We start from the raw sequence: 57,671 nt of genomic DNA, 5'->3' as shown, positions 1-57,671 counted from the left end.
TCTGCTAACCACCATTATCGGCTGTAATAAAATAGTCGATTTGAATATTATTCCTTTCGATGGAAATGAAGAGGAAGGTCCTTTACTGAGTGATGATTGTAAAATCAAAACACTTGACAGTTCAGACGGTTTAACTTTTGCGATAGAGTATGACGAAGATCGTGCTCTTACTATCAAAGGAAACTTACCGAGTTTTGACAAATTCTTATATAACGGAAACCTTCTCACAGGTGCCGAATTGTCTGTTGACCCGAGCTCAGAAATCATATTTACTTTTGATGGAAAAGGTAACCTTGCTAGAATAAACTTTAAAGGGCAAGATGCAAGAGGACCATTTGACTACCCTACCACCATGACCTATGATGCAAAGAATAGATTAACTGCACTATCACTTAGCTTACCTATTTTCAATCAGCCAGCTGATGTAGTCTTAGAATACAATGAAAATGACAATGTTACTAGGGTACTCAGAAAGACTGATTTTACAAACGAGGTATTGCTAGTCAATCATACTTTTGACGATAAGAAAAGTCCATTTTTAGACCAACAATTAGGACAAATATTATCTTACTTTATGGTGTATACCTTAATTCAGGGTGATAATAACTACACTAACTTCGTTAATAAGAATAATGTTACTTCTTCTACCATTACAAATGATAATGGCAAAACGGAGTTGTCTACAGAATACACCTACAACCAAAACAACTACCCAACAAAGGCCGACATTGTAAAGGTTTTTCAAGGTAGAATCAGACAGGCATCTGCAAATTATACTTATCGTTGCGATTAAAACAGGAAAGTATTATTCCATTCCTGTTTGAATAGCAAGATTACAAACATATCTATTGCTATCGGTTTACACGCTTAGGCTCCATTAGGGAAGCAGTTAAAACGTGCATTGTTAAATTATCTTTTCGTTTCAACCTCGTTTACTACTCGCTTTATTCCTAATTTAACCTAATGGTTATTTTTCAGGTCTTCCTACTGTATCTTTTTACATTTTGACAGAAAGCTACTTAGCTTTCTACATCATTTTACATTTAAATCCTAGACCAAAAACATGAGATTATACATCCGTTATATGGTCAGTTTGCGTTGCAAAATGATGGTAAAAGAAGAACTCAAAAAGCTAGGTTTAAATGCCGTAATAGTGGAGCTCGGTACTATTGAAATTCTAGAAAACATCAGTGCCACACAACGAAAGCAACTAAAAGAAAGCTTATCAAAATCAGGATTAGAATTGCTAGATGACAAAAAGAGTATTTTGATAGAAAAAATAAAAAATGTAATCACTGAAATAATTCATTACTCCGATGAGCTTCCAAAAGTAAATTACTCTGACTATATCGGCGAAAAACTAGACCACGATTACACCTATTTGGCGAATACTTTCTCGGAGGTTAAAGGAATTACCATTCAACAATTTATAATTCTACATAAAATAGAGCGTGTCAAAGAATTACTTATTTATGACGAGCTAAGTCTCACTGAAATTTCCTTTAAAATGCATTATAGCAGTGTGGCTCATTTATCAAATCAGTTTAAAAAAATAACTGGGCTCACTCCCACATTTTATAAGCAACTTAAAAATAAACGAAAAGCCAATTTGGAAGATTTATAAACTCTAACTCTTCTTTCCCATACAATATTAAACATGGGATATATGTAACAATACCATTTCTCCGTGTAACATATGTAGAGGTAATTGTAGTAAGCTTTGTGTATCTAAAAACCATCTAAATAGATAGTTTTAAATTATCAAAACTCACAAATCATGTCTAAAGAAAAAGAAGGAAAAGATAAATCAGGAAAGAAAGCACCCGCTAAAAACCTTAAAGAAAAACGAGCTGCGAAAGCCGAAAAGCGTAAAGAGAAAAACTCCAAACACGAAGCTTAACATAGCTATTTTCATCAAAAACACTACCCCTAAACTGGCTCGATAGCCTAAAAAAACAAAACTACCTCCCAGAAAATACAATGAGGTAAGAAGTTTTCAAACATAAATTATGGAAGAAAGAGAAAACAAATACGAAGCAGGTGATACTATATACACCAAAGTACATCCAGATATTAAAATGCTTGTAAGGCGATACGTTAGTAGAATTTACTACTGCAAATTTGCTGATGATTTAGAGAGAAAAGAGTTGGCCCTTTTTGAAAGAGAAATTGTAGGTAGCTAAAATCAATGCCTTAAGAAGTTGTTAAGAAATAAGGGGAAAGCTTCATAGATCAAAACAAAGAACCTTAGTTGTTATTTCAAACTTCTTATACCTAAAACATATTTTCGTGTCAAACTTAGTGAGTTCATATTACTGTTAAGTCATCTCAAGAAACAGTTTAATTTCAAGCATAACTCTTATTTTAGTGCTTTAAAGTGTTTCTTGATTTTTCTTTATCCTATAGAATGACGCCAGCCCATTTCTTAAATAATATTTTTAAAGGTTCTGACCTAAGTTCAGAAGAGCTTGAATCCATAATTCCTAAGTTCAAAAAAGTCACTTTCATTAAAAACGATTTTCTACTACGCGATGGTCAAACTGCTAATTACTACTGGTTTGTGGAGAGTGGTTTTACTCGCTCTTATGTCATTGATACTGAAGGCAATGACATCACCACCAATTTCTTTTCAGTGGGCGATATTGTTATAGATTGGCCCTCTTTTTTCTTCGAACACCAACTCGTGAGCATATACAGGCTCTTTCAGATTGCGTTTGTTGGCAGTTAGATTTTGACACATTTCAGCAACTATTTCATAGCATTAAAAGTTTCAGAGAACAAGGAAGAACCACACTAGTGGGCAGTTACTTTGCTCTAAAAAGACATAGTATTTCTATGATTGCCGACCAGGCGAAAGACCGATATATAAGACTACTAGAAGAAAAACCGCACATTATTCAAAATGTATCTTTGAAACAAATAGCCACCTACCTAGGCATTACAGATACTTCTTTAAGTCGCATCAGAAAAGAAATAGCTGGCAAATAGGTTTTCTTGCCATATGACAAGATTTATGATTTGTTGAAACATGACCTTTGATTCATCATTAATTAATAAATTTTCTTATGGAACAGTTAAAAGAATTCATGTTGCTTTTTCGCTCCGAGCCTAGCCACGAAGTACCTACACAGGAGCAATTAATCCAAATGCAAAAACAATGGGGTGATTTCATTGGCAGTATTGCTATGCAAGGCAAGCTTGTCAGTACACATCAATTAGGTTTTGACGGTAAACTAATTACTCCCGACCAATCTATCAAAGATGAAATTCACATCTGCAAGAGTCAAACTATGAGTGGAAATATGATTTTAAAAGCCACCACCATAGAGAATGCTCTTCAATTGGCAAAGAAATGCCCCATTCTCCTGACAGGTGGTACGGTAGAAGTTAGAAATATTATTCCTATGAACATTTAACGCAAGGCTAAAATGAAAACAATTTTTGATACAAATACACGTGAGGAACTGATTCTTAGAATCAATAATTTATCAGAAGAAAGCCCAAACCTTTGGGGAAAAATGAATGCCTATCAAATGCTAAAACATGGCACAGTAGGTGAAGAAATGTTTCATGGAAAGAAGACTTACAAAAGGCTCTTCATAGGCCGACTATTTGGGCCTATGGCCCTAAAAGGCATTTTAAAAGACGATAGTCCTGTTAAGAAAAACCAACCCACTCATCCTGCTATGGTCATAAAAGATTCGGGCGATTTTAAAACCGAACAAGCCAAATGGATTGACTTATTGGAAAACTACAGTTCCTTCACTACCGATATTTTTGTGCACCCTTTCTTCGGTAAAATGAATAAGGACCAAATTGGTGTTTTTGTTTATAAACACACCGACCACCATTTAAGACAATTTGGTGTTTAGCATAAATTGCGAGACGGCATAGCTTCATTTTCAGATAGTAAAACCGTCTCTCTCTTTTTTAGGTAACAAGCTAAATTCCCACATAGGCTTTTGTTCTAATTTCCATGAGCTTAACAGTACCCATCACTTTATTCAGTTATTATATAAAATTTAACATTTTAGAAATATTTTAATAATAGAGAATTAATTTTCATTGGAATACTTAGTTAAATTGACATAGTAAATTTGTCACAATAAACTATAACGAAACAATGGTTAAGCTTCCCCCTTTTATTAAACCATTTAGTACGCTCTTATGTATTCTACTAGTGTTAAGTCAAATATCCACCTCTGCTCAGCAATTAGTAGGATGGGATTTTAATACTACCAGCGACTATGGCTCATCACCACAAGCTGCCAGTTCTATAAACGCTAACCTCACCAGTTCTGGCTTAGTTCGTGGCAGTGGCGTAACCACCAGTGGTTCGCCAGCTAGTAGAGCATGGGGTGGAAAAGGCTGGTCAGCTACGGAGGCTGATGCTATCACAAATAATGATTTTATAACTTTTACATTGAGCCCAGCTTCAGGCTATGCAGCTTCCTTATCTGCTATAAATCCAATTACCTATAGACGTTCTGGTACCGGGCCAGATAGTTGCAAACTACAATATAAGGTAGATGCCAGTGCTTTTATTGATATTTCAATACTTGACCTTACATCCTATTCTAGCAGCGGTTCCACCATTCCCTCTATTGATTTAAGCAGCATTCCTTCTCTTCAAGATATCCCTTCTGCCAGCACCATAACTTTCAGATTGATTCCTTATGGAGGAACATCATCCAGTGGAAGTTTCTATTTATTTGATAAAAGTAATAATACAGATACCGACTTTGGTATTGAAGGACTAATGAGTAATGAAGGTGGCATACCAAGTATTAGTGTAGGCGATGTGAGCATGGCTGAGGGTAACGCTGGTACTCAAACCTATCAATTTATAGTTTCTCTGACTGGCCCCGCTCCCGCAGGAGGTGTTACTTTTGATATTAAAACTACCGACAATACCGCAACTGCCCCATCTGACTACACAGCTGTAAATCTAACAGGTCAAAACATCCCAGAAGGGAGTCAAACGTATACTTTTGATGTATTGGTAAACGGAGACACAGACTTAGAGTCAACGGAAAGTTTCTTTGTAGATATTTCTAATTTCACAAATGCTAACCCTATTGATAATCAAGGACTAGGAACTATCATTGATGAAGACACCCCCATTATTTTTACGAAAATTCACGACATTCAAGGTACTGGAAATACGACAGCATTGACTTTAGACAGCACACTATCTGTAGAAGCAATAGTCACTCGAAACTTTAGCGGCTATAGTGGTTTAAGCGGATTTTATTTACAGGAAGAAGAAAGTGATTATGATGCCGACCCAAATACTTCTGAAGGGCTCTTTGTATATGACCCTTCGGGCCTTTTTACAGGAAACCAGGGAGATAAAGTAAGAGTAAAAGGGAATGTAGCGGAATATAGCAGTGGAGCCTCTTCTAGTCTAACCCAGTTAAATAATCTTACAGAGGTTATTATTGTTTCGTCTGACCATCCTATGCCTGCCGTGAGTGATGTGAGTTTTCCTATCAATAGTTTAGACGACCTTGAGAAATTTGAAGGAATGCTGGTAAAAGTTACTGCGGCTTCAGGTAGCCTTACTGTGACAGATACGTATAATTTAAAGCGATATGGGCAGGTTCTTTTAAGTACAACGGCAGCTACAAATCAGCCCGGTTCAGATGGGAGAATAGACCAATTTACGCAGTTTAATGCTCCTGATGTAACGGCTCATGCGGCATATCTTGCCGAATTACCAAAAAGACAATTTTACATTGATGACGCTAGTGGCTCTCAAAATCCAGAAAATATCATCTTTGCCAGAGGTGGTAATCCACTTTCTGCCACAAATACTTTAAGAGGCGGCGATACGGTAGACGAAATTATAGCGGTTTTAGACCACCGTTTTGAAGGTTATAGACTTCAAACAGCAGACCCTATTAATTTCCAAGCAACTAACCCAAGATTAAACTCACCTAGCGATGTAGGCACATTAGCTACACTAAAAGTGGCCAGTTTTAATGTGTTAAATTATTTTAATGGCGATGGATTAGGTGGTGGTTTCCCTACTTCTAGAGGTGCAGATAACCTGACAGAATTTAACAGACAGAGAGCTAAAATAGTAAAAGCCATCTCTGAATTAGATGCCGATGTAGTAGGTTTGATGGAGATAGAAAATGATGGTTTCGGCAGTAATAGTGCTATTCAAGACCTTGTAGACGGGATTAATGATATGGTGGGGGCTGGTACTTATCACTTTATTGACCCTGCTGTGGTTACCGCCGAAGATGTCATCACGGTTGCCATCATTTATAAGCCAGCTAAAGTTAGCCCTCAAGGTGCTTCGGCTGTTATTCCTGATGCTTATGGTCATGCATCTTTTGACGTTACGGGTAGAAAACCTTTGGTGCAAACCTTCATGGAAATTGCCAATTCAAAGACATTTACTATCAGCGTTAATCATTTCAAGTCTAAGGGGTCTGTTTCGCCAGGTGCTCAAAATGCCGACCAAGGTGATGGCCAAGGAAACAATAACTACCTTAGAACACATCAATCTGAAGATTTACTAAACTGGCTAGCCACTAACCCTACATCAGCAGCAAATACCGACATATTACTTTTGGGTGACTTTAATGCCTATGCATTAGAAGACCCACTTACTCATTTAGAAACCAATGGTTACGTAAATCTATCTCCACATGAAGAGCATTCCTATACATTTTCAAGCATGTGGGGCTCATTAGATCATGCTTTTGCCAGCAGCTCTTTAAATACCAAAGTAACGGGAAGTACTATATGGAACATTAACGGTGCCGAGCCCACTTCATTAGATTACAATATGGAGAATAAGTCTGTTACTCAAATAGCTAATTACTATAACGCCGACCAGTTTAGAGCCTCCGACCATGACCCAGTTCTGATAGGCTTAGACCTTTCTGGTACACCTTGTGTTGCAAATATTGTTTTAGAAAGTACCTTAACTACAGCTCAAGTAGCAGGAGAGACTATTACAGGAAAAACAAGTAATATTATAAGCAATGGCCAATCCATAGTGTATGATGCTGGAAATTATATTCTTTTGGAGCCCGGCTTTTCTACAGAGTCAGGAGCCATTTTTGAAACAAAACTTATAGGGTGCAAATAAGGAGAATAGGCTGTTACTTAAAACAGCTACTTAGCCCAAGTAAGACTTAGACAAATCGTTCGAAAAGTAGCTTTCATATACGGAAAAGCTTAAACCAGTAATGTAGGCTTCATTTTTGTAAATTAAAACTACTATCTTAAATGGAAAACCTGTCTGCACCACTAATGAAAAAGCTACTTCTCTTGATATCCTTATTCCTTTTTTCAATAATTGGAAATGCTCAAATTTCCTTTGAAAAAGGCTACTACATCACTAATGAAAATCAAAAAGTAACTGGATTGATAAAAAACCTAGATTGGAAAAATAATCCATTAGAATTTGAATTTAAACTTTCAGAAAATGCCGCTAGTGAAATAGTAAAAATTGAGAATGCTTCTGAGTTTAGTGTTGAAGGTATATCCAAATATGTAAGAAAGAATGTAAACATTGAGCAATCTAGCGATGACATAAACCACCTCTCAAGTAAAAAAGAACCCATCTTTAAAAATGAGAAACAATTTTTAAAAGTTTTAGTAGAAGGAAAGACTTCCTTATTTTTTTATGAGAATGGAAACCAAAGACGATACTTTTTCGACCCTAATGAAGGACAAATAGAGCCGCTCATTTACAAACGATATAGAAATCACCAAGAAAATGCCAAACACATTTTAATTAACAATAAGTACAGACAACAGCTATATGTACATCTTAGATGTTCTAGTATTGAGCAAAGGCAACTGGAAAACCTTAAATACTCCAAAGACGATTTGGTAAACCTTTTTATAAAGTATAACAAATGCCAAAATACTGATATCACAAATTACAAATCTAAAGAAGTGAGAAAGGTTTTTAATCTTAATATCAGACCAGGACTTAATAGCTCTTCTTATATACTCAGAAACACTTTCTTAACAAATAATAACATTGATTATGGCACAAAAATAAACTTTAGAATAGGAGCTGAAGCTGAATTCATTCTACCATTTAATAAAGACAAATGGGCCATTTTAGTGGAACCCACTTTTCAATCTTTTAGTGCTACAGAAGAATCAGAGACTATGTCATACTCTTCCGAGGTGAATTATAAATCAATAGAATTACCTGCAGGTATTAGACACTATTTTTTCCTTAACAAAAAGAACCAAGTATACACTAATATTCTATTCGTTTATGACTTTCCTTTAAAGTCAGATATCACCTTTTCTCCTGGCCCCATTTTAAACATAAACTCAAAAGAGAACTTTGCCTTTTGCTTGGGTTTCAAACACAGTAATAAACTAAGTGTAGAACTCCAGTATCGTACTAAAAGAAGCATTACTAAACTACATCCCCAATGGCCATCAGAATATAAAACACTATCTATGGTTTTAGGTTATAATATTTTACCATAATACTAATATTTCAAATGGTCTAGAACTTCTTTTTATGAAGAACAGAATTATAGGCTAATAATGATTTACTAAACGCCATATTTATATATATGAATCCTAAACCCACAGAAACAATCCCCATTCATTAAAATAAAAGTGTTTTAATCAACCCGCTTCTTTCCTTAAAACCTCAAGCGGTGGACTGTTTAAAACACTTCGGCTGTTACTTAATCCTATTAAAAGAACAATGCCTGTAATTCCAGGAAGTAGCACTAAAAACGGCACTAATGATGGCACAAAGGCAGCTTTAAAAACAAAGATTGCTAATAATTGACTAGCCACTAGCGATAATAAAATCCCGATTCCTGTACCTAAAATACCCAAATAGAAATATTCTAAGGCCGTTATTTTTAGAATTTGATTGCTCTTGGCTCCTAATGTTCTGAGTAAAACACTCTCTTTTATACGTTGGTATTTACTGGTTCTTACAGAACCTATTAAAACAATAATCCCAGTAAGAATACTGAAAAATGCCATAAAATTAATCACCCACGATATTTTGTCAAGAATCTCCTGCACGGTGGTTAAAACTTGCCTTAAATCTAAAATGGTCACATTAGGGAAGTTACTCACCAAATCTTGTTGAAGATTAGCCGAAACTTGTTCGTCTGGAGCATTGGTAGTCATAACGGTAAATTGTGGAGCTTGCTCCAAAATACCTGATGGGAAAACCACCGAAAAGTTTAATTGCATTCTTTGCCAATCTACCGTTCTTACGCCGCCCACATAGGTTTTCATCAAAACCCCTTGCACATTAAAAACCAAGGTGTCCCCTACTTTTAAATGAGCATCTTTGGCTAGATTGTCCGACACTGATATTGGAATTAAACCTCCTTGCTCCCCTTTTACAGGCCATTCGCCAGACTCTAAAGCCTCCGAAGCTATCAGCGAATCTCTGTACGTGGTTCTGAACTCATGGTTGACTATCCATTTTCCTCTTTTAGAAACGGTATCTTCTCTAATAACATCTGCCGATACGCCATTTATGCTTTGCACACGCATGGTCACTATCGGAATATTGTTTATCACCTTTAAATCCTTGCTTTTGATGGCGGCAGCCACCGCATCCTTCTGATTTGTTTGAATATCTAAAAGAATGACATTTGGGCTGTCAGCACTATTTTCTAAACTCGTTTTTGACAATAATATGTCTTTGGTAAAGTATAGGGTACTTATCAAAAAACTCCCGACACCAATCGCCAGAATCAAAACCATGGTTTGGTTATTTGGCCTAAATAAATTCAGCAAACTCTGGCGTGCCGAAAAACCCCAAGAATGCGGAAAGTATTTTTTAATCAATCGCATGAAGAGGTATGAAACTCCTGCCAAAATAGAGAAAGTCACCAAAATACCGAACACAAAACCTAAGGCATATTTCCAGCTCTGTAAAAACCAAAGAGAAAATAGAAAAATGAACAACATGATGCTTGAAATCACCCATGCTGTTGCTTTTTTGCTGGCTCCACTTTCTTCGTCCTGAATACGTAAAGCCTGTAATGGCGACACAAACCAAGTGCTTAAAAGTGGTAAAAGAGCAAAAAGAACCGACATGAAAACACCCAAAAGGAGTCCCATGACTATAGGCTTATAACTAATGCTAATTTCAACATCAAAAGGCAATAGGTCCTGAATAAATATTGGGAAAAGGCTTTGTAAAGCTAAACCAACCAAAGTGCCAAGAATACCTCCTAAAAGCCCCAAACCCGCTATTTGAATAAGATAAATAAGGAAAGACTGCTTTCTGGTGGCTCCTATACATTTCAGGACGGCCACTGCTCTTAGTTTTTCTTTAATATAAATATGTACCGAACTTGCTATACCCACACAGCCTAGCAATAAGGCAATAAAAGCCACGAGGTTTAAGAACTTAACAAAGTTCTCATAGTTTTTACCCAAGCGTTCGCTAACCGAAGTATGCGAATCAAAATCTGCATTTTCGGCATCCAGACGAGGGTCTACCGCATCATCTAAAGCGTCGATATCTAAATCTGGGCTTGCTTTGAAATAATAATTATACTCCACGCGGCTACCCAATTGTAGCAAACCTGTTCCCTCCATGAGGTCAAAAGGTAAAATAACGGGAGGAGCCATGGTGGTAGAAAAAGCATTACTACCCGGTGCTCCTTTTAACGAACCAAGAATAGGGAAAGTGGTATTACCAATTTTAACGCTATCGCCCGTTTTTAAATCAAACTGCAGCATCACCGTGGCATCTACCAATGCTCCTTGCCCTTTTTGATAGGCAGTAGCGGCTGATTCAGGAACTGTTTCTAGCTCGCCATAAATAGGAAAAACTCCGCCAATACCACGAACCTGAACCAGTTTATTGCCATTTTTGCTAGGAAAAGCTGCCATAGAAACAAAACGCACCTCTTGCCCAGCAGGGCCTAAAGAGTCAATAATAAACTGAACACCTTCTGTAGGAATTTGTTTACTGTCAATCAGATAATCGGCTCCCATGAGGGCCTTAGATTGCAAGCCAATATTGTCTTTCAGGTTTTTACTAAAAGACTGAATGGAAACCACCGCCGCAATACCCAGAATAATGGACGCCATAAAAAGCAGCAGCCTTTTACCACTAGCTTTTCCATCTCGCCAAGCCATCTGAAGCAGCCATCTAAAATTTGCTTTTGAATGCTGCATTAGGCAATTATGTTGGTTTCGTTTGATAAAATTTTACCGCCTTTAAGTCGTAGCACTTGTTGGGTTCTTTTGGCTAATTCTAAATCGTGCGTTACTATAACCAAAGTGGTACCTGCCTCTTTATTTAGTTCAAAGAGCAATTTAACCACCTTCTCCCCTGTTTCTTCGTCAAGATTCCCCGTAGGTTCATCGGCAAATAAAATAGAAGGTTTGGTAGAAAAAGCCCTTGCCAAAGCCACTCGCTGTTGCTCACCACCAGAAAGCTGTGAAGGATAATGATGCACACGGTCTGCCAAGCCAACTTTACTTAGCAATTCCAATGCTCTGTCTTTTGCCGCTTTAGAACCTTGCAACTCTAAAGGCACCGATACATTTTCAAGAGCCGTTAAAGTGGGTAGCAACTGGAAATCTTGGAAAATAAAACCCACCTCCTTATTTCTCAATAAAGCTCGTTGGTCTTCATCTAGGTTTTCTAAAGCCTCGCCACAAAGTTCCACAGAACCTGAATTGGCTTTATCTAAACCGGCACATAGTCCTAAAAGTGTAGTTTTCCCACTTCCAGAAGGTCCTACAATAGAAAATGTAGCTCCTGCACTTACATCGAATGAAATATCGTTTAAAACTGTTAGCTGTTTGGAGCCGCTGTTATACCACTTCCCCAGCTGGCTAACCTTTAATATCTTTGTCATAATTATTTTTTAAAATAAAACTCAAACGGCCTTTTGATTTGGCCAATTTTAAATTCTATGAATAAGCTACTTCCTCTTTTCTTTGTTTTGCTCATGGCTGCCTGTACTTCTGAATCTAAAACGGAAACAGAAGAAACTGAAAGTCAGTCAGAGAACATCTCAAAACCTGAGAATAATTCCAAAACCATCCTGTTTTTTGGGAATAGTCTAACGGCAGGCTATGGTGTGGGTGTAGAAGAGGCTTTTCCTGCTAAAATACAGAGTACCTTAGACTCCTTAGCATTAGCCTATACGGTAGTAAATGCAGGTTTAAGTGGCGAAACTACCTCGGGGGGCTTGAATAGATTAGACTGGGTACTTAATCAGAATGTTGACATTTTTGTACTAGAACTTGGAGCCAATGACGGCCTAAGAGGTATTCCTTTGAAAGAGACTAAAGCAAACTTACAAGCCATTATTGACCTAGTTTGGAAGAAAAACCCAGATACCAAAATCATATTGGCAGGCATGCAAATACCACCAAACATGGGGCAAGACTACACCACAGAGTTTAAAAACATCTGGACAGATTTGGCTAAAACTAACGATGTTAAACTAATTCCGTTTCTGTTAGACGGTGTAGGCGGAGTACCTAGCCTAAACCAAGCAGATGGCATTCACCCAACCATAGAAGGACATAAAATCTTAGCTAAAAATGTTTGGGAGGTTTTGGAGGAGGTGATTTAAGAGCCTTATCTCGCTTTTTGAATTATCAGAGTTCTTGTAAGACTATTCTCGGCTGTCGCTCCCTGTCTGCCGTGACAGGCAGGGAGTTGACATAAATTAGATTTCTCTCAATACACTTGTTAACGCAAGCGATACCTTATAACTATTTAGCCTTCACTTTTTTCAAAGCCGCTATCACTTCTAGTGCAGACATTCTTTCTGTATAGTTTGCCTCGACATGGGCAGCTACTATCTTTTGATTTGAATCTATAATAAATGTGGCTGGAACAGGAAGTGTTTTAGAGCCATCACCGTTTTCCTGTGTCAGGTCACGACGTTGATGATAATCTTCTCCTGGGTCAAACTGTAGATTATAAGCTTTTATTACTTCTTGATGAGCATCACTGAGTACTTCGTAGCCTAATTCATTCTTTTGTGCAGCGGTAAGTGCACCATCTGGACTTTGTGGACTAATGGCGAAAACTGTAGCTCCCAATGCCTGAATCTCTGGCAAATGCTTCTGTATTTCTCTCAGGTCAAGATTACAAATAGGACACCATTCGCCACGATAAAACTTAATAATGACAAAGCCCTCTTTTAAGGCATCCGACAGGGAAATATTATTACCAAAAGCGTTTGGCAAGGTAAAATCTGGAGCGGTATCACCAATTGACAAACCTTTTACCTCTGATGCATTGGCTATTACTAATTTTTGAAATTCTTGAAGGGCACTCATTGCTAATATTTTTCTAATTTGATTTCTGTAAAAAGATTACTGACCTATAAACGCGATATAGAGCTTCAAGGTTTTAGTTTCTACCATAAAACGCTTATCTGGGCAAACTTAAACTACACACTCGCCTCATATGCCTCCCTAATCCAAGAAACCAACTCTTCATCTACTTCTGGGACGTCTGTTAGTTTCAGACGGTGCGTGCACATGGTACCAAAAGGGCCAGAGTTTCCTAGTCTTTCTGTTTCTGGCTTTCCTTTTAACTTAAGGCCTAAATCTATTCGGGTTTTGGTGGCTGGTTTTATGAGTGCAAACTGCCTTTTTCTTATCAAACTAACTGAGTCCTTTTTGGGCGTTTTTGTTATATCATCACCAAAAGCTAAAATCACTTCTAGCAGTTTATCATAAATAGGCTTTAAGGCTTCTTTTCCTGTGTATTGTTTAGCTACTAAATCTTCTGGCGTTTCTTGATTGTCTTTTGACAATTGAATAATAGTATTCGCAAAACCATGTGTAACGCCATGCTCTTTCTTTAAAAAAATCATGGCTTCACCGTGCTTCGCAAAGTTTTTAGCCGCCAATATGGTTTTCCATTCCGCTAATGACTTACCCGTTTTCTCAGGCATATTGTCAATCATAGTTTGTAGTGCTTTCTCCATGGTATTTGAATATTACTATCTAAATATATCCATAAAATGCTTGCCTTTCTTTGACTGACTCTAATACCGCATGTACTGTTAAAACTATCTCTGGCGGGATTTTTAAGTCTAAATTCTCTTCTACCGTTTTGGTCAGTAATTGAGCAACATAATATACTACCAAATATTTATCTTTCAACAGCTCTCCAAATTCTTGGCTACTAAAAAACTTAAGAACCAGGTTCTTTTGTTGGTGGTTTAATAATTCTAGTAGAAAAACCTGCATATCCCTCCCCTTTGCAGCGACTAAAAGCCGATTAGCTCTTTCTTCCAAATCATCAAATACACCATTCCATATTTCAATTAAGATTTGCAAGCTCTTTCTAATATCATCCGACACTCTTACATTACTTTCCCTAACTAATTCTAAAGATTTTGCTTTCGAAATATTATTAAGGTAATACATCAAAGCAAGGTTATAGTATGCATTATTATCTTTCTTCTCAATCGCCTTTAAATAGTATTTTTCAGCTAATTCTATTCCCCCATTCTCCTCGTACATCTTTGCTAGATTAAACAAGGCCACAGAGCATTCACCTTTAATCGCTTTTAAATAGAACTTTTCTGCTAGCTCGAACTTCCCTTGCCTACTATATAAATTTGCTAAATTATTTTGAGATTCGAAACGTTGATTCCCCCTAGTCATCAGGTAATACCTCTCTGCTAGTTCATGTTTACCTTTTCTATCATAAAGCAGTGCCAAATTGTAGATGGCATCCTTGTCCTTGTTTTCTATCGCCTTTAGATAGTATTTCTCGGCCAAGTAAAATTCATCTTTATTATCGTAAAGTATTGCTAGATTATTAAGAGAATCTAAATCCTTATTTTCTATTGCGATCAAATGATATTTCTCAGCCAATTCTACATCTCCAAGATCTTGATAAATTAAAGCGAAACGAGAAAAAGGTACTTCCGAACCATTTTCAATGGCTAGAATATAATATTTTTCAGCTTTTCTGAATTCTTTTAAGCCATGATAAGCCAAGCCTAAACCTAAAAACTTAACTCCTCCAGCTTCATTTTCTACTTCTTCTAATAGTTTAACTACACGTTGGTAATTTTCAGCTGCAAATGCTTTTGAAACTTCCGTACCTATTTCTCCAAACTTTCTAGGTAATTCGAGGAAACTTGACTGTAAGGTCGGTTCCTTTAAATCTTCCGTTAGCATAATAATTGAATCTCTATCCACTACAGAGATATACTTACTTTGACTTAGTGCCTTGGAATGAATGAGTGCCTTGTTCCAGTTTATATTCTTGGATTTCAAATTTTTTATATGCTCCTCTGTCAATTTCTTAAAGTCAGCTGCATCGTACCAATTCTCTAAAAATATACTTAACCATTTAGCCTTCCTTTTTTGCTCAGGGTTTCCTTGGGTTATTATCAACCACATGTTAAAAAAACGCTCAGAAAGCCTGTAGAGGTTTTGTTTCTTAGCTGTGGGTACTACATCAACTATCCCTTTATCTGCCAATGTCTTTAAATTGGCTGATATTAGTTTGCTCTGCATTTTGGTTTTAGACACCAGTTGCTTCGTACTACAAGCCTCCCAAATAAATGCCATTTCCAATACCGTTTTTCTTAATTGAGGCGTCAAATAATTTAACCTTTCTTGGTACACTGGGCTAACATTATCCATGACCTTTTTAAGGTATTGATAAGAAGTATTTTCAGTCTTTTGTAATACTATCTGTATAAAAAACTGAAGCGTACGTGGAAGACCGTCCGTCAATATTCTTATATTTTCTAGTTTTCCAGGACTTCCTAAAACAAACTTTCTTAGCTCACTTATTCCTAAAGAATCACTCCAATGGAGTAAAAGTAGCTGCATCTCATCTCGACTCAAAGCCTCTAATCGGTGTCTGCGAAAAAACTCATAAAACGGTTTATCGTATTGCCAAAAATGCTCATCCATTCGTGTGCTTCCAGCTATTATTTGTACATCAGAATAATTTATTAAGGTCTCCCTCAACAAATTACCATCATCAGTAAAATTCTCTACAATCCTGTCAAAGTTATCTAAAAGCAGTATGATCTTCTTTTTATGCTTTTTACAAATTGCATGTATCAATGCATATAGACTGTGTGTATATTCTTGGTCATCATCAAAAGTCGAATAATCGGGTAGCGTAATTTGCTCAGTTAACTTAAGCCTTAGTTCGTCCAATACATATTCCCACAAATCGAACAAACGGTAGACGCCAGCCTGCTCTTCAGCTAGGTTAATAGAGATAAAACGCTTGCTCAACTTTTCATTCTCACAGATTTCAATTTCTATTCGCTTTAACAGAGTAGATTTTCCGCTACCACGTCTGCCTAAAATCAATTCATGCTGAATAGGGTCATTCGCTTTTTTGGTCTTCATGGAATCTATAATAAGCTCAAACTCTTCTCGCCTAATGATGAAGTTTTGTTTGATAGACTGAGCATCACTATTAGCTGACTGATATACATTCAATTGGTCGATAAACCAATTCCCTAAATTTGTATTCTTCTTATCCATTATAAACTGGGTTATTTCTTTTCCAAAAAGCTTTTAATAAGGGAGAAATGAATGTGTAGCTACTTTCTATTTCTACCAAATATCCATCCTGCTCTAGATCTGACATAAAATCCATGTAGTCGGTCTCTTTTTCATGTGCTATAGCTTTATCATAGATTTCTTGAATTGAAATATGCTCTCTATGTGCTACATGGGTTAAAACCTCACCAACAAAAGCATAGTCCTTCTTAGGCAGGTAATCAGATAGACGTTTCTTCCAGTCTATAAAGTGGTCATTATGTTTGACCACAATCTCAAAAGCCTTATTTAATGTGACCTCTGAAATATCAGACGATTTGGCTTTCCTTGCTTGCTTATCTACCTCTTCAAGTAAAATATTAATGAAATATGGTGTAAAATATGGCCCTATTTTGGTGAGAAATATTGCTACTAAGTCTGGGCTATACTTAACTGTGGATAACTCAGTTGCCCATTGAATGTAGTCCACTGCTTCAGCCTGTTCAAAAGGAGAGCATTCTACATTCTTTAAATCATTCAAATCTGAGTTTCTCCCTTCAATAGCATTGACCACATAATGTATACCAATGGAACCGGCAAGTACAAATTTCAATTTATCAATATTGCCTTGACGCCATGTTCTGAGTTGTTTTAAAACCTCAATAGCTTCCTCTTTTTTGCCTGACTTATTTAGGTTGTGAAGTACTTCGGGAAGTTCATCTAATAAAATCAGGATGGTCTCAGAAGACTCATCAAAATTATTAATCTCCTCGAAAAGTGTTTCAATTTCAGAAACGAAGTCTACTTCAATATTCTTAAATTTGACAGAGCCTTTTATGTCAATTTCTGCTATTGACTTAGATAGAAGATGTTTCTTTAGCCATTTCTTAACTTTAGTACTTTTACTAAAACCTTGTAATAACAGTTCATATATCTTTTTGTAAAATTCTTTAGCTGACTTTATGGACTGAATATTTTTAAAAATTACTTGAAATCCAGGATTTGGGTCTCTTTCTAACTCCCGCATGATGGAAGTTTTACCCACTCTTCTGGGTGCTGCAATCAAAACATAATTCCCCTTTTTCAACTCAATCCAAATTTCTTTCACTATCTCATTTCTTGGATAGAAATACTTACCAGTAGCCACATTGCCTACAATTGTTTTAGGAGCTTTCCAATCATTCATACTTAACAATACTTTTCGTGTCAGATTTATTTGACAGTAAATGTACTGCTAATTCTATTTAACAGCAAATGCACTGTCAAAACTAAAAGCAAGATGCGTATTATTAATACGACCAACCACTTTTAATAGTAGTGATTTCACAAAAAAAGACCCTTCAGCTGTGCCAAAGGGTCTTAATCGGCCAATATTCGAAGATTGACATTATTCAAGTAGACTAGATTTTCATTATTTATTCACCAAAACAGTCACAATAGACTGAGCCGGAATGCTCAATTTGCCAGTCTCTATTATTTGCATTTCTGCCAAATCCGCAGTTTCAGAAGTGACATAAGCTTTAGAAGTGTTTGCCTTATTTCCATCAGTATTTAGGGCTATATCCATGGCTTTGGTAGCAGAATTGACAAAAACATAGACCATTTCTTTAGTTTCTGGCTGCTCGTAAGCAGACACTAAAAAGTCTTTGTTCTGCGTAAACTTACCATCTAAAGAAACCTCCACTCTTTCAAAACCCGGACGTATGAAACGACTGTAGTTTCCTAAAGCCCAAAGCATTTTGGAATCAGCATAGTTGCCGTCCGTATTATTCTTATCTACGTAAACCAAGCCGTCTTTATAGTCGTAGCCAGAAACTGCCGTCCACCAATTCCAAGCAGAAGCATTGGCCACAGCCAAATCATTATGAATGACACGAGCCACATATAAAGCTGGTGTTATACCTAAATCTTTTCCGTTACCCTGTATTTCACCGCTATTTCCTCCTAAAATGCAGTACTCACTCATCCAAAGCGACAAACCTGGTACTTTCGCTATTTCGGTTTTAAGCTTGCTTCTCATCTCCACAGAAGACTCAAAAGGCGAGGTAGTAAAATAACTGTGAGCAGAAAGGTTGCGAGCCACATGTTTCAGATTTCCAATATAATCGGCAGAACTTTCATTGAAAAAAGCCTGAATTTGACTTCCTATTCCTGGCTTATCAGCATCCTCAAAGAGATAATTGATTTTACCTGCTTCTGCCAAATCAATGGTTGTATTTAAGCCATCAGCTTCTAAAGCCGCATCTAATGCTCTAATGACACCCGCTATTTCATTATTGTAAAACGGCGTTCCCTCTTGATTAGGCTTAGACCAGTCCCACTGTGGCTCATTAATTGGGCTAATGTAATCTATCTCTAGCCCTCTTTCTTTTAGGTTTTTCAGAACTGTGCTCAAGTACTTCGCAAATTTCGGATAGTTTTCTGGGGCCAAATTGGTTTCACTATTATTGGCGTAAGCCTTACCATTTCTGGTCATAGAAACCGGCGGACTATTAGTAAAAGCCAAAAGCTTTTCTACCCCATGTTTCTTAGCTTCTTCTGCAAACCACACTTGGCCTGCTTGCTTATTCCAGTCATAAGAGCCATCTACATTTAAAAAAGATTCTCCTCTTCTCCATTCGTCTTTAATGTCTGATGACTCACCTTGTTCGGCACTTCCTGCACCCAAATTGAATCGCCAAAGCGATAGACCAATCCCTTTCGGGTTTCCATTATTGTCTAATTCTTTGCTAAACAAAAGCTCCGCAATGGCTTCTTTTTTTGCCGAAGGCCATTCTCCCACAAAAGCACATGCCCATGCATCAGATGCACCAAAGTTTTCAATTTCTTGAAATCTCCTATCGGTCAATGCATTCACATTAATGATATTATCTATTTCAGGGTTTATTACTGGGCTGGTCTGTAAAGAATCTGAGCCACAGGAGGTAAAGCTAAAAAAAGAAAGAGAGCTTAGCAGTATGACACTGTGTGCCGAAATTCTAAATTTTCTAATAAGTTTTAACATAAAATAAATTTATAAAAAAGGAGGACTTTCATCCCCCTTTTCTTTTTTTAGTTATATCCTGGATTTTGCTGCAACTGATTATTTGAAGCTAAAATTTCTGCTCTAGGAATAGGCAACCAATAATGCTGCGTACTAAAGCTTTTTCCTTGTAAACTCACCATTCTGTTATACGTCAAGGTACCATCTTCAGCTTTCACTATTTCAATACCATAAGCTGGCGTATTTTCTACTTGGTCAGCAATCATCCAACGACGAACATCATAGAATCTGTGCTCTTCAAAAGCAAGCTCAATTCTTCTTTCACGCTGAATTCGCTCTCTCATTTCATCTTGACTAAGTCCTTCTGGAAGGTTTGGCATTCCCACGCCACTTCTGCTTCTAATACTATTTATAGCATCATAAACACTTGCGTCTGGGCCTACAGTCTCATTTTGAGCCTCAGCATAGTTTAGCAAGATTTCTGCATAACGGAAATAAATCCAGTTTTGCGTTCCTGCTACGTTCCATGGGTTTTGAATAGGTAAACGCTCATCCACAAACTTCTTTAGGTAATAGCCACTTTTGGTGGTATTCCAGTTTGCAGGACCGTCTTTACTATCTCTTCCACCAGGAATAAACGTTTCTACTTGTCTGTCTCTATAGTCTGCACCGTTATAAAGCACAGTCTCATAAAATCTAGGGTCACGGTTTTCATAAGGAGCGGCTGCTTGCTCTGGGTTATCCCAAGAGAAATCGCCGCCATCCATCATTTCATAATCATCCACTAAATTTTGTAATGGCACATTACCTGCCCAGCCATCGTATCCGTTAGGACCATTGGCTATTTCTAATGCCGTATGTCTAGAATTGATGTTGTAATATCTCGCAAAAATTGTTTCCTCATTGCTATTAGGCGTTAAGAAAAGTTGACCGTAACCACCTTGGTAAAGGCTATACTGCTGCATATCCATCACGGCTTTGGCTGCTTGAGCAGCTTCTTGCCATTTCTGTGTATCGTTTTGACCACCGGTGTATAAAGGACTGGCTGCATAAAGTTTAAGACGAGCATTTAATGCCAATGCAGCACCTTTTGTAGCTCTACCTTCTTTCCAGCTATTAGAGTTTTGAGCTGGCAAATCTGCCGCTGCTGCGTCTAATTCTGCCGTAACATATGCCAAACCTTCTTCTATTGATGCTCTAGTGAAAAAAGCTGGGTCAGTAAAATCTTCTCCTAGTTGAGAAACTTTGTCGCCCATTAATACTACTTCACCGTAATTTCTAATTAAATCGTGATAACGGAAGGCTCTAATAAATCTAAGCTCTGCTGTTAAAATCTTTTGATAAGATTCACTCATTCCTACTTGGTCAATATTAGTAAGTGCATAATTACACTCTCTAATACTTCTGTAAGAACGGCCCCACAAAGTACCTGCAATACCGGTGTTTTCAGGAGAAAGTTGCCCTTGCTGAATAAACCAAGTATTGTCGTCATTGTTATAGATAGACTCATCTGTCAATGAACTCCAAAGTGCATATTCAAAACCTCTACCAAAACCAGGTACGTTTCCATCACCCTCTTTGTTGGTCAATCTTACGCCTAAGTACCTGTTAATTACATAACTTTCAAAAAGCGTAGAATCATTTAATATAGACGCATCCGATACTCTGTCTGTAGGAACCACATCTAAAAAGTCTTCCTTACAGCTGATGGCTGTTATCGCTGAAAGCCCAATGGCCAATAGCGGTATTATAATTTTTTTATTTTTCATTTCTAATTATTCTAAAATTGAATGTTCAGACCTAGGTTAAATATTTTCTGTTGCGGATAAAACTGACCGCTTTCGCTAGAACCCTCTGGGTCAAAATCTTTAACACCTGTAAGTGTCAACAGGTTAAAAGCATTGGTGTAAATTCTTAGAGAACCAATATTTGCTCTTTCTAAAATGCTTTCAGGCAAGGTATAACCAAGCTGAATGTTTTTCAACCTTACAAAAGCAGCATCATTTAACCAGAAGTTATTTCTGTAAAGACCACCACTAATGGCAGATGAAGAACGCTCACTTACACGTGGGTAAGTTCCTTCCGTATTAGAAGGGCTATAACGGTTGTCTGCCCAGCTACTGTAATAGTTACCGATGGTTCCTGACTCAGGTAAAACATACTGATTAACCTGTGCTTGCCCAGAAAGTATAGCAGAGAAATCGAAGTTTCTGTAAGCCGCTTGAAGCGTTAAACCGAAAGTCATTTGAGGAATATTTCCGTACTCGGTACGTACTTGGTCGTCTGCAGAAATGTTTCCGTCACCATTATAATCTTCATAAATCAAATCGCCTACTTGAGCTCCTGCCACATGAGGGTAAGCATCTAACTCTTCTTGGCTTCTGAAAATACCTATAGCGTTATAAAGCAAATAAGTATTTAATGACCTTCCAGTTTCTCTTTGATAATCTAAAACACCAGGGGCTTCATCTTTAAATACTAGCTCATTTTTAGCATATGTAAAGTTTGCGGCTATGCCGAAACTGAAATCACCACTTTTATTATAGCCAACAGAAGACTCTATACCACTGCTTTTCACTTCACCAATATTCTCTGCAGGAACTAATGTTTCGGCATCATAAGGATTTACAATTCCTGAAGTACCTGGAATTGAAGCGTTTCTTGTAGTCAAAATATCACTTCTGTTTTGTCTAAAGTAAATGACCTCCGTAGTGAAGTTTTTCAACCAAACTGCGTTTAAAGCGATATCGGTTTTCTTAGCTACTTCCCATGTGATGTTAGGATTTCCTAATCTAGTTAGGTCAATTCCTGTGCTAACCACATCACCTATCAGGTAACGGTTATTGAAAGAATAGTTATCATAGTACTGAAACTGACCTACATTATCATTTCCTAGTTCACCGTAAGAAGCTCTGATTTTTAAGTCATTAAAGAAGCTTTGGTTGTTTTGAAACCATGGCTCTTCAGAAATTCTATAACCAGCAGAAACAGATGGGAAGAAACCATAACGACTCTCTTTAGGAAAGTTAGAAGACCCATCAGCTCTTAGCTGAATCTCGGCCATGTATTTCTCATTATAGTTATAAAGAAAACGTCCTAAATAACTCTTTCTGGTAAAGTTATAGCTGCTTCCGTAGTTATTATAATCAGAGGCTGCAGCACCACCTTGTGATAGTTCTGGAGTTTCTGTAGTAGGAAAATGAAGCCTTGAAGCTCCTAATGTGTGCGAGCTGTTTGAGCTTTGCTCATAACCTACAAACACATCTACATAATGACCTGCGAAGTAATTTTTATAGTTTAACTTAATATTACTTACGCTCATTGATTGATTATAATGCTCTTCAAACAATGCCGCTTGCTGGTCTGCATCGCCACCTACTACCACAGGGTCATAAGCACCTGAACCGCTGTTATAGTTATACAAAGTATAAGGCGTTAAGAAGTTGCTTTTTCTATTAGAGTTTTCATCAATAGAGTAAAACCCATCTACAGAAAGACCATCTAAAAATGGCAACTTATAACTCGCTCTTAATACCCCGTTAAATACGTAGTTTGGGTTTTTATTAAGTCCTGCCGTTTCTGTAGCCATTACCACTGGGTTAGAGTTCTCTATACCAGACGATGGCAATCCATTAGGATATACAGCCGCTTGCGTAGGATAGGCTCTATAGATATTACGGAACAAATCATTTGCACCTGATGTAGGGTACTGTCTGTCTTCTTTTCTACCAGAAAGTGAGAAACCTACTTTTAACCTTTCGGTTATATCGGCGTCAATATTGGCTCTGAAGTTATATTGATTATACTCAGTTGCTCCATTCTTATAAAGTCCTTCTTGACCAGATTTACCTAAAGAAAGGAAATAACTCACGGCATCAGTACCACCTCTAACACTTAGGTTATGCTGATTTTGAAGAGCTACATTTTTTAAAGTGGCTGCCGCCCAATCCGTATTTGGATAATTTACTGGGTCAGAACCATTTGCAAAGTTTGCAATTTCTGATTCAGAATACACTTGATTTAAACCGTTAGCATTATTGTTATAATAAGCTATTTCGTTTCTTATTTGACCGTAGGTAGCTGCATCCGCCATGTCTGGAAGACGTGTTGGCGAAGAAAAACCTTGGTTAAAGTTATAAGACACTGTTGGCTTTCCGCTTTTCCCTCTTTTGGTAGTCACCAAAATAACACCATTGGCTGCTCTAGAACCATAAATAGCCGCAGATGCATCTTTAAGAATAGAAACACTTTCAATGTCGTTTGGCGATAGTCTTTCTAAACCTCCTATTTGACCAGGAACTCCATCAACTACCACTAACACATCATTATTTCCCGTAGTAGCTAAGCCACGAATGGTAAAGCTAGAACCATCATAACCCGGCTCACCAGAACGGTTATTGGCAATAATACCAGAAAACCTACCTGCTAAGGAGTTTGACAAGTTAGGCTGCGGGCTACTTTCTAGTGCCTTACCTTCGATTTGAGAAACAGAACCTGTCAAAGTAGCTTTCTTTTGCTCACCATAACCTACCACTACTACCTCACTAAGCGTTTGTAAATCTGATTCTAAACTAACCTCTAATTGGGTTTGACCATTAAGTACTACCTCTTTCGCTTTAAACCCTATATAAGAGAAAAGTAAAACAGGGTTTGCTGTTCCAGATACGTTTAGCTGAAACTTTCCATCTTGGTCTGTAATAGTACCAGTGGTAGTACTCTTAATTAAAACAGAAACACCCGGAAGTGTCTCCCCTGTTTCGTCTAACACTGTCCCGCTAACGGAGCTTGTTTGACCGTGCACATCTGGGCCTCTTCCTAAGAGTAATGCAAGTAGCATTACACAAAACGGCCAGACTTTCAATCGTAATCTTGTTGGCATCTTTTAATACTTTATATGTTAAATAATATTTGAGGGTCTTTTAAGTCCAAATATTCCGTTATCATTATTTGAAGAATATTTGTGCTTTATTTCCTACTGCAATATTAGAAGGCTTGGCAACGGCAGAGAGGGTACAAATCGTTATTAAAAGAGGGATAAATCGTTCATCTTTGCATTATTCCTAATTTTAGTAGGATTTTTGACAAGCAAAAGGGCATTAGAGGCGTATGAGGGTTTTAGTTAACATTTTACTTTTATTGATTTTTCAAAGCTCATCCTTTGCTCAGAATCATAGTAACTTGTTTAGCACAAAGGGGCCGTCTGCACTCACGTTTTACCTGATGGATGTAGAATCTGGCTTATCACATAATGTGGTAAACGATATAGAGCAAGACGCTCTTGGTTTTATGTGGATAGCTACTTCAGAAGGGCTTAACAGGTATGATGGCAAAAGCTTCAAAGTGATTTTGAAAAACAATACGCTTCCTAGCAAAGGTCCTTCAGATAATTTCATTGAACGAATTGTCAAAAACAAGGAAGGTCAACTGCTATTGACCGGAGGAAATGGGCTCAATATTTTTGACCCAAAAATCAATCACTTTTATCAGCTCGACAAGAATAATGGACTCATAGGAGATAATATAAGCACAGTTATTATTGGGCAAAACAATGAATTAATACTTGGCGTTTATGACGATGGACTTCAAATTATAAAAGATAACAAGACCCTAGCCACTTTCAGACCAGAGCTTGGTAATAAAAACAGCTTATCTTCTAGTGAAATTTCTGACCTCAGCATGCAAGGTGACAGTATCCTTTGGGTAGGTACTTTTAATGATGGATTGAACAAAATAAATCTTAAAACACAGCAGGTAAGTAGAATTCCTTTTGAAAGAATAGATGAGAATGTAAACTGCCTATATACCGACAAAGAAGGAAACCTGTGGATAGGGACTGCCAAGGGCATTCAAATACTAACGGTAAACGGTAAACTGATAAATATTGACAAAACCAATAGCTCTAAAACTGGACTAAGCGACGACAATATCCTTTGTTTTGAAAAAGACAATGCTGGAAATCTTTGGATAGGAACCAGAAATGGAGGTCTAAACATACTGAAACCCGAAAGCATTTTAAACCATAAGCAAGCTTATCAAATTAGATGGTTTCTTCCTGAAACAGACGGCTCTAGTGTATTTAACAGAACGGTTTCTGCTCTAAAAATGGCTGTGGATGGTAATATGTGGATTGGCACCAGCACGGGTGTGAATTTTGTCAATCCAAATGGAGAACCTATTAAACTACTTACTAGAAACCTATCAAATGCAAATACCCTCGCTCATAACAGAATTGCCTCTTTTGATAAATCAAATAATGGAAATATTTGGATAGGAACAGATGGCGGTGGACTAGATTATTATAACCCTTCAAAAGGTGTGGTTAAGACCTATCAACAAAGGAAAGACAAGAAATCGCTTTCAAATAATTATGTATTAACGGTATTAGAAGATTCAAAAAAACGCGTTTGGGTGGGGACTTATCAAGGAGGACTCAATCTATTAAACCCTGAAACAGGAACCTGTCAATACTTTCTCCAAGGTTTACAAGCCGATGGAAGTGATGTAAGGAAAATTATAGAAAGCAAAAACGGAAGTATTTGGGTTGGAACTAACCGAGGAGGTCTTTATAGATTTAACGAAAAAAATGAAAGTTTCGACTACATAGAGGAGCTTGGCAAACTTGATATCAGAGAAATATTAGAAGACATAGAACAAAACCTTTGGCTTGCGACTTATGGCTCAGGAATTGTCAAATTTGACCCAAAAGACAAGTCTAAGGAAGTTTACACGCATGATACGAATCACGATATTCCGGGTTCGGTGATTTACAGCATGTGCTGGCTGAGGGAGAACGAATTATTAGCTGGAACCAGAGATAATGGACTTTTTAGATTTGATATCAACACGAAAAAAATAGAGCTATTTACTAAAGAAGACGGGCTTAATAATAATACCATCCACAGTCTTACACCAGACAAAAATGGACTTATCTGGATTGGCTCTTTTAACGGCATCTGCTACTTTAACCCCGAAAGTAACCATATAGGAAACCTAAATACCTTTAATAATATTCAAAAAAGCGAATTCAATATTGGAGCAGGGTACTGCGACCTAGACGGTCAAATTTATATGGGAGGAAATAAGGGTTTAAACATTTTTGACCCGAAAACACTGCATCAGCAGTCGTATAATTATCCACTGGTATTTACTGACCTCCGAATTCTAAACAAAACCATCATAGCAGGCGATTCTAGTCAGGCTACCTTTCTACCAAATGACATCTCCTACCTCAAGTCTTTAGAACTTGCCTATAATCAAAGTCCTTTTTCGATGGATTTTGTCAATCTGAAATACCCCCGAATTACCAATGAGAAATATGCTTATAAGCTAGAAAACTTTCATGAGCAGTGGATAGAAACCAATGAAGTAGGAACTGCCAACTTCTCCAACATTCCGCCAGGAAACTACATCATGAAAGTGCGGTCTTTAAATAATAGCGGAAGCTATATTGAAAACAGTATTAAAATTAACATCAAACCGCCTTTTTGGAGAACCATGTGGGCTTACCTGCTTTATGCACTTATAATATTGGCACTAAGCCGAATGATTTTCAGGTATTATAATGAGCGATTAAAGCTTAAAAACTCACTGCTTTTTGAAAAGAAACAACGACAATTAGAAAGCGAGTTGAACGAAGAAAGAGTTCGATTCTTTACCGGATTCTCGCATGAACTTAAAACCCCATTAACCTTAATAATGGCATCTGTAGATGACCTAGCCGAAGACCCAAAAGACAATATTCAGCAGAAGAGCTTTAAAATGGTACAGCGAAATGCTCGCTACCTGTACGATATGATTAGCAAGCTCCTCGAATTTAGAAAAACAGAACTAGACCTGAGTCAGCTTAAACCATCCAATTATTTCATAGTGGAGAAACTTAGTCAGTGGGCTGAACTCTATCAACCATTGGCCAATCATAATAAGATTAAACTAAACACGCATTTCCCTGAAAAAGACTTTGAAACGGCGTTTGACTTAGAAAAAATGCAAATTGTGGTAAATAACTTGCTGTCTAATGCATTGAAATATTGTACCGCTGGGCAGGAGGTCAACTTATATTTAAATGAAAAAGAAACAGCCTTTGAAATCATAGTACAGGATAATGGACCAGGAATAGAGCTAGCTCATCAAAGCATGATTTTCGACTGGTATTATCAGGCTGGCTCAAAAAATACGCTTCAAAAAGGTACTGGAATAGGACTTGCACTTACCAAACGCTTTGTGGAAGAACATGACGGAAGTATTGAGCTAGTTTCAGAAAAAGGGGAAGGCTGTACTTTCACGGTAACTATTCCAAAGTTTTTAGCCACAGAAAATCTAAGACAGGAAACTGAAAACGTACAAGCTGATTTATGGCTGCCTGAAATCACGGAGAATGATGAAACAAACTTTGAGAACTTACATCAGGATGATGGAAGACCATTGGTTTTACTTATTGATGATAATCCGCAAATACTCTCCTATTTGGCTGGACTTCTAAAGACCGACTTCAACTTAATTTTCGCAGAAAACGGTAATATTGGTTTAAAACAAGCTAGCAAATACATACCTGACCTCATTGTTTCTGACGTGATGATGCCAGAAAGAAACGGCATAGATTTATGTGGGGTTTTGAAAAGTCAAGCAGCCACCACGCATATTCCAGTGATATTGCTATCTGCCAAAGACAGCGAAGAAAGCATCACGAGTGGCTTAGAAAAAGGTGCTGATGATTACATTACAAAGCCATTTAGCAGGAAAATTCTGTTAGCCAGAATACACAATTTACTAGATGCTAAAACTCGCTTAAGAACTTATTATAACAAAACAGAGGAACCTGATGATACATTGACCGAAAGGCAGAAAAATGACATTAAGAGAGAGCAACAGTTTTTAAGCGGCCTAGACAAAATCATTTTGGAGCAAATAGCCAATCAAAAAGCTGATGTAGACACTATTTCTCAGCTAATGGGTATGAGTCGCACCTCGATGTTTAGAAAACTGAAAGCCATAACGGGTCAAAACATTAACCAATACATAAGAACATATAAATTAAAGCGTGCCGCCAAACTCATTGTTGACGAAAAACTGGGTGTAGCACAGGCCGCCTTTGAAGTTGGTTTTAATGACCAAAAATATTTCAGGAAATTATTCAAAGAGCAGTTTGGTGTATTACCCTCCGAAATGGCAAACAAAGGACATTGAGTTAGCTTCTTGATGTCTCAATTAGGTATTCAAATGTCTCATTTTACTCTTAATCCTTCTTTGTCGAAAGATGTAAATAAGAATCAAAAGTTTCATTTAGAGGCAGTAAAGCTATATTTCTGACCTCACATCCTTTATTCTTGGCAAAATACGAGACCTCCATTTTGCGATATATTGTATTAGCTTAGTGTTTAATACGCATATATCAACCTCTCATTTATCAATGAAAATCAACTGTCTGTTATTACTTTTTCTAAGTATTCTAACATCATGCACCAGTGCTCAAAAAAACACGGAACAACCTAACATCATTTTAATCTATGCCGACGATTTAGGAATTGGGATACTAGGGCATGAAGGACAAAAAATTATTAAAACCCCAAACATTGATAGACTGACGGCTGAAGGTATGCGTTTTGAAAATGCTTACGCCAATATGCTTTGTGCTCCGTCTAGGGCATCGCTCATATCTGGGCTGCATGATTGTCATGAAAACAGATTTGAGGTGACGCATGGAGGAATCTATAAAAAAGCTACCCAATCAAATTTAGCCGAGATAGAAAACACTATCAATAGTGTGCTTTCGCCTATTCCTGAAGAACAAGTGTTTTTAGGTGAAGTGGCTCAAAAAATGGGGTATAAAACAGCTCAATTTGGTAAACTAGAATGGGGTTTTGCGGCTACCGACATGCAAATGAAAAGACATGGATGGGACCACTATTTTGGTTACTTAGACCATGAAAGAGCCCATGGCTTTTATCCGCCATATCTTTTTGAAGATGGCAAAATGATAGAAATCGAGGGTAATACGCTCCTAAATGCTGGTAAATCTGCCGAGCCAGAAACTCCCGAGGCTTTTGAGGAACGCTGGAACATGGACGGCAAAAAAGTCTACTCGCAAAACCTCTTCATGGATAAGGTGCTAAATTTTATAGAGCGTAATCAGGAAAACCCTTTCTTCATGTACTTCCCTACACAGCTGCCGCATGGCCCTGTTTCTATTCCTGAGGTACATACTGACTTCATAAACGACGACCGTTTAACGCAGATAGAGAAAGAATACGCCTCCATGATAAAAATGCTGGATGATAATGTAGGTCAAATATTGAACAAACTAGAAACTACAAATCTTGATAAAAATACCATAGTCATGTTTGCAGCTGATAATGGCCACGAGATTTATTACGGACTAGAAGGGCGTGTGCAAAAGCCGTATACCAACATGAAAACGGGAAAACGCTTTAATGATTTAGATAATAAATATTATAGCGAACTTGGCGGAGATGTTTTTAACGGAAACGGTGGCAGAGCTGGAATGAAAAGGAGTAATCTGCAGGGTGGCATTAATATCCCTTTGATAGTAAGATGGCCTGGAAAAATTGAGGAAGGAATAACTAGCAAAAGATTGGTGACCAACTATGACATTTTACCAACAATAGCCGAGATAACGGGCTTTGATAAAGATTACAAAACCGATGGCATCTCTTTCTTAAAAGAATTGCTTAACGATAAAACCGAACAGGAGCATAATTACATCGTCTACTCCTCTTTTACTGGACCAACTTTACTCACAAATGAAGGCTGGAAAATCAGAACCGACCTCAAAAGAGATGCAATAGAGCTATTCTATCTACCAGATGATTTTAGAGAAGAAAATGACCTTTCAAAACAAGAACCTGAAAAGCTAAAAACCTTACAAGCACTCCTTCTTAAAGCCTGTGATGGAAACCTAGACAACGGTCATTTTCAGAACAAGAATAATATAGGGTACGGGAAGTAGGATTAGCATTTCTTATCGAATGATTCTAAGAAAGACTTCTGTTCTTCCTTTTGAAGAGTTAGCAGCATTGGAAGAAACTTAAACCGAAAACATGCACAGCATTCTGTAACAAATCTTTTACTTTGTCACGGTTATGGTTTTCTGATACAGTTTTGACCAAAACCTCCGCTTATTTTCAATTTTATCAATTACCGTATGTCTGTATTACGCCTAGAATTACCAACTGACCCTCGATGGGTTAATATTGTTGAGAAAAACATTGAAGAGATTCTCTCTGACCATGCTTGGTGTGAACAAAAAGCGGCTACTAATGCCATTACTATAGTAGTTAATAATCCAGAATATCCGGATTTAGTTACAGACTTGCTGGCTCTTGCCAAAGAAGAAATTGAGCACTTTCAAATGGTGCATGAAATAATCAAAAAGAAAGGTTTAAAGCTTGCCAAAGAACGTAAAGACCATTACGTTGGCGAACTGGCTCAATACATGAAAAGAAGCAATAATGGCACTAGAGTATCTGGTTTGGTGGAACGGCTGCTATTTTCGGCCATGATAGAGGCTCGTAGCTGTGAGCGATTTAAGGTGCTCTCGCAAAATATTGCTGACGAAGAATTATCAAAATTCTACTGGGAATTGATGGAAAGCGAAGCTGGTCATTACACCACGTTTATCACCTATGCTCGTAAGTATGGAGTAGGAATTGATGTGGAAACACGCTGGAGAGAATGGTTGGCTTTTGAGTCAGAAATTATTGCCAATTATGGTAAGTCGGAGGGGATTCATGGATAGGTTTTAGCTTTGGGCTGTTCTTACTCTACTGGCTTTAACTGGCTTGGCAAATAACCCATGGTTCTCTTAAAAGCAGTGGTGAAATGTTGGGGATGCGAAAAACCTACTTCATAAGAGGCTTGAGCTATTGGCACACCTTCTTCTGTTATTAATTTAATAGCAAGCTCCATTCTTAAAGACGTGATGTGCTTAAAAATAGTAAGACCATATACCTTCTTAAAATCTCTTTTCAACTTGGTGGCATTGAATCCTGCTAATTCAGCCAAATCTATAATTCTAAGCTGCTTCTGAAGGTTTTTCCTAATATAGGTCTCCACTTTCACTAAAGCCAAATAATCCGAATTTGGCAGCTTTGCTCTATCCTTTGTTACAGTTAATGATTCCCTTCCGAGTAAAAACTCAATTAAGAGTAAGGTTAAGCTACTTTCTATATATCGCTTTCTGACCTCGCCTTTATAAGGACACTGAAGAACCTCCAGAATCCTATTCCGTATGTGAGGTGGTATAAATGTACTTTTATCCCAGTGTAAATAGGTATTGGAATTCTTAATCGCCTCGTTTAATTTCTCCAACGAACGTTTATATCCCGTTCCTAAAAGTACCTTTAAAGCAGAAGGCTTTATATATAGTTCAAAAGCTTTTGTATTTTCTTCATTATAAATCTCTCTACCCTCTGTGGCTGGGTAATAAAACATGTTACAATGGTTCTCTGGAATTTGAACCAGATACTTAATATGCGTCAATGGCTGATAGCTGTAGGTACCTTCTAATGAGAAATGAATCTTAATTAAAGGTTCATCACTAGCTATACTTATAGCCGTATTTGGCTTAAAAGGTAATTTGTTTGTGGTAAAGTCTACTCCGCTTATATATGCCGCATCTTCTTTTTTCAACATTTCTACCGTGTTAAACCTTATGCAGTCATCTACATAAGAATCTTTCAAAAGCTTCTCTACGCATATCTCTCGATACATTATACGTCTACCATCTTCTTCTTCTATCCTCATTACTTCCTTTTGCGTACTTAAAAGTTCCTTTCGCGGTATTACACCTACCATTCTTCAGCTACTTTTGCAAAGTTATTTATTTAGACTTAGTATAAATAAGAATACTAGCGTTTTTTATTCAAATGAAAGGACTTTTTACAGTTATATTTCTCCTAATCTTCTGGAATGCTCACGGGCTAGAAGCTACAGGAACTATCTCAGGCACCATATATGATGCTTCTGGAAAGCCAATGCCTTATGCTACGGTATTGATAAAGAAACTGAACATTGGGATTAGTTCAGACGACAATGGCGTTTACTCCATTGACAAAGTTCCTTTTGGCGAGCATACCGTTCTGGTCAATTTTATTGGCTATAATACAGTCACTAAAACTATTAGGCTTAACAATAAAAACTTTGACACTAAGCTCAATTTTGTTTTAGAAGAAAAAACAGAAAGCCTTAACGAAATCAACGTTATAGGCAAAACAGAGGAAACTGAAATAGAGACTCAAGGCTTTGCGGTTAACGTAATTAAGACAAAGGAAGCTAGTCTCAGAAATATTCAAACAAACGAATTACTAAACACCACAGTAGGTGTCAAAATTCGTCAAAACGGTGGATTAGGCTCAGAAGTTCGCTATAGTTTGAATGGATTATCTGGAAATTCGGTACGTATTTTTATTGACGGAATTCCTATCTCTATTTACGGTTCTTCATTTAACTTAAATAGTATTCCACCTTCAATGATAAAGAACATTGAAGTTTACAAAGGCGTGGTTCCTGGCCATTTGGCAGACGATGCATTGGGCGGAGCCATTAATATAGTGCTTCATAAAAGTGCTCAAAGCAATTTTAATGCGTCTGCCTCTTATGGCTCTTTTAATACCTTTCAAACCAGCGTTAATGGACTATATCGATATAAAGAATCTGGCTTTACGGTAAAAGCCTCCGCTTTTCATAATTACTCCGACAATGACTATAAAGTCTCTGGAAGAAGCGTGGTGGTTACTGGTTTAGGTGGAGTGCAAACACCTGTTACAGCCAGAAGGTTTAATGATGCATATCGCTCCACAGGCGGAATGGCTCAGATTGGTTTTACAGATGTAAAATGGGCAGACCAATTTCTAATAGGCTTAACTGGATCTGATGATTATAAAGAAGTGCAGCATGGTGCTTTCATGACCATCATTCCTTATAAAGGTAGATTTTTAGAATCAGAGGCTTTGCTAAGTACTTTAACTTATCAAAAGAGAGATTTCCTTATTGATGGCCTTGATGTTAATGTGAACGGCACGTACGGTAAGAGAAACCGAATTGTTAATGATACAGTAGCAGCAGCTTACAGCTGGAATGGTCAAAGAGCCATTGATTTTAGAGGCAATGAGTATAACTACTCTTGGGGTTCTCAGCAAGAAGGAGGACCAACATTGACTAAGATTGATAGAAATGTGGCATCTATCAGAACGGGGCTTTCTTATGCTATCAATAAACATCACAAATTCTTGGTAAACCATGTTTACAGCGGCGTAGATAGAGAAGATAGCGATGCCTTGCGTTCCGTTTTAGAAAATACCTTCAAAGGAACTAGAGACCTAAACAAGAACATCTATTCTTTAACCTATGAGCTGTCTGCATTAGATGACAGACTAAAAGCAAGCTTATTTGGAAAGTACTATCAACAAGAAACCATAAGCATTGACCCTACTATTGAAAAAGGTGCTGATGGCAAAAGCAAAATAGTGGATGAGACGGTAAGCAGCAATAAAAAACATGACGGCTATGGTTTTGCCCTTTCTTACGCTCTTAACTCAAAAATCACCCTTTTAACTTCCGCAGAAAAAGCGGTTAGGCTACCTAGTGAAACCGAAGTATTTGGTGATGATGGAGACAATGTTATAGCCAACTCAAGCATTAATCCTGAACAAAGCCGAAACTATAACGTAGGATTTCGATTAGGAACCTTTGCGATACGCAAACATAACTTTGTGGTTTCTACAAACCTGTTTGCTAGAAATATTAAAGACCGCATAGGCTTGCCTATTGAAACGTCATTAAATGTTGATGATGAATTAATACTCTATGTAAATCAAGGTACTGCTACCTCTAAAGGAATAGATACCCAATTAAACTACAGCTACAATAAAAACTTTGGGCTCAACTTTAATGTATCCCGTTTTGACTTAAAAGTGATTAATAGAGGCATAGAAATAGACGTTCCTAACACGCCATTTTTTACTATGAATGGAAGCTTACGCTACTCGTTCAAGGATTTAATCCAGAAAAACTCTCGACTAAACCTTTTCTACACCATGTACTTTACTGATGACTTTTCATACATAACATCGCAAGGGACTAACACCGTAGGTAATGATTTTTTCAACGTTCCTCAGCAATTAGCACAAGACTTTGGACTTAGCTATGCCTTCCCTAAAAACAGGGTTGTAGCGAGTTTCGACATTAAAAATATATTTGATAAACCTGTATATGATAACCTATCTGTACAGAAACCAGGAAGAGCTTTTTACTTAAAACTTAACTATTCGATTAATAAATTTTAATATTCTAAACAGAGATGATAAAAACAATTTTGAACAATAAAACACTGGCTTTACTACTAACATTTGGCCTTTTAAACGCTTGTACTACGAACGACGAGCCAGTTGTTGAACCAGAGCCAGAACCTGAAGAATCTAGATGGATAACTGTGGCTGCCGCCAAAATGGGAGAAAACCCTGGTGATGGAAACGGAGGAACGCTTATTTATTCTATAAGCAGCGAAGATGCTAAAAATCCAAACTTCTCAATAGACCCATTTAACAACGGATTTATAGCACCGTCAAACAGAACTGCCAGATTACAATCTTCTGAAGATGGTAAAACTATTTTTAACATTAGTTATGCTGGTGATACTGGTGGAAACTACACTAAATACACCGTAGAAGGTGGTCAAACCTTCACACCAACTGGCTCGCCAGTAAGTATTGCCCCTTACGTGGGTTCTGCTCCAAGATGGATTAAATTATTTGATGGCGACAAAACAGGTGCTGCGGTATATGTATCTACCGAGCATGAAATCAATGACAACGGTACGCCAGATGACGCATCAGATGATACTTATGTACGTACCGATGCTAAAATTGGTGTGGTTACTTTAGATTTAGTGAACTCTGCAATTAAAGAATTCCAAGAGCATAGCGTGCCTTTAACGGCCGAAGAAGAAGCAAATGGTTACTATATCTCAAGAATTGACATGCCTACTTTAAATGCAGCAGGGAATAAATTATACATTGGTGCACGTTTAAGCAAAGTAGACCCGAATACAGCTGAAAGTGATAGCGGTTTTGAAGTTTTAGGTTCTAAAACCATTGTATTAGATTACCCATCTTTATTAAACCCAACGGTAATTACCTCTACTGTAGGACACGGAAATACTAACGGATACCGTAGTATCAATGCTTTTGAGTACAATGGAAGTGTATACCAAGCTAACCAAAGCGACCCTGAAGGTTCTCATATCTTAAAAATTGATGCAAATAACGAGTATGATAACTCTTATGACTTTAACCTTGATGATGCTTTAGGTGTAGATGGTGCTTACGTTTTAGCATGGAGACCAGCTGCAAACGGAAAAGCAGTGGTAGCCTACCGTCATAATGGCTCTGCAGATGGTGTAGCAGGTGCTCAAGGATTTTTTGCTTTAGTAGACCTAAATACTAAAACTGCTCAAAAAATTGATGCTATTCCTTACGACCCTGATTTCTACTTATTCCAATACCAAGGTTTTGTGGTAGACGGAAATGACATCTACCTAACGCAAGCTGCCGTAGGTCAAAACGGAAACATTTACGTAGTAAACACAGAAACTGGCGAAGTAACCAAAGGTGCAGAGCTAGTAAACATAGAAGGAAGTCACTTTATAGGTGTGTTTTAAATTTAAATTAGTGTTTCTTAAGATTACTACAACACTAGTTTTAAACCGATGTCAATTTATTTTGGCGTCGGTTTTTTAGTTTAATTGGCTTTGCACGGTGAAATGAAAGTGCTAAAAGACCCTTCTATTGAAAAGCTTAAACCCATGAACTATAACAAGTCCTCGGCTTACCCGTTCGGGAGACTAGGGACTGACAGTTATTAAGGTGGGTTATTTTTCTTATCTGGTACTCTATAGTCAATTGGATCAAAACGACTATTGTCAGTTCGAGCGATAGTCGAGAACAGTCAATTCTCTAAAAAGATTCAAATTATAACAAGTCCTCGGCCTCGCTCCCTGTCTGTTCGGCAGACGAGGGACTGACAGTGAGAATCGTCACTAACCTGAGCATACTCATACTCCTATACATCCTTAATATCAGTGGAGTACTTACTATTCAAAATGATACACAAAAGTGGGCACCGTAGTTTTGGCAATAATGCTTTTACTTACACTTGGCTTCAAAATACCATCTAAAAAGCCTCTATGATGTGATGCCACCACTAAAGCAGTGTTTTCTTGATTCTCAGAAAGCTCCAGAATGGCATTTTCTACCCTGTTTGACCTAACTGATTTCACATCAAATTTCTCATTTGGGAAAGTCTCTTTTATTCCAGCTATCAGTTTACTATTGTCTACTAGGTCTAATTGCTTGTCAGACGAAACATTGACCAGGTCTACACCAGCTTTGAGTTTTTTAGCTATACCAAAAACTTCCGCCAATATTTCATTTTCATCATACTCTAATTCTGTAGCATATTGAATTCTATCAATTTTAACAGACTTTGCCATTTCGGGTACTACCAATAATGGAATTTTAATATTATTGATAACATATTCTGTAGTGCTGCCTATTAGTTTTTCTAAAAAACCTGTAGCACCTGTTTTTCCCATGATTACGAAATCAGCTTCTTGCTCTTCTATTAAGCTTTTGATGCCCTCTGTAACACTTCCTGTACTTTGCTTATAGCTTGTACGAACACCTTGCTCTTGAATACTCCTAGCTTTAGCCGTAAGTTTATCTTCAAATAGCTTTTCATTTCCATCATCTAATATGACTACCATTCCGCCTGGCATGGTGGGGTCTACATAGGTTGGTGTGGAGCAGTAAAGAAGAACAATTTCTGCTATATGTATTTTAGCTATCGCAATAGCCATTTCTTCTGCTTTAGCAGCACCTTTAGAAAAGTCGGTAGCGAGTATTATTTTTTTCATGTTAGTATCCTTTTGTTAATCCCAAGTTTGGAAATTATATAAACATGAATTATGATTTCAAACAGCTATTTACATGACCTTCATTAGCTATTATAATTTACTAATTAACACCTAATTTAAATTCTTTTTAATGGACTCACTAATAGAAAAGAATAAAACAATTAATAATTAAACTCTACTGTTTACCAACAGTTTACACACTGATATTGCTCATGATATTATGGAAACACATTTCATTACTTTGTTCTAACAAAAACAAATTAACAAAATGGAAAAGGAATATTTATTAGACCTACACAAAGCACATAAAACATGGCAAGAAGAGTTAGCATTTTATGCTGATGATTTAACAATTCTTAAAAACCGACTCTCTGAGGTAAGTATTCAAAATACTGCTCAAGAAATCAAAAAGTCTGTAGAGCAATTCCAGAATCAATTTGTCATTCAAAAAGAACAAATTGATATTCTAAACCATGACATTCAAGTTTCAGAAGATGCCATAGAAGAAAACATTAAGGAAAATCCAGTAGCATCTGACCATAGAAAAATGGCCGAAAAAACTGATTTGACTGATAGAATGGAAACATTCAAAAAACTATTTGTTGAAATGAAAGACTCTTTCAATGATTTTGTTGGGAAAAACCTGTAATACAATTCACTTCAATTGCTAAAAGAGGCTGTTTCATAACATTGAGACAGCCTCTTTTTATTTATGTTGTTCCCTCCTAGAGCTTATCAGATGGATGCTGAACTGGCAGCTAAAACTTCAACCTCCTAAAACTCCCAATTTATCCTTAGCTAGAAGGAAAGACTGGTTTAACCTCGTATATTAGGCGATATACCTTTAAATATCTTTTTGACTCATATATTAGTCAATTAAAACGTAGTAACAATTTCTGTTAAGATTAAGAAAACAGAATGGTATAGCATCAAACAAATACAATGAAAAACATTCAATACTTCGCCATACTCTTGACCACGATGGTAGCATTAGGTTGTAATAGTAGCACGTCAAACAAGGAACAAACCCAAAGAGAAGTAACACAAGAACAAATAGACACTCTTGAAAGTCAGTTAACTGCAGAGGGGTATTTTTGGCAAAGTAAAAATAGCCGAGCTTGTAATGTTGAAATTTTATTTAGGAAAGATGGAAGTGCCACCGTTTTGGCAGAAAACAACCAGACTTACATAAAGGGAAATTGGACTTTTAACAAAACCACCAACAAACTACAAATTGCATGGGAGGGCTCAGACCAAGTATTAACTGAACTGACCTCCATCAATGCGGAAGGCACAGAAATATCATTTACTAAAGACGTTTACTTTGTTTGTGGCAACAATCTTAAAAGATTGAATCTTTTAGATAAGCGTTTTGATGAAAAGGTGGAGTGAGATAAATGTCATTTATTTAAACTCCATAATTTGTAAAAACTTTTAGAAGGCTTTTAATTAGCACTAGACATATCATTTCCTATATACCAATGCCCATCCACAAGTCTCCACTGTGTTAAATAGGTGCCAGAAAAGCTTCCGTTATTAACACCCTTCCAGACCCCTCTTTCTACCGCTATAGAATCAGATTTGATAAGTTCCTCTGGAGTAAGGCTCGTCATACGAAACCCCATATCATAAAGGTCTTGATGGTAATTAATAATCTCCTGCCTTCCCTGAACTCTTTCATGGTCTATTGGCATAATGTATGCATCAGGTAGATAAACAGAACCTATTGAATCCATTTGCCCAGCATTAAACCACCTTACAAAATTCGGATTCATATTAGTAGAAGTGGCTTGGTCCACTCTATTTATACCAGAATTTCGAAACTCCGCTATCCCAAAAAATAAGGCTGCCAAGGCCACGCATAAGACGCTAACATAAACTATCGCTTTCATTTCCTTTGTTTTTAAGTTAAAAGTGCTGTCAAATTTTTCAGAAAATGACGCTAGCCCGTTTTGCGTTTTCTTTTTCAATGTCTCAGACTTGACAGGAGGCTTGAAATAATCAAAATCTAGGGTTTCAAAAATCAGTTTTATGGTATAGCTTCTTGGCATTACCTCAGCAGCTTCTATTCGTTGAACAGTTCGCAGACTAACATTACATTCATCTGCGAGTTCGCTTTGGGTTAAGCCTTTGGCCAATCGTAATTCTAAAATTTTCTTACCTAAATCTGGCTGTTTCATCATTTATCTAAAATTCGCTGCAAAGGTTATTTGAACTTAAATACTTTTCAAATTTACACATTGTATTTGATACGTCATTTGATAAATGGGATATGACATTTGGGTGACATGGCACTCTAAAACACTCACTAAAAACAGTTTACGGAAACATAAACTCCAAGTACTATAACGAGCCCGCGACTTGCCCGTTGGACAGACGGGGGTTGACACAGTTAAAATGGTCTATAACCTCTCTGTATTTGAATAATTCTATTGTCAGTTCGAGCGATAGACGAGAACAGTCTATTCGCTACCAAAAAACTCAAGTCCACGTACTGTAACAAGTCCTCGGCTTCGCTCGGACTGACAGTTATAAATCACCTTTAACTGCTCTATTTCAATACTTCTATTGTCAGTTCGAGCGATAGACGAGAACAGTCCATTTACTACCAAAAAACTCAAGCCCATGAACAATAACAAGTCCTCGGCTTCGCTCGGACTGACAGTTATAAATTACCTTTAACTGCTCTGTATTTGAATACTTCTATTGTCAGTTCGAGCGATAGACGAGAACAGTCCATTCACGCCAAAAGATAGGTCCGGAGACCAAGGAACTATTTTCTTAAAGTTTGTAAAGACTTTGAAGAGCTGAGCGAAACTGAATTATATTGTTATTAGCCTACAAATCGAAATTACCCTTTAAAGGTTAATCTTGACTAAAATATGTATTAAATTGTGTAGAAATAATCTAAATCCAAGTTAAACACAAGGCCATATGAAATCAAAAAAAATCATTACAACTATTCTCGAGCTCATTCTTATCCTAGTGATAATAGCGATACACAGGAAATTTAACAATTTTTTCACAGTAGTTGGAGGACTATCCCTTGCTATTGGATACTTGTTATGGAGATACCTTTCTTTAAATCCTGAGCAAAAAAAGCAGGAGTTAAAATGGCTAGCATTAAAGGCTGTTTTAACAATTATTTTAGTACTTCTTGTCAGGTATTTTTACTACTAATAAAGCACTCCTGTATTCTAGTTTGCTGAACTAAGCTAACAAAAAAATAGTAGTCCGTCCGAACGAATATTCTGACTATCTGCTATGAATTATAAAACTAAAAATCCGCACACCAAACGGCATACGGATTCTAAAATCTTAACAAAATTCCTGTCCTCTAAACCACACTCAAATCCAAAGGCAGTTTCCTGTGTCTTTCGCCTGTCAGATTGAAAATGGCATTTCCTAGAGCAGGGGCTATTGGCGGTAAGCCTGGCTCTCCTACTCCTCCTGGTGCTTCCTGGTTTTCTATGATATGAATGTCCACTTTTGGCATTTCGGCCATTCGCATGAAGTTATAATCATGGAAGTTACTTTGGTCGCATTTGCCATTAGAGAAGGTTATTCCACCTTTTACCGCTGCAGATATTCCCATCACTATATTTCCTTCTGTTTGTGCTTTTACGTGGTCAGGATTTACGTATTGACCGCAGTCTATTACAGACGTCACTTTGACTATTTCTATGCCGTTTTCTCCTTTCTTCACCTCCAAAGCCGCTGCACTCATGGTTTCAAAAGAACGGAACATGGCTACGCCTCTTTTATGTCCTGCTGGTAATGCACCGTAAGTAGCTAAAACATCCTCCAGTTTCTGGATAACCTTTAAGTCTCGCTCATTGCCTTTTAGTAATTCCTTTCTGGCGGCTATTGGGTCTTTTCCTGCTTTGTGAGCCATTTCGTCTATAAAACATTCTTGTCCCCAACCAAAGTTAGACGCATAAACAGACCTCCACCAAAGAATCGGGATTGGCGTTTCTACACGGCTATAGGTTACTTTATGTGTTCCAAATTTGTATTTATGATTCTCTTGAGAAAGCTCTCCACCTAACCAGCCATCTGCTTTATAAGGTAAAAGTGCGTTCCAGTGCTGGCCTTGAATAGACTCGCCAATGGCTTGGTGACTCAAAGCATCTAGGGTATTTCCATTACCTATCACACCTTGCATTTTACTCAGCATGGCAGGTCTATAAGGTCCCTGAGCCATATCTTCTTCTCTTGGCCAAATTAACTTCACTGGAGACTGAACTTGCCTAGAAATATCAATGGCCTCTTTCATGAAATTCATAAAGGCTTTACGCCCAAAAGAACCTCCCAAAAGTGTGGCATTAATTTTCACTTTATCTGGTGAAATACCCAAAACTCCTGCGGCATCTCCTATGGCTCCGTCTGGTCCCTGAATAGGTGCCCAAACTTCCACAGAACCATCTGGCTTCACATGAGCCGTAGCATTCACAGGCTCTATGGCCGAGTGAGATAAAAATGGTGTTTCGTAAATCCCTTCTAAAGTATTCTCCGATGCCTTAAAATAGGCATTAAAGTCACCATCCTCTTCATAACGCACTCCTTCAGACTCAGCAGCTTTGTACATATCAGCCACATATTTGTCTGAGTTTAGTGTTTTGTCTAAATCGCCATTTGACCATTTTATATCTAATAATCTGCTGGCTTTCAGAGCCGACCAATAATTGGTAGCCACTGCTGCCACAGACTCGTTTTCTCCTCCAGGGAAAAAGCTTTTTGACCTTACAATTTTCTTTACACCCGAAATTTTAAGAGCAGCACTATCGTCAATACTCACAATTTTTCCTTCAATAGACGGAGCATGCACACTGGCAGCATAAAGCATATCAGGCACCACCACATCAATTCCGAAAACAGCTTTGCCCGTTACGCGGCTAGGCACGTCAAGACGTTTGTGAAACTTGCCTAAATATTTAAAGTCTTTAGCATCCTTAAGTTTAGGATTTTTAGGTACTTCTAGTAGGTTTGCTTCTTCAGCCAATTCACCATAGGTAAACACTTTGTCAGAACCTTTTAAATGGACTTTCCCTAATTCAGCATAGCACTGGTCTATTGACACTTTCCACCGTTTAGCAGCAGTTTCTATCAACATCTCTTTGGCGGCTGCACCCGTTTTACGTAAGCTGGTCCATAAACCTCTTACAGTACTACTTCCGCCAGATTGCTGCGAACCGTATTTGGCTTTACCGTCAGACTGTATAATTCTTACTTTCCTTAAGTCTACCTCTAGTTCTTCTGCCAAAATAGATGGCACCGCTTGAGTAGAACCTTGCCCCATATCTGGGCGACTATTCACCAGTGTAATGGTGTCGTCGGTAGAAATAATTATGAATGGATTTATCTCCAATTCCAGCACTTTGGCTGTAATTTTCTTAACAGAAGCAGCATTAGCCAAGGTGTTTACACCTAAAACCAATCCTAATCCGCTTAGTGATGAAACCTTAAGGAAGTCTCTTCTTGTATTTTTATTGCTCATGATTTTCTGTGCTTATTTTGATAATTGACCTGATGCTCTATTGATAGCTTTTTTGATTCTATCATAGGTCCCACATCTACATAAGTTTCCGTTCATGTAGCTCGTAATATCTTCTTCGTTTGGCTTTGGAGTTTGCTCCAAAAGAGCTACTGCCGACATTATTTGACCCGACTGGCAATAGCCACACTGCGGTACTTGCTCTTCTACCCATGCTTCTTGTACAGCATGAAGGGTTTCTTCAGAACCTATTCCTTCTATGGTCGTGATTTTCTGTTTCTTTGAAATAGAACCTAATGGCATTTGGCAGCTTCTTACAGGCATACCATCCAAATGAACCGTGCACGCTCCACATTGAGCTATTCCACAGCCATATTTAGTTCCTTTAAGACCTACGAGGTCTCTGATAGCCCAAAGAAGGGGCATATCTTCTTCCGCCTCAATTTTATAGCGGGTGTCATTTACAGTTAAGTTGTAATTCGGCATAATGTTGTAAATAGGTTCTTAGAAAGGTAATGTATGTAAATATACAATGCTACTATCACAAAAAGACCTAGCCATTAGTGCATTGTTGCACAAAGACTTTAATCTAGAAAGTTTCTAAAAAAGCAAGCATAGCTATCTTATTAAAAAACGTTGGATTGAATTAAAAGAACCTCTCAATACTTAGAAAAGGCATCCCCCTTTCTATACGCTTGCTTTCTATACGCTTGCCTTCCGGCAGGGATTTCATTTTTTTATTGTAAAAAAACGAAACAAAAAAATCAACACCCTGTAAACTCCAACAGTCAAAATTCTTATATCATACAAACATATCAAAGCAACTAAAGGTAGAATTTTAACCGTTCTCAAACAGTACAGGGCGGTATAAAGATTAATTATATTTATGCTTTTATTAGCATGAAGTAAAAAACTCCTACTCTAAGGTTGGTTGTTTAATTTCAATGGTCTCCACATCTAAGGCTCTGAACTCATCTCTACGTTGAATCAGCAGCGAGTCCTGATTGACCGCTAGGCTATCCGTAGCTGTAGAATCTTCTACCACAGGTACAAAATGACAATTCAACAAAGCACTATCAAAATCCTCTGGTTTTGTAAAGGTGGTCTTTTCTAAACCTATTTCTTTATCAGCATAAGAAGCCTGCAGAAACTTACCAAAAATGGGTAAAGCAGCCCTTCCTCCTGCCCCATTGCCAGAGGTAAAGTGAATTCGGCTATCATCACAACCTACCCAAACGCCAGTCACTAAATTGGCGGTTACGCCCATAAACCAAGCGTCTACATAGTCATTTGTAGTGCCTGTTTTTCCGCCAATCTCATTACCATAAGGTATGCCGTAATTATACAGTCGTCTTGCTGTTCCGCCACCTTCTTCTACCGCACCGCGTAAAAGGTAAGACATTTCATAAGCATGCTCAGGGGCTAAAACTTGCTTTAAATCTTGCTTATGCTCGTAAACTACTTCGCCAGTTTTATCTACAATTTTATCAAACAAAACCACATCGCCACTCAAACCTTGATTAGCAAATGGCAGGTATGCTCGTGTCAATTCCAGCAGCGTAACATTACTAGTCCCTAAAGCTAAAGAGAGGTTATTATCTAGTTTTGACTGAATACCCAGCTTCTCGGCCGTTTTTATCACCTTACTAGTTCCCACATCTTGTAACACTCTAATGGCAACAGAATTAATACTAGTTCCCAAAGCTCTTCTAAGATTAACGGGACCAAAAGTGTAGGTTCCTCCTGAGTTTTTAGGAGCCCAAGTGGTTTGCTTGCCACCTATACTAGTCTCCATGCTAAAAGGTTTATCTATAATAGTGGTACACGCAGCATAGCCATTTTCTAATGCAGATGCATAAATGATAGGCTTAAAAGCACTTCCTGGCTGCCTGCCGGCCTGCACCACGTGGTCATATTTAAAGTAATCATAATTACTCCCACCCACATAAGCCCTCACATGAAGGTTAGTAGGGTCAATACTCAAAAGACCTGCTTGCAAAAACTGCGACATGTACATGATGGAATCTAACGCCGAAATGGTCATTTTCTTTTCACCAGTATGTGTTGCCAAAACTGTAGGATGTGGTTTTGTCATGGCTTCCAGAGCCTCGGCTTCTGTCAATCCTGCACTTCTGAAGTTTTTATAAGAGCCAGACTGTTTAATCAACTTGTTTAGTACCGCCTCCGTTGGCATTTCAGGAATTTCCTTTTCTCTTGGATTCTCTCTTTTAAAAGCTGCTTTTTCCTCCGCTATCTTTTTCTTAAACCAATATTTGTAAGAACCCTGCTCATAATCTAAGCTTCGCTGAATTTCTGTCAAATGGCTTTTCACCGCTTCCTCGGCATTGGTCTGCATTTTGGAATTGATGGTGGTATATATTTTTAATCCGTCGGCAAACAAGTTATAATCGTTTTCCTCACACCACTCTATCAAAAGTGGCCTAAGCATGGTTCTGAAATATGGAGCACTAGATTCTTCTTTGTTAATCTCTGTAATTTTTAGCCCCAATGGTTTTTTGATGGCTTTTTCATAGGTCACGCTGTCAATGTCATTATACTTCAGCATTTGTTCCAGCACCACATTTCTTCTCTCTAATGCTCTTTCAGGTCTTCTTTTGGGGCTGTAGTAGCTCGTCCCCTTAAGAATTCCTATCAGCAGTGCCGTTTCATGCAGTTCTAAATCTTGTGGTGCTTTTGAAAAGAAATGCTCACTTGCCAGCTTAATCCCAAAGGTATTATCACCAAAATCCACCGCATTTAGGTACAATGCTAATATCTCATTCTTCTCAAAGAACCAATCCAATTTAATCGCTGTATCCCACTCCTTAATTTTAGCTACTAGCGTAGAAAGACCAGGGATGTGTCCTAACAGTCCTCGTGAGTTCTTATGACGTGTATTGTAAATATTTTTTACCAATTGCTGGTGAATGGTACTCCCTCCTCTTTTATCTCCTGTTAATGTTGAAAATATAGCTCCCGAAAGAGATACTAAGTCCAAACCATTGTGTAGGTAAAACCGAGCATCCTCTGTTGAAATAAGTGCTTTTATGGTCAATGAGTCAATCTCTTCAAAAGGAATAGGACTACGATTTTCTACATAAAATAAACCCAGTAGCTTTTCGTCTGAAGAATATATTTCAGAAGGAACCGCCAATTTAGTATTTCGGGCTTCACTCATGGTAGGCATATCGCCAAAGAGCCATAAGAAGTTACTTTCTAAAGCAAAAACAAAAGCTACTAGAAGTAAACCGAATGTGTAAAGCAGTCTAAGAAATTTGCTTTTTAGTGAAGCTGTTTTGAACTCCGTTCTGTTAAACACACTAAACTTAAAAACCTTTCGATAAAGAGCTATGGAAGCCTTGCGGAACTTCTGCAAATATGGATTCTCTTTAACTTTAGTAAAAAATTCGTTTATCAATTTATCTACGTTTTAGTATAATTTTCTCTAATCGACTATCAGTCAAGCTTTACATTACTACTTACTTCTTTTCACAGAAATAGATCCGAAATATAAACTCTTTTTTAAAATTAAGACATTCAGCCCAGCATGATTAATTTTGCAGCAGATTTATATAATCAATAATAATGATAGCAGACTTTAGAAGCGACACCATCACCCAGCCTACCGAAGGCATGAAAGAAGCCATGTTTTCAGCACCGCTAGGCGATGACGTTTTTGGTGACGACCCCACGGTAAATGCGTTGGAAGCTAAAGTGGCTAAATTATTTGGCATGGAAGCCGCTCTTTTTTGTGCCTCTGGCACCATGGCAAATCAGCTAGCTATAAAAGCACAAACATCTCCAGGCACGCAGGTTATTTGTGCTGATAAGGCTCATGTCTATTTATACGAAGGTGGCGGAATAGCGGCAAATGCTTTAGCCACTACCAAAACAATTCAAAGCGACTCTGGACTTTTAAAAGCAGAGCAAATTATAGATGCCATAAACCCAACAGATGATTTTCATTTTCCTCCTTCCGTCTTAGTATGCTTAGAAAACACCATGAATAAAGGCGGTGGGGTTTATTATGATTTTCAACAAATAAAAAAGATAAAAGCCGTTTGTGAAGAAAATAACCTAAAACTTCACCTTGACGGTGCAAGGCTTTTTAATGCTTTGGTAGAAACTTCAGAAACACCACAAGATTACGGTCAAGTGTTTGATAGCATTTCTATTTGCCTTTCAAAAGGGCTTGGCTGCCCTATTGGCTCTGTGCTCATTGGTTCATCAGAACTCATAGCTAAAGCTAAAAGACAAAGAAAAGCTTGGGGTGGTGGCTGGCGACAGGCAGGGCTTTTAGCAGCTGCAGGAATTTATGCCTTAGACCATCAGGTGGAGCGTTTAAAAGAAGACCATACAGTGGCAAAAGAGATTGGTGAGGCTCTAAAGGGCAAGTCTTGGGTGAAAAAAGTGTACCCTATTAAAACCAATATTGTAATTTTTGAGTTAGCCAATAGTATTTTGGCCAAAGACTTCGTTACTGTGCTAGAAAAGCAAAATGTAAAATGTGTTACCTTCGGTAAACATTTGGTACGTTTTGTGACACACTTAGATTTAAGTCAAAAACAAATAACATATACCAAACAGGTTTTGGGTCAATTAAACTTCTGAGTTTTGCGTAAAATCATATTTTTTCTTTGTGCTTTTCCTTTATTCCTTTCTGCTCAGTCAGACTTCAAAAACAGTATAAAGGTAAATGCCACTGGTTTAGCCACTGGTATTATATCTGTGAATTACGAAAGGGCTTTAACACCAAATTTATCTTTCAGTAACTCATTCATTTACCGTCCTCAAAAATCAATTCCTTTCGGTGACCAATTTGACAAGCTTGCAAAAAAGCATGGTGTTGGTATCACTGGTGTCGATTTTGAATACATATTTGTCAATTTGGCTCAGATAGGTGTTAAAAGTTATTCACCAGAGTTGAAGTACTATTTTGGTGAAAAAAGAAATCGCTTTTTCGTGAGTGTTTTTGGTCAGTTTGAAGACTTTGACGCGTTAGTTCCTGCATCTTTAGAAGCGAGGTATGATGGCACCGTTTATACGCTTGACAAAGTACCCATTCATTTCGATATTAAAACCATTTCTGGTGGATTAATGGTGGGTAAACAATTTAAGTTAGGCGAAAGATTTGTCCTAGATTTTATTTTGGTAGGCCCACATTTTGGTGCCGCTAAAAGCGTTTATGCTAAAGTAGAAACCTCTATATTATCAAGGTTAGACGAAAGCGACAGAAAATACCTAGAAGATAAAATAGTAGACCGATTTAGATTAAGTGAAACCTATTTTGATGTGACTGTAGGAGAAGAAAGAGCCGAAATTACCGCCATTAAGTCTGTTCCTTATTTAGGTGTACGTGGCTTCATTTTTAACTTAGGCATGTTCTTTTAAGCTTAATCATCTAATGATAAGCAGATAGACTACTTTTGTGTTAATTAATTTCCACACTTGATTAACTTATATAAAGAAGAAGTACATTTTAGGGGTTTTCCTGACCATTGGTTTAATTTGTCTCAATCAGCTCCTGATTCAATATGCCCTAACTACCATTAAGCAAGATGCCAAACAAATTAACATAGCAGGTAGGCAAAGAATGCTTAGCCAGCAGCTTAATCTTCAATTCTATCAACTTTCACAAAAATCTATAGAACTTAACACCCTCAAAGAAACTTTTGACCTAGCTAAAACTTCTCATTTAGCACTTATTCATGGCAGCCAAGAATTATCACTAAGTGGCATTAAATCTCCTGAAATAGTTCAAATGCTTCAAAAGCTCAATGAGCGATATACTTTTGCAGATAATATCATTTCAAATTTTGAACAGAACGGTGAGCTAAATCTAGAAGGCGTTAATAATAATCAGCGATTATTACTGGAAGAAATGGATGCCATTGTTAATGCTATGGAAATGAAATCTCAAGAGAAGGTTTCGGGAATAGTTTTATTAGAAATCATTTTAGCTTTAATCTCTATTATTATAATTGCTTTAGAGGTACGCTATATTTATTTCCCTCAGGCCAATTCCTTAATAAAATCTAGAAATAAGGTGCTAGAGCAAAACAAGGCTTTGAAAAAAATAGCTTGGCAGCAAAGCCACGAAGTAAGAAAGCCTGTGGCTAACATTCTGGCCATCAGCCATCTCATCAAAACTGACCCTACACTTATAGACAGTGAGAAAAATCAACTTCTAGACCATTTAGAAGAAAGCACGCATGACTTAGACAAAATCATAAAAAGCATTGTAGATAAGGCCTACGAAATTCAGCGAGAAGACGAAGTCAATAAAGAATCTTTTTAACAGGAATATATTTCATCTACACAAACCACATATACGTTATAGTCAAACCTCCTTTACTATATTTTTCGTCCTATCCGATTGGCATAACTAGGAAATAGCCCTACTTTCATATCAAATACTGATAATTATTCAGGAAATAATTCTATTTATTTTTTATTTATCTGTGTTAATAATATTCAACCTATTCCTATAAAGCCATGAAACCAATTGTCCAAATATCGTTGGATTTAACTAATATTGATGAAGCTCTAGAAACCGCCGCTCTAGCCTTGAGAGCTGGTGTAGACTGGCTTGAAGCCGGTACGCCCTTAATTTTGGCCGAAGGCCTCCATGGCGTCAGAAAGCTTAGAGAAGCTTTTCCTAAAATACCTATAGTAGCAGATCTAAAAACAATGGATGGAGGCTACTTAGAAGCCGAAATGATGGCAAAAGCTGGAGCCACACACGTGGTGGTGATGGCCAGAGCCCATGAAGAAACCATAAAAGTGGTGGTACAAGCAGGTAAAGATTACGGTGTAGAAGTGATGGGAGACAATTTAGGTTGCCCTGACATGATAGCCGGAGCTAAACGTTTAGAAGACCTAGGCTGTGACTACGTGATACACCATATAGGCTATGACGAAAGACGCGGCATAGCTGCTCAAGGTCTTAAAATGCCAAATCCTCTTGACCAACTAAGAGAGGTAGTAAATGCCGTCAATGTGCCCGTTCAGGCAGTTGGTGGACTATCACTTGAGCAAGCAATAGCTTGTCCATCTTATGGAGCTCCATTAGTAGTTCTTGGTGCTCCTCTAACCATTGATGCAGACGCATTCAAAACAGCCTCAGGTGACTTAGAAAGTTCTTTAAGGCTTATCTGTGATAAAATTCATGCCTACGGCAATGTCTAATAAATTCAACCCAAAACCATAATACACCATAATGAAATCAGCAGCCGTTGTTAACTTTTCTTCAAAACAAGGAAGTGTAGAAATAAGAGAAATAGAAAAACCCATCATTGGAGAAAGTGATGTTTTACTAGAAGTAGCGAATGTAGGCGTTTGTGGTAGCGACTTACACCAATGGACTTCAGACCACAGTTGGCATGTAAACTATCCAGTAGTTCTTGGCCATGAGTTTGGCGGAAGAATTATTGAACTTGGAAAAAACGTCACTAACTGGAAAGAAGGCGATAGAGTGGTAAGTGAAACTGCCGCCCAAATCAATGAGGCGAGCCCACTAAACAGACAGGGACTATACAACTTAGACCCAGACAGAAAAGGTTTTGGCTATGGCGTAAACGGTGCCATGACAAAATACGTAAAAGTACCAGCCAGATGCCTCCATCACGTACCTGACAGTCTTCCTTTTGAACAAGCTTGCTTAACAGAGCCATGCTCTGTGGCTTACAATGCCGTGGTAATGAACTCTAATATTCGTCCAGGAGACCGCGTGGTGGTATTAGGGCCAGGTACCATAGGTATATTATGTGCTGCTATGGCTCAGCTATGCGGTGCAGATGTAGCTTTGGTAGGCTTAGAATCTGACAAAGGCAGGTTAGAAACAGCTAAAAGCTATGGTTTCACCACTATTATTGGCGATGCCAAACCTTGGGCAACCGAATATGATGGACTAGGTGCCGACTGTGTGATAGACGCAGCAGGAATTAGCCAAACACTCAAAATAGCACTTGATTTAGTTAGACCTAAAGGTCAAATCACGAAAGTAGGTTGGGGACCACAGCCCTTAAACTTTTCAATAGATGCTTTAGTCCAAAAGAACGTAACACTTCAGGGAAGCTTCAGTCATAACTGGCCTATTTGGGAAAAAGTGCTTGCCCTGCTTACTAGCGAAAAACTAGATGTTAAACCAATTATTGGCGGTGTATGGGAAACCACAGACTGGCATGAAGCATTTGAACAAATGCACTCTGGAAAAGTAATTAAAAGTGTACTAAAACCTGTATAAAATGAGACTAAAAAATAAAGTAGTCTTAATTACAGGCTCCTATACCGGTATTGGCAAAGCCATAGCCCAAATGGTGGTTAAAGAAGGAGGAAAAGTAACACTAAATGGCCTTGACCACGAACTGGGAATTGAACTAGTTAAAGAGCTTGGGGCTGAAAATGCCCTAGCCCTTACCATAGACATTACAGCCCCTGATGCTCCAAGCCAACTCGTAAAAAAGACGCTTGAAGCTTATAAAAAAATTGACGTTGTCATAAATAACGCTGCCACCATAGTATCCTCGACTCTAGACACAACAGACAGCACTTTCCTCAAAAATGTTTTGGAAGTTAATACCATAGCACCTTTGGCTATTATTCAAGCCGCATCAGAGGAGCTGTCAAAAAACGGAGGTTGTGTATTAAACATTGGTTCTATCAATGCTTGGGGTGGAGAGCCCGATTTACTGGCCTACAGTATCTCTAAAGGAGCTTTAATGACCTTGACAAGAAATCTTGGCGATAGTCTTTTTAGAGAAAAAGGAGTAAGAGTAAACCAGATAAACCCAGGCTGGGTATTGACAGACAATGAGAAAAACATAAAGTCTCAACAGGGCATGAAAGACGATTGGTATAAAGAGCTCCCATCTATTTTTGCTCCGTCTAAACGTCTTTTTAAACCAGAAGAAATTGCGGCCGCGGCTTGCTTATTGATTTCTGATGACTGTGGTCCGCTTAGTGCTCAAATATTTGATTGGGAACAATTTCCCATGATTGGAAGAAACTTACCAAAAACCTGGAACGGTTCTCATAATTAAACTAAAAAATAAAAAAATGCCCAAACTCGCAGCTTTCCCAAAAGCCTTTATGCAAGAACTTTGTAAAGAAGGTACTATGAAGGTTTCTGAATGGATAGAACTTGCCGTCAAATTAGATATTAGTGGTTTAGAATGGTACGCAGGTTTTCTAGAAATGGAAGACGAAAGCAACTGGCCTAAATTTAGAAAAGAAGTAGAAAGCCATGGAAAAACAATTCCTATGCTCTGCTGTTCTCCTGATTTCACGCACCCTGATGCCGCTTTTCGTGAAAAAGAAATAGAAAAACAGAAAAGATGGATTGAGATGACTCACATTCTTGGTGGGTCTTACTGCCGAGTATTAAGCGGACAGCGAAGACCAGAACTAAGTATTGACGAAGGTGTGTCTTTAGCTGCGGCTTGCATAGAAGCCTGTTTGCCATTAGCTGCAGAAAAAGGCATTACCCTCATTCTAGAAAATCATTACAAAGACGATTTTTGGGAGTACCCAGAGTTTGCTCAGAAAATGGACGTATTCTGTGCACTGGTTAATAAAATTGACCATCCGAATTTTGGTGTAAACTATGACCCTAGCAATACCTTTTTAGCAGGAGAAGACCCGCTAGAGTTACTTTACAGAGTTTCTGACAGAGTGGTGACCATGCATGCCAGCGACCGATACTTACTCTCTGGAACCATAGAAGATTTGAAAAACGAAGAAGGTGGCTCCGTAGGTTACGCAAAAAGACTAAGCCATGGCGAAATAGGAAAAGGCTTAAATGATTATGACGCTATTTTCACTGAACTTAAAAGGGTAGGTTTTGATGGATGGATTAGTATTGAAGATGGTGTAGATGGTATGGATCAGTTGGCACGAAGTGTTTCCTTTCTAAGAAAAAAAATCAAAAAATATTGGCCAGAATTCCAATAAACAAAAACAAGAGTTTTACTTTTTTTTGCCAAAAATAAGAGATGACAAGCCTCTCTTACCTACCGAATAATAAATAAAAGTAAAACTTAATGAACACGACTAGTGTAGGTTATATCAATATTGTATAAAATTGATTTAAAGGATAGCGATAATCTCAGCATCCTACCATATCTACCAGAAACAAACTAGTCGTGTCAACAAAAAAAAATACCATTTGCATATTCATTCACTATAGTGAACGGAACTGCATACCACATAATGTTCAGGTTTATGTGAATGAACTTGCTTCTCATTTTGATGAGGTAAGGTTACTTACTAATAAAAGAGACATTGATGTAATAGCTAATTTCAAAGAAAACGTTCGTCTTCATTTCGGAAAAAATGAGGGCCACGACTTTGGCATGTTTTACAAATTTGCCATTACTAGGCGTTTAAATAAATACTCCGAAATAGCTATTGTAAACGACAGCAATATCCTATTACAGAACCTTGGCAACATTTTTAAAGACGGCAGAAAACAAGAAGTGGACTTTTGGGGTTTGCTAGATTCAAACGAAAAGCCTTTGTTCCCCACACAAGATCGTAATTATCATGTCCAAAATAATTTTATAGTACTGAATGAATTAGCCATCAATGCTCTTTCCACATTTCTAGAATACTTTGATGCAAATCCAGTTTTTAAAGAAGAAAACCAAAAAAACTTAAAAAAACTTATTTTCAATGAATGGGAAATTGGTTTTAGCCAATATCTCTTGAAAGCCGGGCTAAAGCCATACGTTTACATAGAAACGGAAAATAACTATACTAAAAACCTTGCTCATACTAAACCTAAAGAAATAATCAATAAAGGCTACCCTTTACTAAAGAAGAAAGTTTTTTACGATGCCTCTTCCAGCGAAAGAAAAGAATGGGAAAACACCCTGAAAATGAAAATCCCTAAAGAATGGAAGAGTGATTTGATTCTGGAAGAATTAGAGAAAAATAGTAAATCGAGAAAAAAATCATTTTTCAAACGAATATTGCCTTTCTAATAAAAGCTCTTTTATCAGAAAAATGAAGCGTTTTTGCAGTCAAAGACATTAGCAATATTAAAGTATTCATCTTTCATTTTCGCCACAGCCCTCTCCTCTCTCAAGGGGAAGAGCATATCAATTTACTTTTGGTAACCAGAACAGCCGCTTTCTTAGTCAAGGTTAATCAAATATCGATTTCTTGGAGTATGCATTGGAGCCTGACATTTCAGTAAAAACATCAAGTTAAACATACAATCAGACTTATTTCTACCGCATTTTAGGCTTTCACCATTTGACCTCGCTTAAACATTGTTCCGTTTATGGCAAATTATTTTTGGTAGTTAGTTTTTCCAACCTCGCAGCAAACCCTTCCTTAAATATGGTGGTTTTACTACATTCTCTTTACCATAATGAAAAAGCATATAACCGTCAGAAAACTCTGTTGAAAGCTTTAAAGATTTCAACTTATTTCCAAGAACCTCTGCATCTTCCTGATTATGATAAGTGCAAACCGCAACACTTATTTTCTCTTGGTTCGAAATTGTTTTTTTCCCTCCTTTTAAAACCTTGAACTCCGCACCTTCAACATCCATCTTTATAAAATCTACTTTCTGGTTTTCATTAAAAAAGTCATCCAGCCTAATATGTTTTTCATCAGTAATATCTGATACATAGTTCGTGATAATTTCCACTTTATCCTGCCATGGAGCAAAAGTGGCGTTTAAAGCTTTTACCCATTGAGGATCCATCTCAAAAACATAGGCCTTTTTAATCGTTTCTATGGCACTTAAAGTAAAATTTGCTTCCGCCGCCCCTACGTCCACTAACACATCACCTTTACTTAGTTTAAAGTCTTTGGTTAAATACCTATGAGGCGACTCCACATCTTGCTCTAGCAGCAAGCCATTAAAGTACTTTTGAGCCCTGGTTTTCCTAATCCCATCTTTATAATAGAGTCTTTTCCCTTCCCAAATCATATAAAAAAGACCATTTTCATCGTCTTTCTCTACATTTATAGTTCTGTAATCATATTTGAGAATAAAGTCATAAGGAAAAACAGCAAGCCCATTTTTCTTGATATGATTTAAAATCATCGTCTTTTCTGAATCTAACTCTTGATTAGATAAATATTCGACTACTCTTTTTTTCAATAATTCTAGTCTAATAAATTTCGGAATTATCTTGTACAAAGGATTAACTTTCATAAAGTAAAACTACTTATAATTTCACAAATTATGGGAGGAAAGAAAATAACTATTGCCGAGTGAAAAAACACTTATATTAGCTGAATTTGAGAAAATTTAAAGCAATTTTGCAGTCAAAGACATTAGCAATATTAAAATATTCATCTTTCATTTTCGCCCCAGCCCTATCCTCTCTCAAGGGGAAGAGCATATCAATTTATTAGTTGGTAACCAGAACAGAGCTTCCGTCACGGATTTCAAAACTGACGACACTGGCGACAATATTTCTAATAAGAACAAGTATTACAGCGAACTTACTGGCTTATACTGGATATGGAAAAATCAAAAAGCTGATATTGTTGGCAGTACTCACTATAGGAGGCATTTTACTGCTAAAACAGAGCCTCTTCTTTATAAGCTTAAGCGACTTAGTTATTATCCTGCTGGTCTATTCAAAAAACGCTATGGCTTAATTTATACAGGAAATGTCAATTTCTGGAAAGATAAAATAATTACCCCTACTGAGATTAAAGCCATTTTAGAGCAGTATGACGCTATCATGCCAGTAAGGCGTAAGTTTAGATACACTATAAAAGAGCATTATAGACGTTATCATAATCTGGAAGATTTAAACGCTATTGAAAGAATTCTAAAAAAAGACTATCCAGACTATATACCAAGTTTTGAAAAGGTATTAGAAGGAAACCGACTTTTCGCCAATAATATGTTCATTCTAAAGTATGACACTTTCAATGAACTAATGACCTGGCTTTTTGATATACTTTTTAAACTAGAAGATACATTTGACCTCAAAAAATATACAGGCTACCAAGAAAGAATTTTCGGCTTCTTATCCGAACGCCTTATCACCATCTGGATAGAGCACCATCAGATAAACTATAAGGAGCTGCCGCTTATTTATTTTAAGAAATTCAAGAAAATGAAAGGCTAAACAGTCTTCAAAACTTCTTCTATCACTCTTGGAAAATGGTAATGCTCTAGTTTAAGCACATTGGCAGCTACTTGTTCAGAGTTATCACTTGGTGAAACTCCACAGGTGGCTTGAAATATAGTTTCGCCCTCGTCATAGTTTTCATTGACATAATGAATAGTAATGCCGCTTTCCTTTTCTTTATTGACCACTACAGCCTCATGCACATGATGCCCCCACATGCCTTTACCACCATATTTAGGTAGCAATGCAGGATGAATATTGACAATCTTATTTGGGAAAGCCTGTATCAAGGAGCTTGGAATTAACCATAGAAAACCAGCAAGAACTACTAAATCAATATTTTGACTCTTCAGAAAATCGACAACCCGCTCCGACTCTACAAAATTTTTCTTTGAAAAAACGAGCGTAGGAATATTCAATTTCCTTCCTCTTTTTATAACTCCAGCGTCAGCTTTATTTGTCAAAAAGTAGCTAATTTCTACTTCCTCATTATTCTTAAAATAATCAACAATGGCCTCTGCATTTGACCCTCCTCCTGAAGCAAAAATTGCAATTTTCTTAGTCATATAAAACGCTAAATTCAAACGATTCTTAAACAAACATCATACTCAAAATCCCCAAAATCATCACCACTTTAGACCAGAAGCTTAATTGAGCAAAATGCTTTTTTCTGTCTGCAAAATAAAGACGATATGCCATATAAAAGAAGGGAATTCCCAAAAGAACAAAAGCGATAAGCAGTTTTTTGTTTTGCAAAGCTACGCCCATAGAAATCACAGCAGTCACAAACCAAAACATAAATATGAAAAGTAAATACTTGGTTCTTCTGATTCCCCAAATAATAGGAAGCGTGGTACTTCCAAACTTCTTATCGCCTCTTATATCTTCTATATCCTTAATTATCTCTCTAATAAGCGTGATTCCGAAAGCAAAAAGGGCATAAATGTTTATGAGCAAATCATTATCGGTATAGTAAACGGCCATCACCACCAAAGACGCTCCTGTAAGCCCAGCCACCATAAAATTACCTATAAATGGTTTTTTCTTAAACACACTGGCATAAACCCAGAGTAATGTCATGGCCAAAACATTAATTACAAAAACCTTAAAACTTATGGTAAAGGAAATAACCGCTGCCGAAATATTTAAAAACTGGTGTGCAAACATGGCATGCCTGCGACGTATAAAACGGCCTATTACCACCTCTTCTGGCTTATTGACTTGGTCTATTTTAATATCAAAATAATCATTAATAATATAACCTGCCGCAGCTACCAAAACGGTGCAAAGCGTAATCAGAAATTGTTTTTCATCTAAAACAGCCTCCATAACCGCTTGCCCCTTCCCTACTAAGAAGATTCTGGCTGCATATTGCGTAAGCACAATAATCAGCAGGTTTTTCCAACGAATAAGCTCAAGAAATTTTAAAACTAGGAGCATTAGAAACGGTTAGCTATTGATTTAAAACACGAAATTGATAATTTAATACGACTAACGTGCAATTCTTGGAATTAATTGAATGTCCTCTAACGTTAGTACAGCATGAATAGATGAAGAACTTAATTTTTTAATCGCAAGTTCATTCATCTTCAAGGCTCAAAACAAAAAAAATGAGAATAGGTATAGTTTGCTATCCCACATTTGGTGGAAGTGGTGTAATCGCCACAGAACTAGGAAAAC

Annotated in this window: 47 protein-coding genes (2 of these 47 only partly in view); 29 read left to right on the top strand and 18 right to left on the bottom strand. The window is 37.5% G+C overall.

The annotated features are described in order from the left end of the window. The 10 genes from AC0L6O_RS08885 to AC0L6O_RS08840 all read left to right on the top strand — a co-directional run. Positions 1-793 carry the 3' portion of a hypothetical protein gene (locus AC0L6O_RS08885; RefSeq protein ID WP_473307933.1) on the top strand. 23 nt of this gene lie to the left of the window's left edge, so only the last 793 of its 816 coding nucleotides appear in the window; its start codon lies off the left edge, out of view; it ends in the stop codon at positions 791-793. Between the two features lie 270 nt (positions 794-1,063). Beyond that, positions 1,064-1,624, top strand: coding sequence for a helix-turn-helix domain-containing protein (locus tag AC0L6O_RS08880; RefSeq protein ID WP_473307931.1), 561 nt, complete (start codon positions 1,064-1,066; stop codon positions 1,622-1,624). A gap of 153 nt (positions 1,625-1,777) precedes the next feature. Then, complete coding sequence (locus AC0L6O_RS08875) at positions 1,778-1,900, top strand: hypothetical protein (RefSeq protein ID WP_473307930.1); 123 nt, start codon at positions 1,778-1,780, stop codon at positions 1,898-1,900. Between the two features lie 109 nt (positions 1,901-2,009). Then, complete coding sequence (locus AC0L6O_RS08870) at positions 2,010-2,183, top strand: hypothetical protein (protein WP_473307929.1); 174 nt, start codon at positions 2,010-2,012, stop codon at positions 2,181-2,183. 224 nt (positions 2,184-2,407) lie between these two features. Continuing rightward, positions 2,408-2,728 (top strand): Crp/Fnr family transcriptional regulator, encoded by a 321-nt coding sequence (locus tag AC0L6O_RS08865; protein WP_473307927.1) that lies wholly within the window; start codon positions 2,408-2,410, stop codon positions 2,726-2,728. Positions 2,729-2,835: 107 nt separating this feature from the next. Next, entirely contained in the window at positions 2,836-2,988 is a 153-nt protein-coding gene (locus tag AC0L6O_RS08860; protein WP_473307925.1) for a hypothetical protein, read from the top strand. Between the two features lie 77 nt (positions 2,989-3,065). Next, positions 3,066-3,416, top strand: a complete 351-nt coding sequence (locus AC0L6O_RS08855; protein ID WP_473307923.1) for a YciI family protein — start codon at positions 3,066-3,068, stop codon at positions 3,414-3,416. Between the two features lie 12 nt (positions 3,417-3,428). Then, positions 3,429-3,872: a DUF1569 domain-containing protein gene (locus AC0L6O_RS08850; protein WP_473307921.1), complete on the top strand. Its 444-nt coding sequence runs from the start codon at positions 3,429-3,431 to the stop codon at positions 3,870-3,872. A 251-nt stretch (positions 3,873-4,123) separates the two neighbouring features. Beyond that, positions 4,124-7,108 (top strand): ExeM/NucH family extracellular endonuclease, encoded by a 2,985-nt coding sequence (locus tag AC0L6O_RS08845; protein WP_473307919.1) that lies wholly within the window; start codon positions 4,124-4,126, stop codon positions 7,106-7,108. A 140-nt stretch (positions 7,109-7,248) separates the two neighbouring features. Then, positions 7,249-8,478 (top strand): tRNA modification GTPase, encoded by a 1,230-nt coding sequence (locus tag AC0L6O_RS08840; protein WP_473307917.1) that lies wholly within the window; start codon positions 7,249-7,251, stop codon positions 8,476-8,478. Between the two features lie 144 nt (positions 8,479-8,622). On the opposite strand, the gene AC0L6O_RS08835 is transcribed toward AC0L6O_RS08840, so the two are convergent. Both AC0L6O_RS08835 and AC0L6O_RS08830 read right to left on the bottom strand, forming a co-directional pair. After that, complete coding sequence (locus AC0L6O_RS08835) at positions 8,623-11,160, bottom strand: ABC transporter permease (protein ID WP_473307915.1); 2,538 nt, start codon at positions 11,158-11,160, stop codon at positions 8,623-8,625. After that, positions 11,160-11,849, bottom strand: coding sequence for an ABC transporter ATP-binding protein (locus AC0L6O_RS08830; RefSeq protein WP_473307913.1), 690 nt, complete (start codon positions 11,847-11,849; stop codon positions 11,160-11,162). Before AC0L6O_RS08830 ends, AC0L6O_RS08835 begins: the two co-directional genes overlap by 1 nt. Before the next feature lie 57 nt (positions 11,850-11,906). On the opposite strand from AC0L6O_RS08830, the gene AC0L6O_RS08825 reads away from it, so the two are divergent. After that, positions 11,907-12,575: an arylesterase gene (locus tag AC0L6O_RS08825; RefSeq protein WP_473307911.1), complete on the top strand. Its 669-nt coding sequence runs from the start codon at positions 11,907-11,909 to the stop codon at positions 12,573-12,575. Between the two features lie 142 nt (positions 12,576-12,717). Here the strand turns inward: AC0L6O_RS08825 and AC0L6O_RS08820 are convergent, their stop codons facing one another. The 7 genes from AC0L6O_RS08820 to AC0L6O_RS08790 form a co-directional block, all read right to left on the bottom strand. Next, positions 12,718-13,290: a peroxiredoxin-like family protein gene (locus AC0L6O_RS08820; protein WP_473307909.1), complete on the bottom strand. Its 573-nt coding sequence runs from the start codon at positions 13,288-13,290 to the stop codon at positions 12,718-12,720. A 113-nt stretch (positions 13,291-13,403) separates the two neighbouring features. Next, positions 13,404-13,946, bottom strand: coding sequence for a DUF5655 domain-containing protein (locus AC0L6O_RS08815; protein ID WP_473307907.1), 543 nt, complete (start codon positions 13,944-13,946; stop codon positions 13,404-13,406). Between the two features lie 19 nt (positions 13,947-13,965). After that, positions 13,966-16,488 (bottom strand): tetratricopeptide repeat protein, encoded by a 2,523-nt coding sequence (locus AC0L6O_RS08810; protein WP_473307905.1) that lies wholly within the window; start codon positions 16,486-16,488, stop codon positions 13,966-13,968. After that, entirely contained in the window at positions 16,481-17,671 is a 1,191-nt protein-coding gene (locus tag AC0L6O_RS08805; protein WP_473307904.1) for an ATP-binding protein, read from the bottom strand. Before AC0L6O_RS08805 ends, AC0L6O_RS08810 begins: the two co-directional genes overlap by 8 nt. A 225-nt stretch (positions 17,672-17,896) precedes the next feature. Next, positions 17,897-19,489: a glycoside hydrolase gene (locus AC0L6O_RS08800; protein WP_473307902.1), complete on the bottom strand. Its 1,593-nt coding sequence runs from the start codon at positions 19,487-19,489 to the stop codon at positions 17,897-17,899. Between the two features lie 47 nt (positions 19,490-19,536). Beyond that, the gene (locus AC0L6O_RS08795) at positions 19,537-21,237 is read right to left on the bottom strand and encodes a RagB/SusD family nutrient uptake outer membrane protein (protein WP_473307900.1); all 1,701 of its coding nucleotides are present in this window, start codon (positions 21,235-21,237) and stop codon (positions 19,537-19,539) included. An 11-nt stretch (positions 21,238-21,248) separates the two neighbouring features. After that, the gene (locus AC0L6O_RS08790) at positions 21,249-24,347 is read right to left on the bottom strand and encodes a SusC/RagA family TonB-linked outer membrane protein (protein ID WP_473307898.1); all 3,099 of its coding nucleotides are present in this window, start codon (positions 24,345-24,347) and stop codon (positions 21,249-21,251) included. A gap of 299 nt (positions 24,348-24,646) precedes the next feature. Here AC0L6O_RS08790 and AC0L6O_RS08785 point away from each other — a divergent pair, with 299 nt between their 5' ends. The 3 genes from AC0L6O_RS08785 (at position 24,647) to AC0L6O_RS08775 (ending at position 31,220) form a co-directional block, all read left to right on the top strand. Continuing rightward, positions 24,647-28,651 carry a hybrid sensor histidine kinase/response regulator transcription factor gene (locus AC0L6O_RS08785; protein WP_473307897.1) on the top strand — a complete coding sequence of 1,335 codons (4,005 nt, stop codon included), beginning with the start codon at positions 24,647-24,649 and terminating at the stop codon, positions 28,649-28,651. 223 nt (positions 28,652-28,874) lie between these two features. Continuing rightward, entirely contained in the window at positions 28,875-30,431 is a 1,557-nt protein-coding gene (locus AC0L6O_RS08780) for an arylsulfatase (RefSeq protein ID WP_473307895.1), read from the top strand. Positions 30,432-30,626: 195 nt separating this feature from the next. Next, on the top strand, positions 30,627-31,220 hold the full coding sequence (locus AC0L6O_RS08775) for a MiaE family protein (protein WP_473307893.1): 594 nt from the start codon (positions 30,627-30,629) through the stop codon (positions 31,218-31,220). Between the two features lie 20 nt (positions 31,221-31,240). Here the strand turns inward: AC0L6O_RS08775 and AC0L6O_RS08770 are convergent, their stop codons facing one another. Continuing rightward, positions 31,241-32,278, bottom strand: a complete 1,038-nt coding sequence (locus AC0L6O_RS08770; RefSeq protein WP_473307892.1) for a helix-turn-helix domain-containing protein — start codon at positions 32,276-32,278, stop codon at positions 31,241-31,243. Positions 32,279-32,349: 71 nt separating this feature from the next. Here AC0L6O_RS08770 and AC0L6O_RS08765 point away from each other — a divergent pair, with 71 nt between their 5' ends. Continuing rightward, entirely contained in the window at positions 32,350-34,767 is a 2,418-nt protein-coding gene (locus tag AC0L6O_RS08765; protein WP_473307890.1) for a TonB-dependent receptor, read from the top strand. 14 nt (positions 34,768-34,781) lie between these two features. After that, positions 34,782-36,140, top strand: a complete 1,359-nt coding sequence (locus AC0L6O_RS08760) for a hypothetical protein (protein WP_473307889.1) — start codon at positions 34,782-34,784, stop codon at positions 36,138-36,140. A 432-nt stretch (positions 36,141-36,572) separates the two neighbouring features. Here AC0L6O_RS08760 and AC0L6O_RS08755 read toward each other — a convergent pair whose 3' ends face one another. Beyond that, positions 36,573-37,394, bottom strand: coding sequence for a universal stress protein (locus AC0L6O_RS08755; protein ID WP_473307888.1), 822 nt, complete (start codon positions 37,392-37,394; stop codon positions 36,573-36,575). Positions 37,395-37,662: 268 nt separating this feature from the next. Between AC0L6O_RS08755 and AC0L6O_RS08750 the strand changes: the two genes are divergently transcribed. Together AC0L6O_RS08750 and AC0L6O_RS08745 are read left to right on the top strand one after the other, a co-directional pair. After that, entirely contained in the window at positions 37,663-38,043 is a 381-nt protein-coding gene (locus AC0L6O_RS08750; protein ID WP_473307886.1) for a hypothetical protein, read from the top strand. Between the two features lie 293 nt (positions 38,044-38,336). Further along, on the top strand, positions 38,337-38,786 hold the full coding sequence (locus AC0L6O_RS08745) for a hypothetical protein (RefSeq protein ID WP_473307884.1): 450 nt from the start codon (positions 38,337-38,339) through the stop codon (positions 38,784-38,786). 53 nt (positions 38,787-38,839) lie between these two features. On the opposite strand, the gene AC0L6O_RS08740 is transcribed toward AC0L6O_RS08745, so the two are convergent. Next, the gene (locus AC0L6O_RS08740; RefSeq protein ID WP_473307882.1) at positions 38,840-39,577 is read right to left on the bottom strand and encodes a helix-turn-helix domain-containing protein; all 738 of its coding nucleotides are present in this window, start codon (positions 39,575-39,577) and stop codon (positions 38,840-38,842) included. Between the two features lie 751 nt (positions 39,578-40,328). On the opposite strand from AC0L6O_RS08740, the gene AC0L6O_RS08735 reads away from it, so the two are divergent. Beyond that, positions 40,329-40,574: a hypothetical protein gene (locus AC0L6O_RS08735; RefSeq protein WP_473307880.1), complete on the top strand. Its 246-nt coding sequence runs from the start codon at positions 40,329-40,331 to the stop codon at positions 40,572-40,574. Between the two features lie 157 nt (positions 40,575-40,731). Here the strand turns inward: AC0L6O_RS08735 and AC0L6O_RS08730 are convergent, their stop codons facing one another. The 3 genes from AC0L6O_RS08730 to AC0L6O_RS08720 all read right to left on the bottom strand — a co-directional run bounded on the left by AC0L6O_RS08730 (position 40,732) and on the right by AC0L6O_RS08720 (position 46,306). Beyond that, positions 40,732-42,891, bottom strand: a complete 2,160-nt coding sequence (locus tag AC0L6O_RS08730; RefSeq protein ID WP_473307878.1) for a xanthine dehydrogenase family protein molybdopterin-binding subunit — start codon at positions 42,889-42,891, stop codon at positions 40,732-40,734. A gap of 12 nt (positions 42,892-42,903) precedes the next feature. Beyond that, the gene (locus tag AC0L6O_RS08725; protein ID WP_473307876.1) at positions 42,904-43,374 is read right to left on the bottom strand and encodes a (2Fe-2S)-binding protein; all 471 of its coding nucleotides are present in this window, start codon (positions 43,372-43,374) and stop codon (positions 42,904-42,906) included. Between the two features lie 430 nt (positions 43,375-43,804). After that, a complete protein-coding gene (locus AC0L6O_RS08720) occupies positions 43,805-46,306 on the bottom strand; it encodes a penicillin-binding protein 1A (RefSeq protein ID WP_473307874.1) in 2,502 nt (833 codons plus the stop codon). 167 nt (positions 46,307-46,473) lie between these two features. Here AC0L6O_RS08720 and AC0L6O_RS08715 point away from each other — a divergent pair, with 167 nt between their 5' ends. From AC0L6O_RS08715 to AC0L6O_RS08680, 8 genes are all read left to right on the top strand, one after another. Beyond that, positions 46,474-47,499, top strand: coding sequence for a threonine aldolase family protein (locus tag AC0L6O_RS08715; protein ID WP_473307873.1), 1,026 nt, complete (start codon positions 46,474-46,476; stop codon positions 47,497-47,499). A gap of 3 nt (positions 47,500-47,502) precedes the next feature. Continuing rightward, entirely contained in the window at positions 47,503-48,279 is a 777-nt protein-coding gene (locus AC0L6O_RS08710) for a DUF3575 domain-containing protein (protein WP_473307871.1), read from the top strand. 70 nt (positions 48,280-48,349) lie between these two features. Further along, positions 48,350-49,186 carry a type IV pili methyl-accepting chemotaxis transducer N-terminal domain-containing protein gene (locus tag AC0L6O_RS08705; RefSeq protein ID WP_473308508.1) on the top strand — a complete coding sequence of 279 codons (837 nt, stop codon included), beginning with the start codon at positions 48,350-48,352 and terminating at the stop codon, positions 49,184-49,186. Between the two features lie 197 nt (positions 49,187-49,383). Then, positions 49,384-50,076, top strand: a complete 693-nt coding sequence (locus tag AC0L6O_RS08700; protein ID WP_473307869.1) for an orotidine 5'-phosphate decarboxylase / HUMPS family protein — start codon at positions 49,384-49,386, stop codon at positions 50,074-50,076. A gap of 31 nt (positions 50,077-50,107) precedes the next feature. Beyond that, positions 50,108-51,133, top strand: a complete 1,026-nt coding sequence (locus AC0L6O_RS08695) for a zinc-binding dehydrogenase (protein ID WP_473307868.1) — start codon at positions 50,108-50,110, stop codon at positions 51,131-51,133. Position 51,134: 1 nt separating this feature from the next. After that, positions 51,135-51,929: an SDR family NAD(P)-dependent oxidoreductase gene (locus AC0L6O_RS08690; RefSeq protein WP_473307866.1), complete on the top strand. Its 795-nt coding sequence runs from the start codon at positions 51,135-51,137 to the stop codon at positions 51,927-51,929. Positions 51,930-51,945: 16 nt separating this feature from the next. Continuing rightward, the gene (locus tag AC0L6O_RS08685) at positions 51,946-52,839 is read left to right on the top strand and encodes a sugar phosphate isomerase/epimerase family protein (RefSeq protein WP_473307864.1); all 894 of its coding nucleotides are present in this window, start codon (positions 51,946-51,948) and stop codon (positions 52,837-52,839) included. Positions 52,840-53,030: 191 nt separating this feature from the next. After that, the gene (locus AC0L6O_RS08680) at positions 53,031-53,870 is read left to right on the top strand and encodes a hypothetical protein (RefSeq protein WP_473307862.1); all 840 of its coding nucleotides are present in this window, start codon (positions 53,031-53,033) and stop codon (positions 53,868-53,870) included. A 323-nt stretch (positions 53,871-54,193) separates the two neighbouring features. On the opposite strand, the gene AC0L6O_RS08675 is transcribed toward AC0L6O_RS08680, so the two are convergent. Continuing rightward, positions 54,194-55,003 carry an FkbM family methyltransferase gene (locus tag AC0L6O_RS08675; protein ID WP_473307860.1) on the bottom strand — a complete coding sequence of 270 codons (810 nt, stop codon included), beginning with the start codon at positions 55,001-55,003 and terminating at the stop codon, positions 54,194-54,196. 175 nt (positions 55,004-55,178) lie between these two features. On the opposite strand from AC0L6O_RS08675, the gene AC0L6O_RS08670 reads away from it, so the two are divergent. Further along, positions 55,179-55,988 carry a DUF4422 domain-containing protein gene (locus AC0L6O_RS08670; protein WP_473308507.1) on the top strand — a complete coding sequence of 270 codons (810 nt, stop codon included), beginning with the start codon at positions 55,179-55,181 and terminating at the stop codon, positions 55,986-55,988. Here AC0L6O_RS08670 and purN read toward each other — a convergent pair. Further along, a complete protein-coding gene (gene purN, locus AC0L6O_RS08665; RefSeq protein ID WP_473307858.1) occupies positions 55,985-56,557 on the bottom strand; it encodes a phosphoribosylglycinamide formyltransferase in 573 nt (190 codons plus the stop codon). The two genes, AC0L6O_RS08670 and purN, sit on opposite strands and share 4 nt — an antisense overlap. Before the next feature lie 25 nt (positions 56,558-56,582). Then, positions 56,583-57,431, bottom strand: a complete 849-nt coding sequence (locus AC0L6O_RS08660) for a geranylgeranylglycerol-phosphate geranylgeranyltransferase (RefSeq protein ID WP_111371989.1) — start codon at positions 57,429-57,431, stop codon at positions 56,583-56,585. Between the two features lie 170 nt (positions 57,432-57,601). On the opposite strand from AC0L6O_RS08660, the gene bshA reads away from it, so the two are divergent. Beyond that, positions 57,602-57,671: the beginning of an N-acetyl-alpha-D-glucosaminyl L-malate synthase BshA gene (gene bshA, locus AC0L6O_RS08655; protein ID WP_473307856.1), read on the top strand. It continues 1,070 nt past the right edge of the window; the window shows 70 of its 1,140 coding nt (coding positions 1-70); it begins with the start codon at positions 57,602-57,604; its stop codon lies beyond the right edge, outside the window.

This window comes from Arcticibacterium sp. GJ41-1 (genome assembly GCF_055808875.1).
The sequence above is the reverse complement of the archived record's forward strand: the minus strand, read 5'-3'. Positions and strand labels throughout refer to the sequence as shown.

Bases quoted from the DNA above. Each gene is read 5' to 3' on its own strand.
- AC0L6O_RS08855 (WP_473307923.1), top strand. From the start codon at position 3,066: ATGGAACAGTTAAAAGAATTCATGTTGCTTTTTCGCTCCGAGCCTAGC.
- AC0L6O_RS08880 (WP_473307931.1), top strand. From the start codon at position 1,064: ATGAGATTATACATCCGTTATATGGTCAGTTTGCGTTGCAAAATGATG.
- AC0L6O_RS08780 (WP_473307895.1), top strand. From the start codon at position 28,875: ATGAAAATCAACTGTCTGTTATTACTTTTTCTAAGTATTCTAACATCA.
- AC0L6O_RS08690 (WP_473307866.1), top strand. From the start codon at position 51,135: ATGAGACTAAAAAATAAAGTAGTCTTAATTACAGGCTCCTATACCGGT.
- AC0L6O_RS08770 (WP_473307892.1), bottom strand. From the start codon at position 32,278: ATGGTAGGTGTAATACCGCGAAAGGAACTTTTAAGTACGCAAAAGGAA.
- AC0L6O_RS08865 (WP_473307927.1), top strand. From the start codon at position 2,408: ATGACGCCAGCCCATTTCTTAAATAATATTTTTAAAGGTTCTGACCTA.
- AC0L6O_RS08840 (WP_473307917.1), top strand. From the start codon at position 7,249: ATGGAAAACCTGTCTGCACCACTAATGAAAAAGCTACTTCTCTTGATA.
- AC0L6O_RS08810 (WP_473307905.1), bottom strand. From the start codon at position 16,488: ATGGATAAGAAGAATACAAATTTAGGGAATTGGTTTATCGACCAATTG.
- AC0L6O_RS08860 (WP_473307925.1), top strand. From the start codon at position 2,836: ATGATTGCCGACCAGGCGAAAGACCGATATATAAGACTACTAGAAGAA.
- AC0L6O_RS08760 (WP_473307889.1), top strand. From the start codon at position 34,782: ATGATAAAAACAATTTTGAACAATAAAACACTGGCTTTACTACTAACA.
- AC0L6O_RS08815 (WP_473307907.1), bottom strand. From the start codon at position 13,946: ATGGAGAAAGCACTACAAACTATGATTGACAATATGCCTGAGAAAACG.
- AC0L6O_RS08750 (WP_473307886.1), top strand. From the start codon at position 37,663: ATGGAAAAGGAATATTTATTAGACCTACACAAAGCACATAAAACATGG.
- AC0L6O_RS08700 (WP_473307869.1), top strand. From the start codon at position 49,384: ATGAAACCAATTGTCCAAATATCGTTGGATTTAACTAATATTGATGAA.
- AC0L6O_RS08695 (WP_473307868.1), top strand. From the start codon at position 50,108: ATGAAATCAGCAGCCGTTGTTAACTTTTCTTCAAAACAAGGAAGTGTA.
- AC0L6O_RS08745 (WP_473307884.1), top strand. From the start codon at position 38,337: ATGAAAAACATTCAATACTTCGCCATACTCTTGACCACGATGGTAGCA.
- AC0L6O_RS08765 (WP_473307890.1), top strand. From the start codon at position 32,350: ATGAAAGGACTTTTTACAGTTATATTTCTCCTAATCTTCTGGAATGCT.
- AC0L6O_RS08735 (WP_473307880.1), top strand. From the start codon at position 40,329: ATGAAATCAAAAAAAATCATTACAACTATTCTCGAGCTCATTCTTATC.
- AC0L6O_RS08715 (WP_473307873.1), top strand. From the start codon at position 46,474: ATGATAGCAGACTTTAGAAGCGACACCATCACCCAGCCTACCGAAGGC.
- AC0L6O_RS08825 (WP_473307911.1), top strand. From the start codon at position 11,907: ATGAATAAGCTACTTCCTCTTTTCTTTGTTTTGCTCATGGCTGCCTGT.
- AC0L6O_RS08795 (WP_473307900.1), bottom strand. From the start codon at position 21,237: ATGAAAAATAAAAAAATTATAATACCGCTATTGGCCATTGGGCTTTCA.
- AC0L6O_RS08755 (WP_473307888.1), bottom strand. From the start codon at position 37,394: ATGAAAAAAATAATACTCGCTACCGACTTTTCTAAAGGTGCTGCTAAA.
- AC0L6O_RS08845 (WP_473307919.1), top strand. From the start codon at position 4,124: ATGGTTAAGCTTCCCCCTTTTATTAAACCATTTAGTACGCTCTTATGT.
- AC0L6O_RS08830 (WP_473307913.1), bottom strand. From the start codon at position 11,849: ATGACAAAGATATTAAAGGTTAGCCAGCTGGGGAAGTGGTATAACAGC.
- AC0L6O_RS08805 (WP_473307904.1), bottom strand. From the start codon at position 17,671: ATGAATGATTGGAAAGCTCCTAAAACAATTGTAGGCAATGTGGCTACT.
- AC0L6O_RS08740 (WP_473307882.1), bottom strand. From the start codon at position 39,577: ATGATGAAACAGCCAGATTTAGGTAAGAAAATTTTAGAATTACGATTG.
- purN (WP_473307858.1), bottom strand. From the start codon at position 56,557: ATGACTAAGAAAATTGCAATTTTTGCTTCAGGAGGAGGGTCAAATGCA.
- AC0L6O_RS08835 (WP_473307915.1), bottom strand. From the start codon at position 11,160: ATGCAGCATTCAAAAGCAAATTTTAGATGGCTGCTTCAGATGGCTTGG.
- AC0L6O_RS08875 (WP_473307930.1), top strand. From the start codon at position 1,778: ATGTCTAAAGAAAAAGAAGGAAAAGATAAATCAGGAAAGAAAGCACCC.
- AC0L6O_RS08775 (WP_473307893.1), top strand. From the start codon at position 30,627: ATGTCTGTATTACGCCTAGAATTACCAACTGACCCTCGATGGGTTAAT.
- AC0L6O_RS08685 (WP_473307864.1), top strand. From the start codon at position 51,946: ATGCCCAAACTCGCAGCTTTCCCAAAAGCCTTTATGCAAGAACTTTGT.
- AC0L6O_RS08660 (WP_111371989.1), bottom strand. From the start codon at position 57,431: ATGCTCCTAGTTTTAAAATTTCTTGAGCTTATTCGTTGGAAAAACCTG.
- AC0L6O_RS08870 (WP_473307929.1), top strand. From the start codon at position 2,010: ATGGAAGAAAGAGAAAACAAATACGAAGCAGGTGATACTATATACACC.
- AC0L6O_RS08850 (WP_473307921.1), top strand. From the start codon at position 3,429: ATGAAAACAATTTTTGATACAAATACACGTGAGGAACTGATTCTTAGA.
- AC0L6O_RS08730 (WP_473307878.1), bottom strand. From the start codon at position 42,891: ATGAGCAATAAAAATACAAGAAGAGACTTCCTTAAGGTTTCATCACTA.
- AC0L6O_RS08790 (WP_473307898.1), bottom strand. From the start codon at position 24,347: ATGCCAACAAGATTACGATTGAAAGTCTGGCCGTTTTGTGTAATGCTA.
- AC0L6O_RS08725 (WP_473307876.1), bottom strand. From the start codon at position 43,374: ATGCCGAATTACAACTTAACTGTAAATGACACCCGCTATAAAATTGAG.
- AC0L6O_RS08820 (WP_473307909.1), bottom strand. From the start codon at position 13,290: ATGAGTGCCCTTCAAGAATTTCAAAAATTAGTAATAGCCAATGCATCA.
- AC0L6O_RS08800 (WP_473307902.1), bottom strand. From the start codon at position 19,489: ATGTTAAAACTTATTAGAAAATTTAGAATTTCGGCACACAGTGTCATA.